We start from the raw sequence: 56,459 nt of genomic DNA on the forward strand, positions 1-56,459 counted from the left end.
CCGCCTCACAGCCGAATCCACCCCGAGCTGGCGCGGCACCTAGAACCTCAACGAATTAGGGCATCCAGGGACTAAACAACGGAACGAAACGCCCTCTGACGCCAAGGGGCCCTCCACGCGCGCGTGGAGGGCCCTTCGGCCGTTCGCCGTCAGTGGGTCACGGCCTGAGCACCAGGGTGTCCTGCGTGCTCTCGTCGACCGCGGCGTCCGAGAAGGACCAGTCGAGCAGTTCGCCCTCGGCCCACTTGTCCGTCTGGTCGGTGTAGTGGGCGTTGTAGGCGTGCCCGGAGGCGCCGGTGAGGTTGATCCACTTCGACTTGTCGAGGTCGCCGAGGTTGACCACCATCCGCATCGACGGCACCCAGACGACGCCGTAGCCGCCCGCGGCGTTCCAGCCGGTGGCGTTGACCGTGGCCTCGCCGCCGCTGAGCTTCCAGGGGCCGCGGTTGAGGGCGTACTGCAGGAAGCCGGGGCCCTCGGTGCCGAGCGTCTGGTTCTTCAGGAACAGGCGGTGCAGCCGGCCCCAGCTCCAGGTGTCGATGTCCTTGCCGAGCTTGGCGGTCAGCTCCCAGCGGGCGTCGATCATGGCGCGCTTGAACAGATCGTCACGGTTGGTGGCGCCAGGGCGGTTGCCCGAGCTCGTCGTCGTCCACCAGTCGCTGTCCTCGTCGTCCATGAGGCTGCGCACGACCTCGAACCAGCGGTCGCCGCCGTCCGGCTGCGCCTGGTCTGCGTCGCGCTCGCCGCACTCGCGCACCTCGCCCGTCTGGTCCGCGGGGCCGGTGGTGTTGACGGGGTCGACCCACAGGCACTGGCCCTTGACCCGCAGCTCCTTGGGCAGCTTGTTGCCGAAGGCGAGCTTGAGGATGTTGCGCCAGACCGAGTTGAAGTAGGCGGCCGCCGCCGAGTCCGCGTCCTGGGTGTAGTCCCAGCCCTCCAGGAGCTCCTGTGCGTCCCGGACGTCCTGCGCGTGCCGGACGTCCTTGTCGGAGATGTCGATCTTCAGCAGCTGGGGCACCAGCAGCCTGGCGATCTCGCTGCTGTTGTCGAGCTGCATCTGGCGCATGTCCTCGGTGGAGATCTTGCCGCCGTCGTCGATCTTCGACTGGATCAGGTCGGTGATGCGCTGGCTGCGGGCGCCGTAGCCCCAGTCCGTGGTGAGCGTGTACGGGTACTTCTTGTCGACCACGGCCTGGTTGGCGGTGACGATGTAGCCGCGTGCCGGGTCGTACTCGTACGGCAGCTCGTCCTCGTCGATGTAGCCGGTCCAGCGGGACCTGGAGTCCCAGCCCGGCGCCGGGACGGAGCCGTCGTAGCCCCGCGCGCGCGTGGGGATCTTTCCGGGCAGGGTGTAGCCGATGTGGCCCTTGGTGTCGGCGTAGATCAGGTTCTGCGAGGGCACGTCGAACAGGGCCGCCGCGGCGCGGAAGTCGTTCCAGTCCGCCGCCTTGTTCATGGCGAACACGGCGTCCATGGAGGTGCCCGGGTCCAGCGCGGTCCAGCGCAGCGCGATGCCGTAGCCGTCGCCGCGGTCGGGGGCGGCGGTGTCGACGGAGGCCTTCTTGCCGACCTTCACCAGCTCGGAGCTGCGGTCGGACAGCAGGGGCATGCCGTCCTTGGTCTCCCGGACGATGATCTTCTTGGACGCGCCACCGGCGACATCGATGGTCTCCTCGCGCGTGGCGAAGGGCACCGTCTTGCCGTTGTACAGGTAGCCGTCGCCGGAGAGCTTCTCCAGGTAGAGGTCGGTGACGTCGACGCCGGAGTTGGTCATGCCCCAGGAGATGTTCTGGTTGTGGCCGATGATCACGCCGGGCATGCCCGCGAAGGTGTAGCCGGCGACGTCGTACTGGCACTTGCCGGAGACCGCGCGGCAGTGCAGGCCCATCTGGTACCAGACGGACGGCAGCGCGGGCGACAGGTGCGGGTCGTTGGCCAGCAGCGGCTTGCCGGTGATGGTGTGCTTCCCGCCGACCACCCAGGAGTTGGAGCCGATTCCGTTGCCGTTCACGCCGACGGCCGTCGGGAGGTCGTCCAGGACGTCCTGGAGGCCCCCCAACTGGCTCTGCAGGCCGCTGGTGCCCGAGGAGGAGGCGGTGCCCGCCGCGCCGCTCGTGGAGCCGCCGGTGGACGAGCCCGCGGTGGACGCGGAGCCGGCCGGCTGGAACGTCTTGGTGACCTCGTCGTACTGGCCGGTCTGGACGATCGTCCTGTTACGGCTGTACGGGTACTCCGGGTACAGGTCCGCGATCTCCTTGGGGCCGAGGCGGCTGGTCATCAGGGCGCGGTCGATCTCGTCCTGCATGTTGCCGCGCAGGTCCCAGGCCATCGCCTTGAGCCAGGCGACCGAGTCGACCGGGGTCCACTTCGCCGGCTTGTAGTCGTTGGCGAACCCGAGAGCCGCGTACTCCAGGGAGATGTCCTTGCCGTCCTTGCCGTCCAGGTAGGCGTTGACGCCCTTGGCGTAGGCCTGGAGGTACTTCTTGGTGGAGGCCGACAGCGTCTTGTCGTACTCCTCCTGCGCGATCCGGTCCCAGCCCAGGGTGCGCAGGAACTCGTCGTTGCCGACCTGGCTCTTGCCGAACATCTCGGACAGGCGCCCGGAGGTCATGTGCCGGCGTACGTCCATCTCGTAGAACCGGTCCTGCGCCTGGACGTAGCCCTGCGCCATGAACAGGTCCTCGTCGGAGGAGGCGTAGATCTGTGGGATGCCGTAGTCGTCGCGCTTCACGTCGACGGGCCCGGACAGGCCTTCCAGCGAGATCGAGCCCTTGGTCTGCGGGAACGAGGCACGGACGGTGCTGATGGACCAGTAGGCACCACCGGTGACGCCTGCGATCAGGCCCAGTACCAGCACGAGGACGATCAGACGGGCTCTGCGCCCCTTCTTCCTGCCGGACTTGCCGGGCTGCTGACCCGTGGAGGCGGTGGTATTCGGGGGCATCGCTGTCCTTGCTGTCCTTACGCGAGCGGCAGGGCGGGCTGTCCTTTTGAATGAGCGCTGGAGCAACCATAGGCGCAGGGCCCGGTCCACCTTGACGCGGAGTGGTGAACCAGCGCGGACGGACGTTCGATCATGCCTCGCCGAGTGTCAAGAAATCGTCAAGAGTTAGGTAAGGTAACGAAGTAGTTGGGTGCGGAGAACCGCCACTTCGTGTCCTATGTACGTGAGCCCACGCGCGCGTGCGTGCGGGCCAGGGAAAGGGAACGGCCGCTGACTGTCCACGACCTCAACCAGCTCCTGCTCGTCTGCTCGCTCGTCCTGCTCGTCGCCGTCGCAGCGGTCCGGATCTCCTCGCGCAGCGGGCTCCCCAGCCTGCTCGTGTACCTGGGCATCGGCGTGCTCATGGGCCAGGACGGCATCGGCGGCATCCGCTTCGACGACGCCGAGCTGACGCAGGTCATCGGTTATGCGGCGCTGGTCGTGATCCTGGCCGAGGGCGGTCTCGGCACGAAGTGGAAGGAGATCAAGCCGGCCCTTCCGGCCGCGACCGCGCTGGCGCTGGCCGGGACCGGGATCAGCGTCGGGGTCACCGCGGCGGGCGCGCACTATCTGGTCGGGCTGGACTGGCGGCAGGCGCTCATCATCGGGGCGGTCGTCTCCTCCACCGACGCCGCCGCCGTCTTCTCCGTGCTGCGCAAGATCCCCCTCCCCGCGCGCGTGACGGGCACCTTGGAGGCGGAGTCGGGCTTCAACGACGCACCCGTGGTCATCCTGGTGGTCGCCTTCTCCCACTCCGGCCCGATGGAGCACTGGTATGTGCTGGTGGGCGAGATAGCCCTGGAGCTGGCCATCGGCGCGGCCATCGGCATCGCGGTGGGCTTCCTCGGTTCCTGGGGCCTTCGGCACGTGGCGCTGCCCGCCTCCGGCCTCTACCCGATCGCCGTCATGGCCATCGCCGTCACCGCGTACGCGGCCGGCGCGATGGCGCACGGCAGCGGCTTCCTGGCCGTGTACCTCGCCTCGATGGTGCTGGGCAACGCCAAGCTGCCGCACTGGCCCGCCACGCGCGGGTTCGCCGACGGGGTCGGCTGGATCGCCCAGATCGGCATGTTCGTCCTGCTCGGCCTGCTGGTCACCCCGCACGAGCTGGGCGACGACATCCTGCCCGCGCTCGTCATCGGCCTGGTGCTGACCATGGTGGCGCGCCCGCTGAGCGTCGTCGCGTGCCTGGTGCCGTTCCGCGTCCCCTGGCGCGAGCAGGCGCTGATGTCCTGGGCGGGGCTGCGCGGCGCCGTGCCCATCATCCTGGCGACGATCCCGATGGTGAGCGGCGTCCGGGACAGCCGCACCATCTTCAACATCGTCTTCGTCCTGGTCGTCGTCTACACCCTGCTCCAGGGTCCGACGCTGCCCTGGCTCGCCCGCAAGCTGAACCTCGGTGGCGGCCCCGAGGCCGCCGACCTCGGCATCGAGTCGGCACCCCTGGAGCGGCTGCGCGGGCACCTGCTGTCCTTCGGGATCCCCGAGGGCTCGAAGATGCACGGCGTCGAGATCAACGAGCTGCGGCTGCCCGCCGGAGCCGCCGTCACCCTGGTCGTCCGCGACGGAAAGTCGTTCGTCCCGCTGCCGACGACGGTGCTGCGGCGCGCGGACGAGCTGCTCGTGGTCGCCACGGATCCGGTACGGGACGCCGCCGAGAACCGCCTTCGCGCCGTGGCGGCCGGGGGCAAGCTGGCCGGGTGGCTGGGGACGAACGGCGCGAACTGATCAGCGCCTAATCGCAGGTGGAGCAGGTCATGGTGCGCATTTTCACAGGCGATTCCCCCATGGCCCCCTGTACTATGCAGGCGTAACCCAGATCGAACCAACTCTGCCTGACGCAGAGCTGGCGCGACCGTATGGCGGCCGGGTCGTCCTGAGCAGTGGACGCCGGTATCTACCGCAGTTCCGCGCGTGAGGACAGCTCTCGGCGCCGCCCCCCACCCGAAGGGGCCGCGCTACCAGGCGGCAGAAAGGCACGGGCCGTGGCATCCACGGTCACCACCGAGCCGTCGAAGGACTCGCCGGTCTCCTCCCGCCCCGGATACGGACAGCTGCTGCGCACCCGCGGCGCCTGGACGTTCCTGCTGCCCGGCTTCGCGGCACGCCAGCCGTTCGCGATGCTGACCATCTCCATCGTGCTGCTGGTGCAGCACACCACCGGCTCCTACGGCGCGGCCGGCGCCGCCGCGGCCGTCACCGGCGTCTCCATGGCCCTGTTCGCCCCCTACAGCGGCCGCCTCGCCGACCGCTACGGTCAGCGCGCCGTGCTGATCCCCGGTGTACTGATCCACACGCTGTCGGGTCTGACCCTGACGGCGCTCGCTCTGACCGACGCGCCCCTGTGGGCCCTGTTCGCGGCGGCCGTGCCCACCGGCGCCTCGGTTCCGCAGGTCGGCCCCATGGTGCGCGCCCGCTGGGGCGTGAAACTCCAGGGCTCGCCCCTGATGACGACGGCCGCGGCCTTCGAATCGGTCACCGACGAGCTGACCTTCGTCGTCGGCCCGCTGCTGGCCACCGCGCTGTGCACCGCCGTCGACCCGGCCGCCGGCCTGGTGACGGAGGCCGCGCTCACCCTGCTGGGCGGTCTGCTGTTCGCCGCGCAGAAGAGCTCGCAGCCCTCTGTCACGGTCGCCGGGCACGCGCGCGTGGAGCACGCTTCCGCGCTGCGCGTCCCCGGGGTGCGCGTGCTGATCGTGACCTTCCTGGGCATCGGATCCGTCTTCGGCGGCATGCAGGTCTCGCTGGCCGCCTTCACCGAGTCGATCGGCGAGCCCGGCCTGAACGGCGTCCTGTACGGCACCTTCGCCGCGGGCAACATGCTCTCCGGCATCGCCTGCGGCGCCATCGCGTGGAAGGTGGCCCCGCAGCGCCGCCTCGTCCTCGGGTACGCCGCGCTGGCGCTGGCCGCGTCCGGGCTGTGGGCCGCACACTCGGTACTGCTCCTCGCAGGCCTCGGTCTCGTCGTCGGCATGTGCATCGCGCCCGCGCTGATCACCGGGTACACGCTGGTCGAGAGCCTGGTCCCGGCCGGTGCCCGCACGGAGGCCTTCACCTGGCTGACCGGTGCGGTGGCGCTCGGCCAGGCCGCCGCCGTCACGATCGCCGGACAGCTGGAGGACCGCTTCTGGGGCGGCGCCGGGTTCCTGGTCCCGATGGGCGGCACGCTGCTCGCCCTGGCGACCCTGGTGGCGCTGCGCTCGCGGCTGGTGGTCCGACCCCGCGTCCGTACCGTCGCACGTGGCGTGGGTCACCGGGTGCCGGTAGCAGTGGACTGAGCGGCTGGAATACGTCACTATGGACCGTCGTTAGCACTCATCGAGTGAGAGTGCCAGGAGGAAGACAGTGCCCACCTATCAGTACCAGTGCACCGAGTGCGGCGAGGGCCTCGAGGCGGTGCAGAAGTTCACCGATGACGCCCTGACCGAGTGCCCCAGCTGCCAGGGCCGCCTCAAGAAGGTGTTCTCCGCGGTCGGCATCGTCTTCAAGGGCTCCGGCTTCTACCGCAACGACAGCCGCGGCTCCTCGTCGAGCAGCTCGCCGGCGTCGTCGAAGTCGTCGACGTCCTCCTCGTCCGACTCGTCCTCGTCCGCCTCTTCGTCTTCATCGTCCTCGGACTCGAAGCCGTCGAGCGCCGGCACCTCCTCCAGCAGCTCCGCCGCGTAACACCTCCTGCTCGCGGGACCCTGTCGTCTTACGGCGACGGGGTCCTTGGCGTTCGCGGGTGCGGGGTGAGGAGGGCGTTCTCGGCGGTCATGGGGGCGAGGAGGGCCGTTCTCGGCGGTTGCGGTGGTGCTGAAGGACGGCCGTTCTCGGCGGTTGTGGGGGGCGGGTCAAGGACGGACTCCTTGGCGTTTCCGGGTGTGGGTCGGGGACGGGGTCCTCGGCGGTTTCCGGGTGCGGGTCGCGGACGGGCTCCTCGGCGTTTCCGGTCCCGGTTAGGGTGCGGGCATGGCGAACAAGGCGAACGTCGAAATCGGCGTGATCGGCGGCTCCGGGTTCTACTCGTTCCTCGACGACGTGACCGAGATCCAGGTGGACACCCCCTACGGACCGCCCAGCGACTCCCTCTTCCTCGGCGAGATCGCCGGCCGGCGGGTCGCCTTCCTGCCCCGGCACGGCCGCGGCCACCATCTGCCGCCGCACCGGATCAACTACCGGGCCAACCTCTGGGCACTGCGCTCGCTGGGCGCGCGTCAGGTGCTCGGCCCGTGCGCGGTGGGCGGTCTGCGTCCGGAGTACGGGCCGGGCACGCTGCTCGTGCCGGACCAGTTGGTCGACCGTACGAAGTCCAGGGTGGGGACCTACTTCGACGGCCTGCCCCTGCCCGACGGAAACGTGCCGAACGTGGTCCACGTCTCCCTCGCCGACCCCTACTGCCCCACGGGACGCGCGGCCGCGCTGAAGGCGGCGCGCGGGCGGGACTGGGAGCCGGTGGACGGCGGCACCCTCGTGGTCATAGAGGGCCCGCGCTTCTCGACCCGTGCCGAATCGCTGTGGCACCGTGCGCAGGGCTGGTCGGTGGTGGGCATGACCGGCCACCCCGAGGCGGCCCTCGCCCGTGAACTCGAGCTCTGCTACACCTCGTTGACCTTGGTCACCGACCTCGACGCGGGCGCCGAGACCGGCGAGGGCGTCTCGCACGACGAGGTGCTGCGGGTGTTCGCGGCGAATGTGGACCGGCTGCGAGGGGTGCTGTTCGACGCGGTGGCGGGGCTGCCGGGGAACGGGGAGCGGGACTGCCTGTGCGCCAACGCGCTGGGTGGGATGGATCCGGGGTTCGAGCTGCCGTAGGGCCGCCGAGGGGACGGACTGGGCCCGGCGTGAGGACGGGCTGGGCCCCGGCCTGAGGACGGGCAAGGGACGGAATTCCTCGTTCGGGTGCGGGAGTTTTCCACAACCGGCCAGTAGTCCACCGGCTCCGGCGGGCAGCGGCGAGATGCCTCATCGTGGCGTGGCAAGCCGTTCCGTCGTCGCAGGTGGTGGTACCCGTGTCCGTTGCTCCGTCGTCCCGTACTTCCCTCTCCTCCCCCTCTTCCCACTCCTCTCGCTCCTCCCTCTCTTCGTCTTCGCCAGTCGTTCCGCTGCCTCTGGGCCCGGACGCCCCGGCCACCTGCGAGGTACCGCACTTCGCCCCGGTGCGGGTGCGCGGCGGGCGATATCAACTGCGCCGGCTCGTACGGCACCGGAGGCGGGCCGTGGCGGCCGGGCTCGCCGTGACCGCGGCGGCACTCGTGGCGGCGGGGCCGCGGGAGGCCGACCGGGCGCGTGGGCACCCGGTGGCGGAGCCGGTACGCCAGCACCGGGCCGTCGAGCGGGTGTCCGCGCCGGTGCGGATCGCCGACGGGGCCACGGTGCGGCTGCTGCGGCCCGGTGACCGGGTCGACGTGATCGCCGCGGAGGAGAGTGCGGCAGGCGGTGACGCCGAGGTGGTCGCGCGCGGGGCGCGGGTGACGAAGGTGCCGGAACCGCTGGATGCCACGGCTGAGAGCGGGGCGCTGGTGGTGCTGTCGGTCCCGCGATCCACGGCGGCGCGGCTTGCGGGGGCGAGTGCTACGGCGCGGTTGGCGGTGACGTTGTGCTGAGGCGGAATCTGGACGAGCCTCTGTCAAGCCCTTCGTTGGAGGGACCCGATTGGACAGGATGGCTTAACGCTCACGTAGGTTGCGGAGCGGTCTGTTCCACAACCTGTGCGTCCGAGGGGTGGCTCCGAAGTGAGCGAGAAGAAGGATCCGAGCGTCTGGGAGGGCTTCAAGACCTTCCTGATGCGCGGCAACGTCGTCGATCTGGCGGTGGCGGTGGTCATCGGTGCCGCCTTCACCAACATCGTCAACTCGGTGGTGAAGGGGATCATCAACCCGCTGGTCGGGGCGATCGGCACCAAGAACCTCGATCACTACAGCTCGTGCCTGAGCTCGACATGCAAGGGCGACCAGGGCATTCGGATTCTGTGGGGCTCGGTCCTCGGCGCGACCCTCAGCTTCGTGATCACCGCGGCCGTCGTCTACTTCCTGATGGTCCTGCCCATGGCGAAGTACCTGGCCCGCCAGGAGGCCCGCCGCAAGGCCAAGGAGGGCACCCAGGAGGTCATCGAGGTGACCGAGCTGGAGGTGCTCAAGGAGATCCGCGACGCACTGATCGCCCAGCGCGGCTCGGGGCCAAGCCGGCAATAACGGCTCAGATGTGGTGGGGCGGCTTCTCGTCGAGGAAGCGTTTCAGGTCGGCCGCGCTGTCGCCGTCGGTGCCAGGCCGCTCGCCCCATCCACGGTCCGTGTCGTCCGAGGACTGCTGGTCCAGCGGGTCGTCGAAGATCAGCGCAGGCTTCGGCTTGCGCGGCTCGGAGGCGGAGGCGGTACTCATGCGTCCAGGGTACGGTCCTTGGGGCTACGGCTACCGGGCTGCGGGTGACGGCCTTGCGCACTTGTGAATCACTGGGCAAGCAATTCCCCGCCCCATCTGCTGTGCTTGATCCCATGACGTCCAGTTCGACTCCCGCGCCGGACTCCCCCCGGGCGCGCGAAAGCAACCGCCCACTGCGCAGGCTCACGGCCCGTGGCCGTGAGGAGGCGCACCGGACCGCCACCCCGCTCGAGCTCTTCTTCGACCTGTGCTTCGTCGTGGCCATCGCCCAGGTCGGGATCCAGCTGGTGCACGCCGTCGCCGAGGGGCACGCGGGCGAGGGGATCCTCAACTACGCGATGGTCTTCTTCGCCATCTGGTGGGCCTGGATGAACTTCACCTGGTTCGCCTCGGCGTACGACAACGACGACGTCCTCTACCGGGTCGTCACCCTGCTGCAGATCGCCGGTGTGCTGGTCCTGGCGGCCGGGGTCTCCCAGGCGTTCGAGGACCACGACTTCCTCGCGGTCTGGCTGGGCTACGTGATCATGCGGCTCGCACTCGTCACGCAGTGGCTGCGCGCGGCCAGGTCGAGTGAGGGCCCGGAGAGAACGATGGCCCTGCGGTATGCCGCCGGTGTGCTGTTGTGTCTCGTCGGCTGGCTGGGGCTGGTGGTCCTGCCCGAGGACGCCAGGCCCTGGCTCTTCCTGGTGATGGCGATCCTCGAGCTGTGCGTGCCGCCGTACGCGGAGAAGGACCACCCCACGTCCTGGCATCCACGCCATATCGCCGAGCGGTACGGGCTGTTCACGATCATCGTGCTAGGCGAGACCATCGCCGCGGCCACGGTGGCGGTGAAGACGGGCATCGACGAGAGCGACGAGCTGGGCGAACTGCTGCCGATCGCCGCGGGCGGGCTGCTGATCATCTTCGCCGCGTGGTGGATCTACTTCGTGGTGCCGATCCACGGTCACCTGCGCTCCAACAAGCAGGCGTTCCTGTGGGGCTACGGCCACTACCTCGTCTTCGCCTCGGCGGCCGCGATCGGCGCGGGCCTGGAGGTGGCGGTCGAGCAGAGCATCGGCAAGGCGCACATCTCGACGCTGGCCGCGTCGGCCGCGGTGACCCTGCCGACGGCGCTCTACCTGCTCACCGTCTGGGCGCTGCACTCGCGCCACTTCAAGTTCGGCATCACCCAGCAACTGGTGCTGCCGACGACGGCCCTGCTGGTGATCTGCTGCACGTTCCTGGGCGAGTGGGCGGTGCTCGCGGCCGGCCTCGTCTCGGCGCTGGCGGTCGCGACCGGGACCACGCTGACGGCACGTATGACGAGCCGGGAGGACAGACAGCGGCTGAAGGCGCCGGTCGCCTAGGGAAAGGGACGACCGAGGGGACGGCTGAAGAGACGACGGAAGGGGCGGCGGTAGGGGCGAAGATGGGTCACGGCCGACGCGGGTCATAGGGCGGCGCCGGGCACTGGACGAGACTGGGCCCATGACAGTTGACGCTCTGACAGACGTCGCGGGATTGCGGGTGGGGCACGCGACGCGCACCGGCGACGGTTGGCTCACCGGCACCACGGTGGTCCTCGCGCCCGAGGGAGGGGCCGTCGCCGCCGTGGACGTACGCGGCGGGGGCCCCGGCACCAAGGAGACCGACGCGCTCGATCCGCGCAACCTCGTGCAGAAGGTCGAGGCGATCGTGCTCACCGGCGGCAGCGCGTACGGACTCGACGCGGCGTCCGGGGTGATGGCCTGGCTCGAGGAGCGGGGGCGCGGGGTGCGCGTGGGCGTGGATCCGGCGGAGGTCGTGCCCGTGGTCCCGGCCGCCTGTGTCTTCGACCTCGGGCGGGGCGGCGACTTCCGGGCGAGGCCGGACGCGGCCACCGGGCGGGCGGCCGTCGAGGCGGCCGCGGCGACCGAACCCGGCACGCCCGTGCGGGAGGGATGCGTGGGCGCCGGCACGGGAGCCACGGTCGGGCCGGTCAAGGGCGGCATCGGCACGGCGAGCGTCGTCCTGGACTCGGGCATCACGGTGGCCGCCCTGGTGGTGGCCAACGCGGCGGGGGCGGCGGTGGATCCGGAAACCGGTGTGATGTACGGGGAGTTGTTCCAGGGGCGGGTGGTCTACCCGGAGACCCACGTCCACGAGGCCGCACGCCGCCGCCTCGCCGAGATCGCGGTCAAGAACGCACCGCCTCCGCTGAACACCACGCTCGCGGTGGTCGCCACCGACGCGGACCTGTCGAAGGCGCAGGCGCAGAAGCTGGCCGGCACGTCGCACGACGGCATCGCACGCGCGGTGCGGCCGGTGCACCTGCTCCACGACGGCGACACGGTCTTCGCCCTGGCCACCGGGGACCGCCCGCTCGACACCGGGCACCCCCTCGCGCTGAACGACATCCTCGCGGCGGGCGCGGACGCGGTGACGCGCGCGATCGTGCGCGCCGTACGCGCGGCCGAGTCGGTGGACGGGCCGGGGGGAGTGTGGCCGTCGTACCGGGAGTTGTACGGGGAGCGCTGACCGCGGATCCGGCAGGCGGCGCCTGCGCAGGGTGCGGGACGGTGTGGGTCCGTGCGGTATGTACAGGTCCGTGCGGGGCCGTGCGGGGCCGTGCGGGGCCGTGCGGGTGATTGTCGCGGTTCTGTCACGTGATGGCGTTCACCGCGTACGGCGGGAACCCGGTTCGGTGGCGGTGGCCTCTTCCACCGTGGAACGGAACGGATCCCGCAGATCACATGAACTTGGAGCAGCTCGTGACAACGCCGGACATAGCAGCGCGGCGCGCACTGAGGGCCTGTGCCGCCCTGGTGATCGGCGCCCTGACCCTCACCGCCTGCGGCTGGAGCGCCAACGCCGACAACGAGGACGGGAAGGGCGGCAAGGACTCCGCGGCGTCCGCCGCGAAGATCGTGATCTCGGCGAAGGACGGCTCGTCAGGCGCGTCGATCAACACGACCGGCGTGAAGGTCAGCGACGGGAAGCTGACCGACGTGAAGATGACGCTGGCGGACAGCGGGGAGGCCGTGCCGGGCTCCCTGTCGGCCGACGGCGGCAGCTGGAAGCCGAAGGAGCAGCTGGAGCGGGGCACGAAGTACGAGATCTCGGCCAGCGCGAAGGGCGTGGACGGGCGCACCGTCGCCGCCGACTCGACCTTCACCACGGTCAGTCCGGCCAACAGCTTCATAGGGACGTACACGCCGGACGACGGCACGACGGTCGGCGTCGGTATGCCGGTGTCCTTCAACTTCGACAAGGCGATCAGCGACAAGAAGGCCGTGCAGTCGCACATCACGGTCACCTCCAGCAGCGGGCAGAAGGTGGTCGGGCACTGGTTCGGCGAGCAGCGGCTCGACTTCCGGCCCGAGGAGTACTGGAAGGCCGGTTCCAAGGTCACGATGAAGGTCGACCTGGACGGCGTCGAGGGCGCGAACGGTGTCTTCGGCGTGCAGAAGAAGACCGTCACCTTCACTGTCGGGCGCTCGCAGGTCTCCACGGTCGACGTCGACACGCAGACGATGACGGTCGTGCGGGACGGCAAGACGATCAAGTCGGTGCCGATCTCGGCGGGCAGCGCGGAGTTCACCACGTACAACGGGCAGATGGTGATCTCCGAGAAGTTCACCAAGCTGCGGATGGACAGCAGGACCGTCGGCCTGGACAACGCGTACAACATCCCGGATGTGCCGCACGCGATGCGGCTGACCCAGTCAGGGACGTTCATCCACGGCAACTACTGGTACAACAAGGGCAATCCGCCCTTCGGCCGCCAGGGCACCAGCCACGGCTGCGTCGGCCTGCAGGATGTGCAGGGCGGACAGGGTGACACGCCCTCCAAGTGGTTCTACGACAACTCGATCCTCGGCGACGTCGTGATCGTCAAGAACTCTCCCGACAAGACCGTGACGCCGGACAACGGGCTCAACGGCTGGAACATGGCGTGGAGCGAGTGGGTCGCGGGCAGTGCCGCGTGATCCACTGAAGTACCGTTCCAGCAGGGATTGTTGATGGTTCGTCGGGCCGCGCGGGAACTTCTCGCGCGGCCCGTGCGTTTTACCGGACGTACGTTTTCTCGGTTCCCGGACATGATGTCCGACCGAGGGGCTACGGTATGCACCCACAAGGTGACATGCAGCAACGCCGGGAGAAACCTTGAGCGTTCCGTACGAGACGGCAGCGTACGAACCACCCGAGTCGCCGGAGTCTCCGGAGGAGCACCTCGCGCGACTCCTCGGCCGCGCCCTGAACTCCTTCGAGTTGGCCGACGAGACGATACAGCGGCTCGACTGTGCGCTGGCTCACGACAGCTCTCTGCACTCCGCGCACCACAGCGCGGGACTGCACCGCGAGACGTACCGGCACACCTGGCTGCTCGCCGACGGCTCGGCGCTCACGCTGTGGGAGCTCGTGCACAACACCGCACGGGGCGGGGCGCCGCAGCACGAGGTGTACGCCGACGAGGAGGAGCTGCGCGCCGCGACCTCGCGGTTGCCGTTGCCGTCGGACGCGCCGGACTTCGAACTGCCGGTGACGGTGCAGCTGTCGCCGATACCCGCGCCCCGGCACGCGTATGTGCCGGACGACTCGGCGGACCACGCGCGCCGGCTGCTGCGCCGGGCGGAGAACGCCGACCGGCCGGGCGCGGAGACGGCCGCGTTACTGACCACGGCGTTCGCGCACCAGATCACGCAGGCCTTCGGCCGCCCGTGCCGCACGGGACGCGCCGGGCTGTGCTTCTCGCTCTACGAGCACGCCTTCCTGCTGCGCGACGGCAGGGAGGTCTCCCTGTGGGAGGTCGAGCACACGGCGACACCGGACGGACGGCACATGTGCGAGGTGTACGTCGACGAGGACGCGGCGCGCGATGCGATGGAGCGGCGGGCGACGCAGGTGTCGTAACCCGGCTATCCCGGCCCGGATGTTCAGCGACCGTCGCTGAGCCGGCGTACCAGTCCCGCGAACGCGTCCCGTTCCGCCGGGGTAAGTTCCACGGCCTCCAGTTCGGGGGCCGTCCGGCGCTGTTGCGGGAGGGCGGAGAGTGCCGAGCCGCCCGGGCGCATCGGCGAGCGCTGCGGGCGGATGCCGCGCAGGAGACGGATCAGGCTGACCACCCAGAGCACGGCCGCCAGGGCCAGGACGGCAGGGCCCAGCAGTTGGAGGAACGAGACGTGCTCAGGCATGGGCCCCAGTAGACACCACGGTCCGGGCCTTTGGGCCCGGACCGTGACGTATCTCGCAGGTGCCGTGAACAACTCACAGCGCCTCAAAGGGACAAGCGGGAGCTTTGCCCGCCGGAGGACTCAGGGCCTGTCCGGCGGATGCTTGCGGATCATGCCCTACGCCGCCACCGGCTGCTTGGCCTCCGCGGCCGAGGCCGCCGGGGACTCGGCGGCGGGGGTGCCGTCCGGGGCCGTCCCGCGCATGCCCTTCAGGAGGATCACCAGGCCGGCCGTGACCGCCGTACCGGCCGCGATGGCCAGCAGGTAGAGGAACGGCTTGCCGATCAGGAAGGTGACCCAGATGCCGCCGTGCGGGGCGCGCAGGGTCGAGCCGAACGCCATGGTCAGCGCGCCGGTGACCGCGCCGCCCGCCATGGAGGCGGGGATGACGCGCAGCGGGTCGGCCGCGGCGAACGGGATCGCGCCCTCGGAGATGAAGGAGGCGCCCAGCACCCAGGCCGCCTTGCCGTTCTCGCGCTCGGCGGTGGTGAACAGCTTCTTGCGGACCGTGGTCGCCAGCGCCATGCCCAGCGGCGGGACCATGCCGGCGGCCATCACGGCGGCCATGATCTTCATCGCGGAGTCGCTGGGCGCCGCGACCGAGATGCCGGCCGTCGCGAAGGTGTAGGCCACCTTGTTGACCGGGCCACCGAGGTCGAAGCACATCATCAGGCCGAGCAGGACGCCGAGCAGGATGGCGTTGGTGCCGGACAGACCGTTCAGCCAGTCGGTCAGGCCCTTCTGGGCCTCGGAGATCGGCTTGCCGATCACCACGAACATCAGGAAGCCGACGACCGCCGACGAGACCAGCGGGATCACCACCACCGGCATGATGCCGCGCAGCACCGGCGGGATGTTGATCCGCTGGATGCCGAGGACCACACCACCGGCGATCAGACCGGCGACCAGACCGCCGAGGAAGCCCGCGCCGATCGTGACGGAGATCGCGCCGCCGACGAAGCCGGGCACGAGACCTGGCCGGTCGGCCATGCCGTACGCGATGTATCCGGCGAGGACGGGGACGAGGAAGCCGAAGGCCGCCGCGCCGATCTGGAACAGCAGCGCGCCCCAGCTGTCGACCTGGCCCCAGTCGAAGTGCTCGGTGACCGACTTGGCCTCGTTGATCTGGTAGCCGCCGATCGCGAAGCCGAGGGCGATCAGCAGACCGCCGGCCGCGACGAACGGGACCATGTAACTCACGCCGGACATCAGCCACTTGCGCAGCTTGCTGCCGTAGCCCTCGCCGGGCTCGCCGACGCGCTCGACGGGCGTGCCGCCGCCGGGCCGGGCCGCCGCGGTGACCTCACCGCGGGCCGCCTTCTCGCGCACCTCGGCGATGAGTTCGGCGGGGCGGTTGATGCCCGCCTTCACGCCGGTGTCCACGGTCGGCTTGCCGGCGAAGCGGTCCTTCTCGCGTACGGCCACGTCGTGGGCGAAGATCACGCCGTCCGCCGCGGCGATGACGGCCGGGTCGAGGCGGGTGAAGCCGGCCGAGCCCTGCGTCTCGACGACGAGTTCGACGCCCGCCTCGCGGCCCGCGTTCTCCAGCGACTCGGCCGCCATGTACGTGTGGGCGATGCCGGTCGGGCAGGAGGTGACGGCGACGATACGGAAGGGGCGCTCGCCGGGCGTCTCGCCGGGGGCCTCAGCGGTGGTACCGCCAGGGGCCCCGGAGGTGGTGCCCGTGGCGTCGTCGGCGGAGGCCGCCACCGACGACGCCACGGAGTCTGTGGAAGCGGCCGTCTCGGCCGCCGGGGGCTCCTCGCCCCGGATCAGCGCCGCCGCCGACGCCGCGTCCCCCACCGACCGCAGCGCGTCCGTGAACTCGGCGTTCATCAGCTGCCGGGCCAGCGACGACAGGATCGTCAGGTGGGCGTCGTCCGCGCCCGCCGGGGCGGCGATCAGGAAGATCAGGTCCGCGGGGCCGTCCGCCGCGCCGAAGTCGATGCCGGCGGCGCTGCGGCCGAAGGCGAGCGTCGGCTCGGTGACGTGCTCGCTGCGGCAGTGCGGGATGCCGATGCCGCCGTCGAGGCCGGTCGGCATCTGTGCCTCACGGGCGGCCACGTCGGCGAGGTAGCCGTCCAGGTCGGTCACCCGGCCCAGGGCCACCATGCGCTCGGCGAGGGCGCGCGCCGCCGCTTCCTTGGTATCGGCGGACAGGTCGAGATCGACCAGGTCCGCGGTGATCATGTCGCTCATCGCGGGCTCCTTCGCACGCGTATCGCCCGGGGAGTCTGGTGGGCGGTGCAGGGGACGGGGGTGCGGTGGGGGGTGGCGGTGGGGGTGCCAGGGGTGGAGGGGTGGGCGGGGTCGGGGAAACCCCGCCTCCCCCGGGCGGCAGAGCGGCTCAGGAGGCCCTGCCGTCCGTAGGCGGCCGTGAGTAACAGCGAGCTTCGCCGCTCGCGGAGCCGATCGGGAAGGGTTGTGACAACTGCGACATCTGTCATGACACCGGCTCCTTCAGGACGCGATCCACCGGCACCTCGGCCGTGACCGTCACCGCCGCCAGGTCCAGGTCGCCCGGGGACGGCATCACGCTGCCGGGAAGCTGTACGGCCGCCGCGCCGTGGGCGACCGCCGAGGCAAGGGCCTCCGGGCCGGTGCCGCCCGCGATCAGGAAGCCGGCGAGGGAGGAGTCACCGGCGCCGACGTTGCTGCGTACGACCTCCACGTGCGCGCTGCCGAACCAGGCACCCGAGCCGTCCACCAGCAGCTGCCCGTCGGCGCCCAGGCTCGCGAGGACGGCGCGCGCGCCCATCTCGCGCAACTCCTCGGCCGCCTTCACCGCGTCGCCCACGGTGGCCAGGGGCCGCCCGACCGCTTCCGAGAGCTCCTCGGCGTTGGGCTTCACCACGTCGGGACGGGCGCGCAGGGCTTCGAGGAGGGCGCGCCCGGAAGTGTCCAGCGCGATCCGTGCGCCCCCGTCGTGCGCCCGCGCGACCACATCGGCGTACCAGGACGGCGCGAGCCCGCGCGGCAGGCTCCCGCAGCACGCGATCCACTCGGCGTCGCGCGAGTGCTCATGCACCGTCTCCAGGAGCAACTCCTGCTCGGCCGCGGACAGTTCGGGACCGGGCGCGTTGATCTTCGTCAGCACCCCGTCCGACTCCGCGAGCGCGATGTTCGAGCGAGTGGCCCCGGCGACCCGCACCGCGGTGACCTCGATGCCCTGCGCGTGGAGCAGGTCCGCGACGACCGCGCCGGGCGCACCACCCAGGGGCAGGACGGCGACCGTGCGCCGCCCGGCGGCCGCCACGGCTCGTGAGACGTTCACGCCCTTGCCGCCAGGGTCCATCCGTTCGCCGGTGGCGCGGATGACCTCGCCGCGGTCGAGGGAGGGGACCTCGTAGGTGCGGTCCAGCGACGGGTTGGGGGTGACGGTGAGGATCATGCGCGCACTACTTCCGTGCCGCCGCGCTCGATGGCGGCGGCGTCTTCGGGGCTCAGCCCGCTGTCGGTGATCAGCAGGTCCACATCGCTCAGGTCGCCGAAGCGGGCGAAGTGCTCCTGGCCGTGCTTGGAGGAGTCGGCGAGCAGCACCACCCGGCGGGCCGCGGCCACGGCCGCACGCTTCACCGCGGCCTCGGCGAGGTCGGGGGTGGTCAAGCCGTGCTCGGCGGAGAAGCCGTTGGCGGCGACGAACAGGACGTCGGCGCGGATCTCGCCGTACGCGCGCAGCGCCCAGGCGTCCACGGCGGCGCGCGTACGGTGCCGTACGCGCCCTCCGACCAGGTGGAGCTGGATGCCCGGGTGGTCCGCGAGGCGGGCGGCGATGGGCAGGCTGTGCGTCACCACGGTGAGGGACGCCTCCAGCGGGAGCGCGGCGGCGAGGCGGGCCACCGTCGTACCGGCGTCGAGGATCATCGTACCCTCGGTGGGCAGCTCGGCGAGGGCCGCCTTGGCCACCCGGTCCTTCTCGTCGGCCGCCGTCGACTCGCGCTCGGCGAGGTCCGGCTCGAAGTCCAGGCGCCCGACCGGGATCGCGCCACCGTGCACGCGGCGCACGAGCCCGGCGCGGTCGAGGGCCTTCAGGTCCCGGCGGATCGTCTCCGCCGTCACCTGGAACTCCTCGGCCAGCGACAGGACGTCCACTCGGCCGCCGTCACGGGCGAGCCGGAGGATCTCCTGCTGCCGCTCCGGTGCGTACATGTCCGTTCGCCTCCGAACTGTGCCCGAACTTGTGGTTTCACTGGGAGGCTACGCCCGGATTTCCGGAAAGTAAACAGGTTCGGGCGCAATCAGGCATGTCCGACGGCCGATCTGGGCATGAGCGGGCTTCCGAAGTGGGCGAATGCGGAAACCTCGGGTCGAGCGGAAACCGTCGGGTCGAGCGGAAACCGTCGGGCCGATAGGGAAGCATTCGGGCCGATACGGAAACGCCGAAGGGGCCCGGCACCGAAGTGCCGGGCCCCTCCCCCGCTCTCAGACTGTCAGCGCGGGCTCCTTCTCCGGAGCCGCCTCGGGCGCCGCCGTCTCCCCGGCCGCCCCCTCGACATGCTGCGCCGACCGCCTGGGCAGCGCGAACATCAGCAGGAAGATGACGCCCATCACCACGGCCACCCATCCCAGCGCGTGCTGGAAGCCGTCCACGAAGGCCGCGCCCGCCGCCGGGCCCTGGGCGCCCTCCGCCAGCCGGTCGTCGATGACGCCGAAGAAGACCACGGAGACCAGACCCAGCCCGAGCGCGTTGCCCATCTGCTGGACGGTGCTGATGAGGCCGGACGCCGAACCGGAGTGCTCGCGCGGCACCTCCGACAGGATCGCGTCCGTCAGCGGGGCCACGATCAGGCCCATGCCGACACCCATGACGACCAGGGGCAGGGCCATCTGCCAGGGGGCGATGGACAGGCCGTAGTGGCCGGACTCCCAGAGGTAGAGCAGAACGCCGATCGCCATCACCAGCGCGCCCGCCTGGAGCACCTTGCGGCCGAAGCGCGGGACCAGCTTCTGCACGGACAGACCGGCCGCCGTCGAGACCGCGATCGAGAACGGGATACCGGTCAGGCCGGCCTTCAGCGGCCGCCAGCCCAGGCCGTACTGCATGTACAGCGTCCAGACCAGGAAGAAGATGCCGAGCGCGACACCGAAGACGGTCTGTACGGCGATGCCGCCCGCGAAGCTCTTCACCTTGAACAGCGACAGTTCGACGAGCGGGGAGCCGTCACGGGCGGCCTTCCGCTTCTCGTACGCCACCAGCGCCCCGAGGACTACGAGCGCGCCGCCCATCGAGACGTACCCCCACAGCGGCCAGCCCAGCTCGCGGCCGCGGGTCAGCGGGTAGAGCAGCATGAGCAGGCCGAGGGTGACCAGGGCGACGCCGACCAGGTCCAGCTTCAGCGCCCGCGGCGCCTTGGACTCGGTGATGTAGCGGCTGCCGAGGATCAGGCCCGCGATGCCGACCGGGAGGTTGATCAGGAAGATCGGGCGCCATTCGAGACCCAAGAGGTTCCACTCCGTCAGCAGCGCGCCGAGGAGGGGACCCATGACCGCGCCGAGCCCGACGACCGCTCCGAACAGGCCGAAGACCTTGCCCCGTTCGTGCGCCGGGAACGTCGCGTGCACGATCGACAGCACCTGCGGCACCATCATCGCCGCCATGCCGCCCTGCAGGATCCGGGCCGCGACCAGCATCTCCGGGTTCGCGGCGAAGCCGCACAGGGCCGAGGCCATGGTGAAGCCGCCGATACCGACGAGGAACAGCCGCTTGCGGCCGTGTATGTCGCCGAGGCGGCCGCCGGTGATCAGACCCGCGGCGAAGGCGAGGGCGTAGCCGGCGGTGATCCACTGGATCTGGCTGAAGGTCGCGCCGGACTCCCGCCGGATCGACGGGATCGCGACGTTGACGATCGTGACGTCGACGAGGTCCATGAAGGCCGCGGTCATCACGATCGCCAGGGCGAACCAGCGGCGGCGGTCGCCCGCCGCGGGCTCCGCGGGCGGTGCGCCGCCCTGGGTCACGGTGTTTGTGCCGGGTGCGGTCCCGGCTGAGGTCTCGATGGACGTCTCGGTGGAGGTCATGGCTTGAAGCTATGGCCTCATTAGGTCAGATCGTGTCCTAGATCTGCGGCATCCTCGGATTCATGACGACGGATACTCCGGCACGGCTGCTCACACTCCTTTCCCTCCTCCAGACGCCCCGCGAATGGCCCGGCGGTGAGCTCGCCGATCGGCTCGGGGTGTCCCGGCGCACGGTGCGGCGGGACATCGACCGGCTGCGGGAGCTCGGTTATCCCGTGCAGGCGACCAAGGGGGCCGACGGTGGCTACCGGCTCGTCGCGGGCAAGGCGATGCCGCCGCTCGTCCTGGACGACGAGGAGGCGGTGGCGATCGCGGTCGGGCTGCGGGCCGGGGCGGGGCACGCGGTCGAGGGCGTGGAGGAGGCGTCGGTGCGGGCGCTGGCGAAGCTGGAGCAGGTGCTGCCGTCGCGGCTGCGGCACCGGGTGACCACGCTGCAGGCCGCGACGACACCGCTGACCAGTGGGGACGGGGCGAGTATCGCGCCCGAGACGCTGACCGTGATGGCGTCGAGCGTGGCGGGGCGGGAGCGGTTGCGATTCGCGTACCGGGCGGGGGACGGAACGGAGTCGCGCCGCCTGACCGAGCCGTATCGGCTGGTGTCGACGGGGCGCCGCTGGTACCTCGTCGCCTACGACCTCGACCGGGCCGACTGGCGGACGTTCCGGGTCGACCGGGTGAGCGAGCCGTTCGCCACGGGCGCGCGCTTCGCTCCGCGGGAGTTGCCGTCGGGAAGTGCGGCGGAGTACCTGCGGCAGTCGATGTGGCGGCGGCAGGAGACCTACGACTTCTCGGTGACGTTCGACGCGCCACCGGAGTTCGTCGCGGGCCGGTTGCCGGGGTGGTTGGGGGCGCCGGAGCCGGTCGAGGACGGGCGGCGGTGCCGGCTGCGGGGGTCGGCCGGGGACTCGGTGGAGTGGATGGCCGTGCGGCTGGCGATGGTGGACTGCGAGTTCACGGTGGAGTCGCCGGAGGAACTGGTGCGGTGCGTACGGGAGTTGGGCGGGCGGTTGAGCCGGGCGGCGGGGGTGAGCCGGTCAGCAGGCGCGGAGCGCGGTCGGGGACAGGAGATGCCCATGTGACACAATCTGCCGTCCGGGTGGGCCACCCCGTGGTTCAGGTACGGGGTGGCCCGCCCGCTCTCCGGCCATGAAAGAGCCGGGCCCCGGCACCCAGGGGGGATAGGCGCCGAAGCCCGGCTCGGGGAGAGTCCCGGCGCCGGGGGGAGTGCGTCGGGACTTGGTCTGTTGATCCGCCGGTGTCGCGTTCGGTGGGGCTCCGTCGATCTCCGCCCGGGCCCGAGGCCGGTCGCCTCAGGTCCCGAACTCCCTTGCCCGGAGGTCTTTTTCCCGGTGCCCTGACAGTTGAAGCGGCGTTACATCGCCATGTTTGCGCGGTCTTTCGCCACCCGGCGTACGCCGCCCACGGCCACACACCTCCGGCCCTCCCGCCGGAGGCACCACGCGGCCCTCCCGCCGGAGGCACTACGCGGCCGCGTCGAACCCGGTGCTCCGCGCCAGCTTCTTCAGCTCCAGCAACGCGTGCTTCTCGATCTGCCGGATCCGCTCGCGCGTCAGCCCGTGCTCCTTGCCGACCTCGGTCAGCGTGCGCTCGCGCCCGTCCTCGATGCCGTAACGCATCTTGATGATGGACGCTGTGCGCTGGTCGAGGCGGCCGATCAGGTCGTCCAGTTCCTCGCTGCGCAGCAGGGTCAGGACGGACTGCTCGGGGGAGACCGCGGACGTGTCCTCCAGGAGGTCGCCGAACTGGGTCTCGCCCTCGTCGTCCACCGCCATGTTGAGGGAGACCGGGTCGCGCGCCCAGTCCAGGACGTCCGTCACGCGGTCCGCGTTCGAGCCGAGCTCGGCGGCGATCTCCGCGGGCTCCGGGTCACGGCCGTGCTCCCGGTTGAACTCGCGCTGCACGCGCCGGATGCGGCCCAGCTCCTCCACCAGGTGGACGGGGAGGCGGATGGTGCGGGACTGGTCGGCTATCGAGCGGGTGATGGCCTGACGGATCCACCACGTCGCGTACGTCGAGAACTTGAAGCCCTTGCGGTAGTCGAACTTCTCCACCGCGCGCACCAGGCCGGCGTTGCCCTCCTGGATCAGGTCGAGCAGGGGCAGACCGCTGCGCGGGTAGCGACGGGCCACCGCCACGACCAGGCGGAGGTTGGAGCGGATGAAGATGTCCTTCGCCCGCTCGCCGTCGGCGACCAGGGCCTCCAGTTCCTCACGGGTGGCGTCCGCCTTGGACTCCTCGTACCCGTCGAGGACCTGCTGGGCGAACACACCCGCCTCGATGATCTGCGACAGCTCGACCTCTTTGGCGGCGTCGAGAAGCGGCGTACGCGCGATCTCGTCGAGGTACATGCCGACCAGGTCGCGGTCCGCGATCTCGCCGCCATGGGCGCGAACACTGCTTGCCGCGTCGACGGCCTCGCCGGTGGCGGACTGACGACGGGCGACGGCACGGGTTGCCATGCGTGCTCCCTTGCGATGTGGGCGGGTGGTCCGTGAACGCCTGGGACTCTTCTCGAGTGCCCGGCATCCGATGGAAACAACGACTGGAATCAGGACAGAATTCCCAAGCCGCCCCTCTATTTTTCTGATCTTGCAGTACCCTGTCCGGCCACAGGAGGAAACCCGATGCCGCCGGAACGTAGAGAGGTGCAGGTCAGGCCGGGAGTCGAAAGCGACCTCGACGCCCTCACCGACCTCTACAACCACTACGTACGTGAGACGCCCATCACATTCGATACGGCCGTCTTCACGCCTGAAGAGCGCCGCCCTTGGCTGCTCTCCCACCCTGAAGACGGACCGCACCGGCTGATGGTTGCCGCGGAGACGGGCCCCGAAGGGAACTCACAGCGGATTCTCGGCTACGCCACATCCAGCGCCTTCCGGCCGAAGCCGGCGTACGAGACCTCCGTCGAGGTGACGATCTACCTCGCTCCGGACGCCGGTCGGCGTGGCGTCGGCACCCTCCTCTACAAGGCCCTCTTCGACGCGCTGGCGGACGAGGACCTGCACCGCGCCTACGCCGGGATCGCCCAGCCCAACGAGGCGTCCACCCGGCTGCACGAGCGCTTCGGCTTCCGGCACATCGGCACATACCGCGAGGTGGGCCGCAAGTTCGGCCGGTACTGGGACGTGGCCTGGTACGAGAAGGACCTCTGAGCCTCGCCGGAGGGACCTCACCCCAGGACTCGGCCCCCTCGCCCTCAGCCGAACTGCACCGACCGCTTCGCCAGCCCCATCCAGAACCCGTCGATCACCGACTTCTGGCCATCGAGTCCACCGGCCGCGTCCGCCGCGCCCATCGTCACGAACAGCGGGGCGAAGTGCTCGGTGCGCGGGTGGGCGTAGCGGCCGGCCGGGGCCTTGTGGAGGAAATCCAGCAACCCGTCCCAGTCGCGGTTCTCCAGCGCCCGGCGGCCCCAGTCGTCGAACTCCACGGACCAGCTGGGGATGTCGCTCTGGCGCAGGGCGGCCAGGTTGTGGGTGAAGAAGCCGGAGCCGACGATCAGCACGCCCTCGTCACGCAGCGGCGCCAGCTTCCGACCGATCTCCAGCAACCTCAGCGGGTCGAGGGTCGGCATGGAAATCTGGAGGACAGGGATGTCGGCCTCGGGGTACATCTCGACGAGCGGTACGTAGGCGCCGTGGTCGAGGCCGCGGTCCGGGATGTCCTGCACGGGCATGCCGGGGGCGCGCAGCAGTTTCCGTACGGACTCGGCGAGTTCCGGAGCGCCGGGTGCCGCGTACGTCACCTTGTAGTAGTGCTCGGGGAATCCCCAGAAGTCGTAGACGAGAGGAACGGTCTCGGTGGCACCGATGGCGAGCGGGGCCTCCTCCCAGTGGGCGGAGACCATGAGGATCGCCCTGGGGCGCGGCAGGTCGGCGGACCAGGCGGCGAGCTCACCGGGCCAGATCGGGTCGTCCGCAAGCGGCGGGGCGCCGTGGCTGAGATAGAGGGCAGGCATGCGTTCCTGCGTGGCGGCGGACATGGTGGCGACTCCCTCCGGAGAGCTGAAGCCTTATTTGCTTCAAATCTAAAGCTTCTCTCTCGAAGAAGGTACGCCTCGGTAGTTAAAATTTCAAGGAGAGCTCTCGTACAGTGGGGTACATGAATACGGCATCTACCTCCGCGCCGGCGGAACCGCGCTGGCTCACCGACGACGAGCAGCGCGTCTGGCGCTCGTACATGGAAGCGTCCACCCTGCTCTGGGATCACCTGGACCGCCAGCTCCAGCGGGACGCGGGCATGCCGCACGTCTACTACGGCCTGCTGGTCAAGCTCGCCGACTCCCCGCAGCGCAGACTGCGGATGACCGAGCTGGCGATGCTCGCGAAGATCACCCGCTCCCGTCTCTCGCACGCCATCGCCCGGCTGGAGAAGAACGGCTGGGTGCGGCGCGAGGACTGCCCCGACGACAAGCGGGGCCAGTTCGCGGTGCTGACGGAGCAGGGCCTGGAGGTGCTGCGGGAGACCGCGCCGGGCCATGTGGAGGCCGTACGCCAGGCGATGTTCGACCGGCTCACCCCCGAGCAGCAGAAGGCCCTCGGCGAGATCATGCAGATCGTCGCCGAGGGCCTGCAGCCGAGCGAAGCGGGTGCGGACCTGCCCTGGCTGCGCTGAACCGCTCATTTCAGCGAGCCGGGGCAGGTCCTTGGAGGCCGCACGTACGGAGCGTCCCCATCCCCGTACGTACGCCTGGTCCCTAGGGGTACGGCCGTACGGTCGTCGTCGGACTCAGTGCGCGACGACCGGCACCGGCACCTCGTCCGCCGCGCCCTCCTCGGAGGACGCCACCGTCGTACCGCCCGGACGGCCGGCGTTGACGAAGGTCAGGGCGATGGCCGCGGCCACGACCAGGATGCCGACGGCGAACCAGATGGCGCTGGTGTAGCCCTGCACCATGCCCTCCAGCTGGACCAGCTGCTGCTGGGACCGGCTGGTCGCGCCCCCGATGTGGTCCGCGATGTAGGACGTGGTGGCCGAGGCGGCGATCGTGTTCAGCAGGGCCGTACCGATCGCACCGCCCACCTGCTGGGAGGTGTTGACCATCGCGGAGGCGACACCGGCGTCCTGCGGCTTGACGCCCTGCGTGGACAGGGACATGGCCGGCATGAACGCGGTACCCATACCCAGGCCGAGCAGCAGCATCGCCGGCAGCAGGAGCGCGGCGTACGAGGAGCCGATCTCCAGCTGGGTCAGCAGCAGCATGCCGAGCGCGGCGACCAGGAAGCCAGGGCCCATCAGCAGCCGCGGCGCGACCCGGGTCATCAGCCGGGTGCCGATCTGGGTGGACCCGGTGATCATGCCCGCGATCATCGGCAGGAAGGCGAAGCCGGTCTTCACCGGCGAGTAGCCCTTCACGATCTGCAGGTAGTAGGTGAGGAAGAGGAACAGGCCGAACATCGCGATGATCGCGAGGCCGAGCGAGAGGTAGACACCGCCGCGGTTGCGCTCGGTGACCACGCGCAGCGGCAGCAGCGGAGCCTTGACCTTGGCCTCGACGAGGACGAAGGCCAGCAGCAGCACGCCGGAGGCGACGAACATGCCGACCGTCATCGAGTCGCCCCAGCCCGCGGACTCGGCGCGAGTGAAGCCGTAGACCAGCGCGACCAGGCCGAGGGTGGACAGGAGCACGCCCGGGATGTCGAGCGGGTTGCGGTTGCGGCCGCCCTCCGGCTCACGGATGACGAGCCAGGCACCGGCCGCGGCGAGCACGGCGAACGGGATGTTCACGAAGAACGTCCAGCGCCAGTCCAGGTACTCGGTGAGGAAACCGCCGAGGATCAGACCGACGGCGCCACCGCCACCGGCGATCGCACCGTAGATGCCGAACGCCTTGGCGCGCTCCTTGGCGTCCGTGAACATCACGGCGAGCAGCGACAGCGCGGCCGGCGCGAGCAGCGCGCCGAAGACACCCTGCAGGGCACGGGCGCCGAACATCATGGCCTCGTTGGTGGCCGCGCCACCCAGCGCGGAGGCGGCGGCGAAGCCGGCCAGACCGACGACGAAGGCACGCTTGCGGCCCCAGAGGTCGGCTATCCGGCCGCCGAACAGCAGCAGACCGCCGAAGGCCAGGGCGTAGGCCGTGACGACCCACTGCCGGTTGCCGTCCGATATCCCCAGGTCCTGCTGGGCGGAGGGCAGGGCGATGTTCACGATGGTCGCGTCGAGCACGACCATCAGCTGGGCCAGCGCGATGAAGACGAGCGCTTTCCAGCGGTTCGAATCGGCGGCGCCGAGGGCGCTGCCGGGAGCCTTTGCGGCTGTTTCAGACATGGGGGTACCCACTTCGGGACTTCGTGACGGAAAAAGACGAAAAAACGGGTGTCCAAAGGGGACGGCTCGTCGGCTGTGACGGCCGGTGAGATTCGGTGTGGTGCCTGCTGTCGCGCTCTTAACTCATCGGTCGGGCCTGGCGCAGGTCCTTCATGGTCAGTGCCGTGCCCGGCAGAACGGAACGGGCCGGGGCCCGCAGTCCGTCCAGGAACAGCTGCAGATGGCGGTGGACGTAGCGGTCGGCGATGTCGCACCCGGTCCCGGCCGGGGGCCGGCTGAGCTGGGCCACGGCGACCATCACGTCGCCGAAGTCCACGTCATGGCGGAGCTGGCCGGCCTCCTTGGCGCGGTCCATGATCTCCACGACCAGTTGCTCGCACCGCACCCGTGTGGCTTCCAGATCCGGGTGGTGCTTGTCGAACGTGCTCTGGACCATGGGGCACAGCGCGCCGATCCGCTCGTCGGCGGAGATGTGCACGAAGCGCTCCAGGGCCTCGAAGGCATCCCCGGTCTCCGCGAGCGCGAGTTCGGCGGCGGCCGCCGTACGCTCCATGACGGAGCAGACGACCTCGCGGACGAGCGCGTCGCGGTCGGGGAAGTTGCGGTACACCGTGGCGTTGCCGACGCCGGCCCGGCGGGCGATGTCGTCCAGCGGCACGTCGGGGCCGTGTTCGACGAACATCTCCCGGGCGGCGGTGACGATCCGCTCCCGGTTGCGCAGGGCGTCGGCGCGCGGCCGGGTCGCCTTGCGCGCTACGGGGGTCGCGGTCTGCACGGCGTACTCCTGAGTTCCAGCGGTTGGCGATCCGGGGAAGCTCTCCCCGTTTCGCTCGGACACCTGGCTAAACGGGGAAAGGATCCCCGGTTATTTCCCACCTTCGAAAAGATTCCATGTGACTCGGGTCACAATCTCCTCGGTGAAGAACCCACGTTCGGTCTCCTTCAACGCGCGCCCGCGCACCCCTCGACACAGGGTGATCGAGAGGGCGCAGCACGCGGCCGGCGCGCTGCCATGGACTGAAGGGCCCATGCATGCAGCCGAGCGGTCGGATACGCCCCCGCCGTGCGGTCGCCCTGGCCTCCGTGACCGCCCTGACCCTGGCGGTCAGCACCTCGGCAGGCACCGGGCACCACACGGCGGGAACCCTGACGGCGACGGGAGCGGGACCGATCGCGCTCGCCCGCTCCTCCCCCCTCCGCCCCTGCATGATCAGCGGCCGGCCGACGGTCCAGATGTCGGAAGGCGTGCCGACGGCACGCGGCTACTCCCGCTCCACCGGCACCGTGCACGCCCTCACCGTGATGGTCGACTTCCCCGACACACCCGGTCCGGGCCGCGCGCTCGACCGCTTCGCGGAGTTCTTCCCGCAGACCCAGGACTGGTTCCGCACCAGCTCCTACGGCCGCCTCGACTACCGCCCCCGGACCCCGATCCCCGGCTGGCTGCGCATGCCCAAGTCCTTCCGCGCCTACGGCATAGAGCGCGGCGCGCCCTTCGACCCCGGGTACCGGCAGCTGGTCCAGGACATCGTGGCCGCGGCCGATCCCAAGGTGGACTTCCGGTCGTACGACTTCCTGAACGTGCTGGTGACACCGAACGCCGGCCCCTCGGCCCTGGACACGGTCCTGTCGGTGTCCTTCGCGGGCAACACGGAGGCCCCCGTGGCCGACGGCGTCTCCGTCGCGAACGCCTCCTTCGTCTACTCCCGCCAGGACGACGGCTCCGGCTCCTACCGCCGCACCGGCTACCGGGTCCTCCCCCACGAGAACGGCCACGTCTTCGGCCTGCCCGACCTGTACACCGCGGAGGGCGGCGGCGCGGTCGGCCACTGGGACATCATGAGCGAGGACTGGGGGGCCAACAACGACCTGCTCGGCTGGCACAAGTGGAAGCTGGGCTGGCTGGACGCGGCACAGGTACGGTGCGCGACCGCCTCCGGAACCACCGACTACGAACTGACGCCGCTGGCCCGGGAGGGCGGCCCGAAGCTGGTGTTCGTCCCACTGGACCGCCGCAGCGGCTACGCCGTCGAACTGCGCACCCGAGAGGGCAACGACGAGACCGTGTGCCGCCCCGGCGTCCTGATCTACAAGGTCGACGCGGACGTGGACACCGGGATGGGCCCGGTGAAGGTCCACGACTCCCGACCGGACAGCGGCGGCTGCACCCGCAGCCCCAACGTCCACGCGGAGCTGTCGGACGCGACGTTCGTGCCCGGGGAGGAGTTCCGGGACTCGGAGAGGGGGGTGCGGGTTTCGGTGGTGGGGGCGGATTTGACGGGGAGTTATCGGGTTCGGGTTACGCGGGAGTAGGGGGTGGGGGCGGGGGAGGTTGGAGCGGGAGGTGGGAGGTGGGGGGTGGCTTGGGTGGAGTGGGCTCGGGTGGAGTGAGGATGTCCGGGCGCGGGTCGAGGTTGCCGTACGCGCGCGTGGGGCCGATTACGGTTAGGGCTGCCTCGAACGCCGTACGGAGAGCCGATGCCCGCGAAGACGACCCTGGACGACGACCGTGCCGTGCCGGCGGAGGCGGTCACGCCGCTGATCCGGGGGGTGGCGGTGTTGCGGCGGCTGACGGAGGCCGGCGGGACGGTGAGCGCGAGCGGGCTGGAGCGGAGCACCGGACTGGCGCGCTCGACGGTGGACCGGATCGCGTCCACGCTCGCGCGCATGGGATACGTCCGCCTCGACGGCCGTGACGTCGTGCTGGCCCCCCGCGTGATGGAACTGGGCAACGCCTACCTTGCCTCCCTCGGCCTGCCCGCCCTCCTCGCCTCCCACGCCGACGCGCTCGCCGACGAACTGGACGAGTCGGTGTCGCTGGCGGTCGCCGACCGCGACGGCATCCGCTTCATCCACCAGGCGACCCGCCGCCGCGCGATGTCCCTCAGCTTCCGCATCGGCGACCTGCTCCCCGCCGAACGCACCGCGCCGGGCCCCCTGTTCGCCACGGAGTGGACGGACGCGCAGTGGCGGGCCTGGCACGAGCGCCGGGCGGCGGACCCGGAGGACCGGGGCTTCCCCGCCGTACCGCCCCGCGAGCACACCTCACCCGACGAGGACTTCGAACGCCGGGCGCAGCGGGCCCGGAAGGACGGCTGGGCGCTGGACGACCAGTTGATCGAGCCGGGGCTGGTGGCGGTGTCCGTACCGGTACGGGACCCCCGGGCGGGCGGCCGTATCGCCTGCGTGGCGAGCGTCGTGAGCCACACCAGCCGCCACACGGCCGCGAACCTGCGCGACACGCTCCTCCCCCGCCTGCGGACGGCCGTGGCGGAGATGGAACGCGTGCTGCGCGAGGCACCCGAGCCGCAGCCCGGCCGGGTCCCGGCGGGCCTGGCGACCTGGACGGGCGCCTCCAAGCAGGAACTGGGCAGGGAGTTCGTCGAGTCACTGGCCCGCGGACTGACCGTGCTGACCGCCTTCGGCGCGGGACGGGCCGAGCTGACGCTCACGGACGTGGCACGGGCGACGGGCCTGTCCCGGGCCACGGCGCGCAGGGCGCTCATCACGTACGACCATCTGGGCCTGGTACGTCAGTCGGGCACACGGGGCTTCGCACTCACCCCGCGCGTCCTGTCCCTCGGCTTCCCACCCCTGTCCCGCACCACCTTGGCCCAGATCGCGACCCCACACCTGGCCGAACTGGCCGGCCGTGTCCACGAGTCGGCGTCCCTGGCGGTGCTGACGCCGTCGGGCGAGGAGATCCAGTACACGGCCCGGGCCGCCACCAGCCGCGTGATGAGCGTCAACGTGACGGTCGGCACGCGACTGCCGGCGTACGCGACATCGCTGGGCCGCGTGCTGCTCGCGGATCTCCCTGAGGATGGGCGCCAGTTGGGCGAACTGCGCCCACTGACCTCGCGCACGACCACGGACCCCGCGACCCTCGCGGCGGAGCTGGAGGAGATCCGGGCGCGAGGTTACGCCTTGGTCGACGAAGAGTTGGAGGAGGGGTTGCGGTCGATCGCGGTACCGGTGCGGGACCGGGCGGGCCGCGTCGTGGCGGCGGCGAACGTGGCGATGCACGCGGCTCGGCGGTCGGTGCGGGAGTGCGTCCGGGACGTGCTGCCGGAGCTGACGGCGACGGCCGAGCGGATCACCGCGGACCTGGGGGTGGCGGGGAGGTTCGCTCGGGTGTCGGTGGTGTGAGTCGGGTTCCCCCCGGCTCACCAGTCCTTCGCGGCGGCCAGCAGGCGCTCCCGTACGAGTGCCACGTGCGGGTTGGTGGAGTTCCCCGGGCGTTGGACGAGGTAGGCGGTGTTGATCGGCGGATCCTCCGGCTGGTGCAGCAGGCGCAGGGCGCCGGAGGCCAGCTCGGTGCGGCACAGGTAGCTGGGCAGGACGGTCCAGCCGGCGCCGACGGTTACGGCGGTGAGGACGCTGCGCAGGTCTGGGACGGTGATCGCGGCCTGGACGTGCAGCCGGCGGGCGAAGACATGGCGCCAGTAGCGGCGGGCGATGGGCAGGTCCTCGGCGTAGGTGATCAGCGGGAGGCTCTCCAGAGTGGCGGGCAGCTCCTGTCCCTCGAGACGTTCGGCCCATACGGGGGCGGCGACCAGGACGAACTCCTCGTCGGCGAGAAGTTCGGCGTGCAGCGTCCGGCCGCGGGGGCGTCGGGTGGCGACGACGAGGTCGTGGCGTCCGGCCCGGATCTCCTGGAGCAGCGGCTCGGTCAGTCCGATGGCCACCCGCAGCCGCACTCCATGCGCGACCAGCGGGGCCAGCACCTTGAGGCCGACCACGCCCATGAACTCCGCGGGCCCCCCAAGATGCACCGGTGCCACGGTGCTGCTCGGCTCCTCGCCGGTGATGACCGCCAGGTGGTCGAGGGGGGCCGACAGCCGGTTGGCGAGTTCGTCCGCGTGGGGCAGCGGGGTGACGCCCTTCGCCCGGCGTTCGAACAGCTCGCGGCCCAGGCGGTTCTCCAGCGCCCGGATCTGCGTGGTGACGGTGGACTGCGACACGCTCAGCTGACGTGCTGCGGCGGTGAAGGAGCCCAGGCGGTGCACCGCGAGGAAGGTGCGCAGCAGGTTCAGGTCCAGCGGACCGGACCCATGAGTGTCGTGATCGCCCACGGTTTCGAGACTACGAGGTGCGCATGGCAACCACATGCCGTCCGCCCTCAGAGGAACGACCCACCGAGCCACCCGGGCCATCACGCCATCGCGCCATCGCGCCATCGATACCTGGTATCGGTCTCTTCATTGGCGCGGATACTTCAGCAGCTTTAGCTTCGAGACGACGAACAGGCAAAGCTCCAGGAGACCCCACCATGTCGAAGATCCTTTTCGTGATGACCGGCGCCGACCACTGGACGCTGGCGGACGGCACCAAGCGCCCGACCGGCTTCTGGGCCGAGGAGGCCGTCGTCCCGTACCAGGCGTTCACGGCCGCCGGCCACGAGATCGTCGCCGCCACGCCGGGCGGCGTCGTACCGCCCGTGGACCAGGGCAGCCTGGCCCCGGAGTTCAACGGCGGCGAGGAGGGCGCGAAGAAGATGGCGGACGATCTCGCCTCGATCAGCGAGTTCCAGCACCCCGTCAGGCTGGAGGACGTCGACCTCGCCGAATACGCCGCCGTCTACTACCCCGGTGGTCATGGCCCGATGGAGGACCTGGCCGTCGACGCCACCTCCGGCAAGCTCCTCATCGACGCCCTCTCCTCGGGCAAGCCACTCGGCGTGGTCTGCCACGCCCCGGCCGCCCTGCTGGCCGCCACCCTGGCCGACGGCGCCAACGCCTTCGCCGGCTACCGGCTCACCGGTTTCAGCAACGTCGAGGAGACCCAGACGGGCCTCGCGGCGGGCGCCAAGTGGCTGCTTCAGGACCGCCTGGTCGAGATCGGCGCCGACTACCAGGAGGGCGAGCCGTGGGCCCCGAACGTGGTCGTCGACCGCAACCTGGTCACCGGCCAGAACCCCGCCTCCGCGGGACCGGCAGCAGCCGAAATGCTCAAGAAGCTGGCCTGACGCAACGCCGCGCTCCACGCCGGCTTCGGTGGGACGGAATCCTGCCCTCTCGTCGTGAACGTGTCCCAGGCCCGCGCCCGCTGCTCACCGGCTGCCCGGCGGCTTCGGCCACGGTGTCCCTGCGGCAGCCGCATCCAGCAGGTCGCCGAGGCGCAGCCAAGCTGTCGGCCCCGAGTAGGAGGCCGGGCAGGTCGCGAACCGGTCCCACGCGTCCTGATCGGCCCCCAGGGCCTCGCGCACCACGGAGACCACCGACGGATGGGCGCTCCCGTGGCGGCCACCCCGGGCCCGCAGCGCCGACCAGGCGGGCAGGGCACGTACCAGTTCCGGCGTGATGCCCGGCCTGGCCAGGATCAGCCGGGTCCAAGCCTCGCGCCACGACGGCGCTCCCCCGAGATTCCCCCGCAGGCCCTCCGTGAGGCGGGCCAGCACGGTGTCCGGGGAACCGTGACGACGCAGTACGTCCTCGAAGTCGTCGTCGGACCGGTACCCGCTCGCGGCGCAGGCGAGGAGAGCCTTCTCGATGAGGGAGTCGTTGCCGGGGTGCCGGTCCAGGTACTCGCTCAGTGCCGGTGTCCGGATGCCGGCCAGTTGGCGCATGGTTACCGTGTCCGGGGCACCGAGTGCGGTTCGGCGGCGATCCGCGCCGGTGGCCGGCGGAGGGTCGGCGAGGACGCGCTCGATGGTGTCGAGTATTTCGTCGAGCTCACGGCGCTTGTCATAACGCGGCTGGAGGCCGGGGTGATGAGGGCTCACCCGTGTGCGCGCATGCCGGATGATCGGGCGAACCCCGGCCTTGACGTCCTCGGTGACCGTCGGGAGGTGCAGCAGGATGTCGCGTACCCAGGCCACCTCGTCCGGGTCGATGGCTGAGTAGCGGTCCTCGGGCTCCCAGAACGGCAGGGCACGGGCAGCCGTCTCGGCGAACCTCGCCGCGAGGTCGGCGAGCGTGGTGGCGGAGGCCCGCCACTCAACCGGTCGATAGCCGTCCTTGACCTGCGTCGGGTTGAGGAGGTGACGCCAGGTTCCGGATGCGCTGATCCGGACCCAGGTGACGGGGGCGTCGCATCCGATGTCCAGCAGAGTCGTGCTCTTACGGCCCAGGAAGTGACGGAAGCGGACCTGCTCTTCGTCCGTCACGGCGGACAATTCCTCGGCGAAGCGATCCAGGACCTGCTGCTCGTCCGACCCGTCACGGCGCATTCGGCAGCCCTGCGCCAGCAGGACCTCGAACGGGAAACGCTCCAGGTCAGCCGTGGCAATCTCGGTCAGCAGCCCCGGCTCGACCGCCCAGGGCAGGCTGCCGAGCAACTCGTCGCGGACCGTCCGCCCGGCATCGGTGCCATCGGCCCACTCCACGCATTCCCGGTGACGGTCCGGATGCCGTTCGAGTATGCGGCGCCACATGCTCTCCCATGCCTCGTACGCCCGTCTGTGCCGCTCCAGCCAGTCCGTGACGTCTTCTCCGTCGCCGGGCTCGGAGTCCGGGGCCGTCGGGAGGGTGTCGCGAGCCGCCACGAACACCAGGTCGTGCAACGGACCTTGCCGGAGCACGATCTGGGCCGGGGTTGGTTCCTCGAGCAGGTGGGGAGTCATGGGCGGCGGGGTGCCGCCGCGGGCACGCACCTCCTCGGCAACCGCACTGACCAGCCTGTCAGCGACGCAGGGACCCCCGAGCCGGGCCAACTGCTCAGCGGTGCACCGCTTCAGTGTCTGTTCCCGCAGCGACGCCGGACACGACGGATGCCCGAGCGCGAGCGCGACCAAGGCCGGCCGACGGTCGAAGTGGAACGGTTCGGTCTCGGCCTCCGGATCCCCCGCCACAGCCGCCTCCAGGAGCCACGGGGGCGCCTCCTCGGCATGGGGACCTGACAGCAGAGCCTCGGCCAGGGCGGAGCGGTCGTATCGGGATTTCGCCGAACGGACCTGCTGCGCCGCCAGTCGCACCGCGGGGTCGTCCGGGCCGCAGTCCGCTATCGCCGTGAGGAGGAAATCTGAGGGGAGCACAGGTTCTGAGGCTTGGCCGGTCACAAGAGGTTCTCCATCGAGGCTTGTTCGTGCAAAGGGCTCACCGCGCACCGGGAGCCGGCGGCCACCCTGATCCCTCATCAAGGCTCCGCAGCATCGTCGTCACCAGCGTGGTGACGCGCTCACGTTTCACCGTGCCCCCCGTGGCCCCCGCGTCCCCCGCGTCCCCCTGACCCGGCGTCTCCGGGCGATCGTAAGTCCATGCCCGACGCCAAGAGGGCGCTTCGTGACACTCCATGCTGGATGCCGGGGATTGCTCACGGTCGGTCCCCCTGTCAGTGGCCGTCACTACGATCAGTCACAGGGGAATCCACGGCACCTCGATGAGCTCGCCCAGTCCGAGGACTTCGATCCGGATGAGATCGAACTGCAGGGCAACTTCCCTGTGAACGAGGATGCCTTTGCCCGGGTCGCAGCGGCCGGTAGCGCGGACGGACTGGACACACTGCTGGTCGCCGAGTGCCCGGTCCTGGAGTGGCAGGCGGTCGTGCACGACTACGGCGGCGGTGTGATCGCGGTCTGATGCTCAACACTGCGCCTCAGGGTGCCGGCGAGGGCGCTGACGGCCTCCGAGCTGTCGCCGGTGATCGCTTCGGTCTCGCGTCCGGGAATGCGGGGGAAGACCTTCGGCAGGGTTCCGTCGTGCTGCCAGAGCCACCCGTCCCACAGCGCCACCCGGCCCGTCCGGCCCTCCGCCGCGAGGCGTCCGCAGCGAGGCGTCCGCAGCGAAAGCGAGGGCACCGATCTCGTCGCCCCCGACCAGATCGCGTTGGCCGGCTCGCCGACGGCCGGAGTGCGGGTGAACTGGAGCGGGCGGCCGTCCGGCGCAGGGCGATCGTGATCACTGCTCCGGCCGGGCCGCCGTACGTGTGCTGTTCGTTGCCCACACGATTGTTTGACCTGGCAAAAGGGACGTGGCAAACAACGCTCCGGTTGCAAGTGTCGGTTGTGGCATCGCCGATCCAGCGGGCCGCACAAGGCGCCGCCGCCGGCCACACGGATCGGTCGCCGGCCGTGTCGGTCTCGAACCGACCCGCGCGGAGCCTTCGCGGAAAGCGGGCGGCAGAGCCCGTCCCCAGGGCCCCTCTGATGGATTCCGCGGCGAACACAGTGACACTGACCAGCCATTTCACCAGGAAAACCGGGGGACGCCACACGTGCGCATCGCCTTCCTGCTGCACAACGCCTACGCGATGGGCGGCACCGTACGGACGACCATGACACTCGCCGACACGCTCGCCGGGCGACACCAGGTGGAACTCGTGTCGGTCTTCCGGCACCGCGAGAAACCACAACTGGGGCGCTCGCCCAAGGTGCCGCTGCGGGCCCTGGTGGACCGGCGCGAGGGATCGACGGACGCGGCGGACCCTCTCACCCGGCGGGCCGGAGAGGCCTTCGCGAAGGGGGACAGCCGCTCGCACCAGTACCACCGGCTCGCCGAGCAGCGGATCATCGACTGGCTGCGGGAGACGGACGCCGACGTCGTCGTGGGCACCAGGGCCGGACTCAACGCGCTGGTGGCCCGGTTCGGGCCACGACATGCCGTACGCGTCGGCCAGGAGCACCTCACCCACGACAACCACCCGCACCGACTGCGGACGGAACTCCAGCGCTGGTACGGCGGTCTCGACGCGCTGGTCACCATGACCGAGGCCGACGCGCGCGACCACCGGCGCGGCATGCGGCTGCCGCGCACCCGGGTGCTGGCCATCCCCAACAGCGTCCCCGAACCCGCGGTGCCGCCGGCCGACGCGGCGGCCAAGGTCGTCGTCGCGGCGGGACGACTGGCCCGCGTCAAGCGGTACGAGATGCTGGTCGACGCGTTCGCCCTGGCCGGTGCGGCCTGCCCCGACTGGTCCCTGCGCATCTACGGGGACGGCCCGGAGCGCGCCCGGATAGCCGACCGGATAGCCCACCACGGCCTGGGTGACCGGGTCTTCCTGATGGGTTCGGCCACTCCCATCGAGGCCGAGTGGGTCAAGGGCTCCATCGCCGCGGTGACCTCCGCGCACGAGTCGTTCGGAATGACGATCGTGGAGGCCATGCGCTGCGGCCTGCCCGTGGTGAGCACCGACTGCCCCCACGGGCCCGGCGAGATCATCCGCCACGGTGTGGACGGCTGTCTCGTCCCACGCGACAGCACCCAGGGCGTGGCCGACGCGCTGCTGGGACTGATGCGAGACGACGGACGGCGTGCGGAGATGGGCAGGGCCGCCCGGGCCGGTGCGGCGAGACGATTCACTCCGGATGGCATCGCCGACCGCTACGAGCGCCTGTTCAACACACTGCTGGAGGAGCGGGCCGGGCGGGCCGCTCCGCCACCGCCCGGCCCGGCCGACTGGCGCGACCGTGCCCCCGTGCTCGCCGCCACGGCAGGCATCCTCGCCCGCGCAGCGGTGCGCCGCGGGCGGCGCAAGCTGGGGTGGGTCGGATGACCGCGGATCGCACAACGGCCTCGGCACAGCGGATGCTCTCGGCACAGCGGATGCTGTGGATCGTGGCCGCCGGGTTCTGTCTGCTGTCGGCCGTCCTCGTACCGCTCACCCTGCCGCTCGGCTGGGACGAGCTCGTGTACGCCAGCCGCTTCGGACCGTACGGTCCCGCGACCCCGTTCAGCGCCCCGCGTACCCGCGGGGTCCCCCTGCTGCTCGCTCCGATCGCCTCCTGGAGCGACTCGACGGTGCTGCTCAGGGTGTGGCTGCTCCTGCTGGCCGGCGGTGCGCTCTGGCTGGGATTCCGACCCTGGCTGCGGATCCTGCACCGCCCGGCGGCGGTGTGGGTGGCGGCCGGACTGTACGGCAGCCTGTGGATCACCCTCTTCTACGCCGGTTCCGCGATGCCGAACCACTACACCGCGATGGGTGCCACCGCCGCCGTGGGCTGTTTCCTCGCACCGCGCCCCCGGTACGCGGGTGTCGCGGCAGGCCTGGCGGTCGTGACCCTGATGCGACCCAACGACGGTGTGGCCGTCGCCGCACCGCTGCTCCTGGCCGCCGTACTGATGCCCGCACTGCGCGACCACGGCCGCCTTTGGGAGCGTCTGTCGGCCGTGGCGGCCGGACTCATGGCGGGTGCGCTGCCCTGGGTGGTAGAGGCCGAGTTGCGGTTCGGCGGCGTGCGCAACCGGCTCGCGGAAGCCGACGAGGTCCAGGGCGGCCTGCGGGCCGTCTTCTCCCTGGGCGCCCATCTCACCTCGCTGGACGGCCCACTGCTGTGCCGTCCCTGTACGGGCGACACCGTACGGCTGCCCGTGACGGAGTGGTGGGTGCTGCTGCCGCTGCTGGTCGCCCTGGGGCTGTGGGCGGAGCGCCGGGCGCGCCGGTCCGCTGCACCGCTGTGGCTGGCGGTGGCGGTGGCGGTGGCCGCGGCGGCGCCGTATCTCTTCCTCGTTCCCTACGCCGCGCCGCGGTTCCTGCTGCCGGCCTACGCCCTGCTGGCGCTCCCTGCCGCTGTCGGGCTCCTCGCCGTCGTCCACCGGGCCCGCACCCGCCGTTCGCTGCCGACAGCCGCGGTGCTCGTCCTGGCACTCCTCGGGCACTTGGGCATCCAGGCCGGGCTCGTCCACAAGCATGCGGGCAACCATCAGCAGGCCCGCGGAGACTGGGTCCGGATCGCCTCCGTGCTGCGCGAGCACGGGGTGCACCCGCCGTGTGTCCTCGCGGGGAACACATCGACGATTCCCATCGCCCACACCGCGGGCTGCACTGTCTCGGAGACGGATCCCCCGGCGCACCCCGATGCGCTGGTCCTTCGCGAGGGGAAGCCACCGCACTGGGCGCGCGACTGGCAACGATTCCCGGTGCCGGACACCTACCACTCCGGATGGACCGTCGTCGTGCGTCCATGACGGCCGGCCGTGCGACACAGGCTCTCGGGGCCGGTAGGGCGATGCGGCCCCCGATCTCCACTGCGGCGCCGACGGCTCCCGAGGTGCCTTCGCGTCCGGGCCCGAGCGGTGGAGCGCCCGGCGCATGCCCCACGATCTTTTGCGGAGAGGGGAGCCGGCTGCCGCGTGGGGGGGGGAAGCGCACGCAGGTCCGGCGGACGGCAGGTGACGCCACCCGCCGGACCTCGGCGCTTCGTCAGACGGTGCGGCACTGGAACTGCTGGTTGGTGCCGGTCCCGCAGGTCCACTGGATGAGACGGGCACCGTTGGCGGGCGGCGCCTGCGATGTCGAGACACTTTGCCGCTGTGCTGGGTAAGGACACGGACGTACCCGCCACCCGCGTCCTGGAGCCGCCACTGCTGGTTCAGGCCGCCGACTCGGGTGTACTGGAGCGCCACCCCGCTATCGGCAGCCTAGTTGTCGGTGAGATCGAGGCACTTGGAGCTGTGCCGGGCGACCAGGTGGTAGAACGGGCCGCCGCCCACACCACTGACCGTGCCGGCGGCGGTGTCGACGGCGACCTGCGGGTACCACGGCATGTTCATGGTTGTCCGGGTGGGGAAGGCCAGCGGCAGCCAGACGTACTGCGAGTCGTTGACGGTGCCCCATCCAGATCACGAACTTGCCGGTCGCGCTGTTGTGGATGGCCAGGTCCAGCAGGGCCCGCAGCTGAGCTGACGAGTGCGGTCCGGAGCGCCAGACCAACATCCCCCTCGCTCATCGCTCATCGCAAGCCACAGAAGCAGCAGCTCAGAGCAGCTCATGTCGGCCCGCAGCCCGTCTCCTCCCATATGAACGACCCGCACTGACGCGCATCCGCTACGCTGTCCATGGCCGGTCGTTGGTACGTCGCGCTGTCTACGCGTATGACACCGTGGAGGGGCGTCGCACCACGTCTGACCAGCGGGCTTGTGCTCCTAGCTGAAGATCCATTTCCTGGGTTTTCAACAAGGTTCTCCACAAGCCCCCGCCTTCGTAGCTCAGGGGATAGAGCACCGCTCTCCTAAAGCGGGTGTCGCAGGTTCGAATCCTGCCGGGGGCACCAGCCAAAAGGCCACCTACCGATCTTGGTAGGTGGCCTTTGACATCCAGGTCTGACATCAACGCGGGCGGCCGAGGATGCCACCGCAGACCACAACGGTTCGACCTATATCGCCCAGATGTCAAAAATGCCCAACTTCTTCCCGATGAAGAGCGCTACCGAAGCGGGAACCAGCAAGCAAATGCCGATGCCGCCAAGCACATATGGTGCCACTGGTGTCCCTTTCGGGAAGCGCCCATCGGGTCGACGCTTGCGCGCAACGGCGAAGCGCCTGACGAAAAGAGCGGCACTCAACATGAGCAGGAACGCGCCGACAATCTGCAGCGCCATCAAGCCGCATTCAAGAAGGAAAAGGACCAGGTAGGAGAGCAGCACCCCCACGACTACCCTCACTTACTCAGATTTCGCCATTAATCAGAATCCGGTCGGCTTTCATTGCCGTCGGCTGCAACCACGCGCAAGGCGCAAGGCGGACAATAGGATCATGGCCGGGACTGCGTCAACCGTGCGGCTGAACCCGTGCCCGATGTGTGCCCGACCGGTTGGTAAGTCGCGGCACCGCGGCTGTTCAGCTTGCCCTGCGTGAAGGTTGGACTCCGCCCCTCTCCAGGCTCCGCGTCCCGCCTCGACCAGTCCGCCGGCTTCACGCCTTCGTGCCGCCTTCTCCAGGATCCGTATCACCGCGTCCAGTCCGTCCCCGCGCAGGTCAGCGCGGGGACGGACGTCTCCCGCTGGGCGTCCTGGGCGACGTCCGTGCAGACGACCACGGTGAGGCCGAACTCGGAGTGGCCCAGGCTCTGGAGTCCCCAGGCGGGGCACGACTCCAACCGCCAGGGGGAGGGTGTCAGTGTCATGGCGAGCGTCGTGCAGGCGTTGTCACATGGAGGCCGTGCTGCTACTTGAGTTCGTCGGCGGTGAAGTAGCCGTCCCGCACAAGGGTGTTGTAATTGGTCTTGTCGACGCTCTCGGGCTGCAATAGAACGGCGGGCACGGCCTTGACGCCGTTCTTGTAACTGGTTACGTCGTCCACCCACGGCTTCCTGCCGGTAAGTATGTCGTCGACCATGGCGGTGGCGGCCTCGGCGAGCCGGCGGACGTCCTTGTAGACGGTCTGCGACTGCTGACCCGCGATGATGGACTTCACCGACGCCAGTTCGGCGTCCTGACCGGTGATGACCGGGAATGGCTTGCTGTCGGAGCCGTAGCCGACCGATTTCAGCGCGGACAGGATGCCCCTCGAAATGCCGTCGTACGGCGACAGGACCGCGTCGATCCTCTCACTGCGATACCACTTGGTGAGGATGCCACTCATGCGTTTTTGCGCGGTGGGCCCGTCCCAGCGCAGGGTGGCGATCTGGTCGAGCTCGGTCTCGCCGGACGGGACGACCAATTGCCTGCTGTCCAGATACGGCTGCAGGAGCGCCATCGATCCGTCGAAGAAGTATCCGGTGTTGTTGTCGTCGGGGGAGCCGGCGAACAACTCGATGTTGAACGGGCCTTTGCCGTCCTCCAGGCCGAGCTTTTCGATGATGTAGTGGGCCTGGAACCGACCGACCATCTCGTTGTCGAAAGAAACGTAGTAGTCGACGTTCTTGGTGCCGAGGATGAGCCGGTCGTAGGCGATCACCGGAATGTCCGCGTCGGCGGCCTGTCGAAGCACGCCGTTCAGCGACGTGTTGTCGATGGCCGCGATGATCAGTGCGTCGATGCCCTGTCGGATCAGTTTCTCGATCTGTGAGACCTGGGCTTTCGGGTCGTCGTCGCCGTAGACCAGCTTGGTCTTGTACTCCTTGGCCTTGAGGCTCTCGACGATGCTCTTGCCGTCGGTGAGCCAGCGCTCGGAGGACCGGGTCGGCATGGCGATACCGACGGTACCGCCCCGGAAACTGGCCTCTGAGCTGCTCTCACTGTTCCGGCCGCAGGCGGACAGGGTGAGGGTGAGGGAGGTGGCTCCGGCGAGGACGGTTCTTCGACTGAGCATGCTGATTGTTCCTTGTCCTTCTCGTCGTTGAGGGGATGACGGCGCATCAGACGTCGCGGGAGAAGCGGTGGAGCGGGCCGGGCAGTCGGCAGGCGGGTCGAGAACGTGCGGGACGCGCCGCACCCGCTCCCGGGCTGTGTCGAGGATCAGGTCTTACAAATGGCCGCCGCACACGTAGATCTCCGGGGGCCCTGGACAGATCGACCTTCGGACGGGGTCGTTTGCCGGGACGGCACCTCGGCGCCCCCCTAAGGGACCTCGGTCTCCCGCAGATCGCCGATCAGCGCGCTGCTGCGGCTCGGCATCCGGGGCTCGTCGGCTCGCGTGGTCTCCATGCCGGGGTCCACCTGTACGTGCGTCAGGCTGCGCTACGGCGTTCCGACCGCATGCGTGCTGATTCCGGCAACGCACAGGGCACTCACTTTCAAACGTTCGAAATGTCGTCACATGTTCGCAATGTTGGCGCGACGGTAAGGGGACGTGGGTGGGGCGTCAACAGTGCGAACCGGAACGGTTACAGAAAGTGCGCCCACGGGTCACGTGAGCGGGACGGAGGTCCCTGGAGCGGATCCGACCGTGGCGATCGTGGACTCGGAGTCCGGGCGGCCGGAACGGCTGCGACGCGAACGCCGGGCCATCCCTCGCCGACTTCAGCGGGTTGAGCGCAACACGTTAAGCCGCTGCCCTGGGGTTTCTCTTCGAGCAATCTTCGAAACATTCGATGCATGGGGCCCAAGATTCCGATCCAACACTCGCCGCATCGGTGATCAAAACCTTGGTCAGCCCCATCAGGCGCTGCTGCTACCAGGGAGAATTCCCCACATGGGGATAATCCGCGGAGCGAACATTTCGCAATCAGCGTCGAAACAGTTGACAGTTGGCAGGGTCACACCAAAACTGATTCGCCATTGGCAGAGCTCGACCGCTGTCGACGCGCGCGGGCACGAACCACCCGCCGACACCAGTTGCCCGGCCCGTCGGCCTTACGAGGACGAGGAGGAAGCACGCTCATGAACGACGGACCCGCACACCCGACGCGCCGCAGCGTCTGCACCCTGCTGCTGGCCACCGGAGCCACGTTGGCCCTGCCCGGCACCGCCGAGGCGGCCACGGTCATCACCACGAACCAGACCGGAACCAACAACGGGTACTACTACTCGTTCTGGACGGACAGCCAGGGCACGGTGTCCATGACCCTGAACTCCGGCGGCAACTACAGCACCTCCTGGAGGAACACCGGGAACTTCGTCGCCGGCAAGGGCTGGAGCAACGGCTCACGCCGGACAGTGACCTACTCCGGCAGCTTCAACCCGTCCGGCAACGGCTACCTGACTCTCTACGGGTGGACGTCGAACCCGCTCGTCGAGTACTACGTCGTCGACAACTGGGGCACCTACCGGCCCACGGGCACCCACAAGGGAACCGTCACCAGCGACGGCGGCACGTACGACATCTACCAGACCACGCGCTACAACGCCCCGTCCGTCGAAGGAACCCGCACGTTCAACCAGTACTGGAGCGTCCGGCAGTCGAAGCGGACCGGTGGCACCATCACCACCGGCAACCACTTCGACGCCTGGGCCCGCGCCGGAATGCGCCTGGGGAGCTTCAGCTATTACATGATCCTCGCCACCGAGGGATACCAGAGCAGCGGGAGCTCCAACATCACGGTGAGCTAGGCCAGTTCGTAAAGGGGGCGGCTGCGGATCAGCCGTCACGCGGCGACCGTGACGACGAACGTGCCGTCCCCTGTGGGGATCCTCTCCCCCTCCCCCTGGCTCCTTGCCCCCTGGTCCATCCGGAACATCGGCGCCGGCTGTCCCAGTCCCAGTCCCAGGCGCCGACTCCCGAATCCCCCAGGCTGGAGGACCGCTCCTCATGAAAGCCACACCACGTCTCTCGCTACTCGTCGTCGTCGCGCTCGCTGCCGCCGGCACCCTCACCGTCGACACCGCCGCCCCGGCGCGGGCCGCCGCATGCAACGGGTACGTCGCGCTCACCTTCGACGACGGCCCGTCCGGCAACACCCCGGCCCTGCTCAACGCGCTCACCCAGCACGGGCTTCGGGCCACGATGTTCAACCAGGGCCAGTACGCCGCCGCCTACCCGGCCCAGGTCAAGGCGCAGGTCAATGCCGGCATGTGGGTCGGCAACCACAGCTACACCCACCCGCATCTGACCCAGCAGAGCCAGGCGACGATCGACTCGGAGATCTCCCGGACCCAGCAGGCCATCGCGGCCGCGGGCGGCGGTACGCCGAAGCTGTTCCGACCGCCGTACGGCGAGACCAATTCGACGGTGAAGGCCGTCGCGACCAAGTACGGCCTGACCGAGATCATCTGGAACGTCGACTCGCAGGACTGGAACGGCGCGAGCACCGACGCGATCGTGGCAGCGGCCGGCCGGCTCACCAGGGGCCAGGTCATCCTCATGCATGACTGGGCCGCCAACTCCCGCGCAGCCATCCCCCGCATCGCGCAGGGGCTGGCGAGCCGCAGCCTGTGCGCCGGCATGATCTCCCCGCAAACCGGCCGCGCCGTGGCTCCGACAGCATCATCGGCGGCGGGCGCGGCACGATGACCGTACCGTCCCCGGCGAAGATCATCACGACCTGGGACATCAGCGCCATCCACCCCAGCGCCCCAATACTGACCGCCAAGCCGAACGGCAACGGCAACGGCAAGTGAAGCTGGCCAACCGTCTCCTGCAGACAAGCTGGCCCCGAACCCCGCGGAAAAGCCGCAAGACCGCACTAGGCGGCGCGGTGACCACGGTCGCCGCGCGTCTGCGGCCCCACGACTGCATCACCCGGGTTCCTCGGAGAGTCGGGGCGTGCCTCTGCCGCACCGCCGCAGGGTGTTGACCAGCGAGGCATCTACCGGGAGTGGCCGCCTGTCAGTGCGGTGAGGCAAGAAACTCGTCGACAACACGACGAACCTTGGAAACCGCGTCGCTTTCGCCCAGGCGCAGTGCGGTGTTCGCGGCGTTGAGCATCGCATCGATCTGAAAGACCGTCAGGTCCACGTCCAAGTGCGTGATTTCGTCGGCGTTGACGGCGCAGCGCAGTTCGTCGGCGAGAAGGGCGAGCCAGGCACGGCGGTGGAGCAGCAGGGCGTCACGGACCTTGCCGGGCCGGCTGTCGAAGTCGGGGAGGCTGGCCGCCCAGAAGCAGCCTCCGGCGAACAGCGGTGCCTCGACGTAGGAGATCCAGCGTTCCGTCAGTGCGCGGAGCCGGGCGACGCCCGGTTGAGCGGTCAGGGCGGGGCGTATGACGGCTGCGGTGAACTCTTCGCGCGCCGACTCCGCGACCGCGAGTTGCAGGTTCTCCTTCGTCTTGAAGAGCGTCTGGATACCGCTCTTGCTCAGTTCCAGGTCGGCGGCCAAGCGGCCGATGCTGAGCCCGTTGAGCCCTTCGAGCGAGGCGACGTCGACGCCATGCCGGGCGATCTTGCGTCGGGTCCGGGTACCGCGGACAAGGCGCTGGTCCCCCGCGGTCGCGCCTGGCGCTTCCGTGGAGTACACGGCCGCTTGTTGCTCCCGGCTCTCTGAGTGCTCGTTCATCGACTCCCATCCTGTCATGCGCTTGCTTAAAGCATACGACCGATCGTACGTTTACTTCGCAGCACACCTGAAGGAGGCATCCGTGCACGGACACCGCATGTTCGAGCTGGCGCAAGCGCTCGCCGTCGCCAAGAGCCGCCAGGACGTTCCCGCCGCTCTGCGGCTCTTCCACCCCGGCGTGGTGCTGGAGACCCCGGCCTTCGGTACGACGGCTCGGGGCCTGGCCGAGAACGAGAAGGCGTTACGAAGGTTCTTCGCCTCGTTCCCCGACTACGACGTCGCCCTGCACGGCCACGCGAGCAACGGCGACACGCTCGTGTGCTGGGGTACGGCGCGACTGACCATGACAGGCAACCGGTTCGGCGTCCTCCCCAACGGCGAACGGGCCGAGATACCGGTCTTCATCCAGTTCACGTTCAGAGAGGACCTGATCGCAGGCGAACGCTTCTTCTTCGACCTGGCAACACTGTGCGCCCAGTCGGGCGTCTCGACGGACGCGGTCCGACAGAGGCTGTTTCCCGCGCTCACGGGAGGCGACGCAGCATGACAGCAGACCCGCGAGTGAAGGACGTCGGCGAGATCCGGACAGCGCACCTCTTCGACATGGTCGTCGACCTGCACCCCCGCCTGCCCATCGGCAGCGGCCCGTTCGGCCGGCGCGTCCTCTTCGGCGCGGCAGGCGGCACGTTCCACGGCCCCAGGCTGCACGGCGACGTCCTCCCCGGCGGGGGAGACTGGGCGCTTTTCGATCCCGACGGAACGATGACCCTGGACGTACGCCTGACACTGCGCACCCACGACGGCGCCCTCCTGCACATGACCTACGGCGGCCGCTGGGTAACGCCGCCCGAAGCGCGCGACGCCCTCGCCGACCCCGACGAGCGGCACCGGGTCGACCCGGCCAGCTACTACTTCCGGACCAACCCGCTCTTCGAGACAGGGGCCGAGCCATACGCATGGCTCAACGGCACGGTCTGCGTCGGGTCGGGATACCTCGTCGAAGGCGGAATCGCCTACAAGGTCTCCCGGGTCCTGTGACGGAACGTCATGGCAGGGATTCACCGCCGCGGGGTCGGTCGTTCCCCCTGGGGGTGTGGCAGAGGACCGATCCCGTGAAGGGAGCTGGACGCGGACGTGGTCATGGGACCGATCTGGCCCTGCTGGTCGGGGCAGGCGACCGGAGAGGTTGAGGACATGAACGGACACACAAGAGACGAACTGCTGGCTGAGGCCATCCGTCTACGCCGGCAGGGGAATCCTGAAGAGGCCCGGAGCAGGCTGCTGAATCTGGCCGCCGAGCATCCCGGGGACGCCGAGGTTGCCTACCAGACCGCCTGGGTCCATGACGTCCTGGGCCTGGAGGCGGAGGCCGTCCCCTTCTACGAAGGCAGCCTCCACGGACCAGGGCTGCTGTCGGAAGAAGACCGCCGCGGGGCTCTCCTCGGCCTTGGCAGCACCTACCGGGTACTCGGCCGGTACACCCAGGCTGTCGGCACCCTCCGCCAAGGCGCGGCCGAGTTCCCCGATGACGGGGCCCTGCAGACCTTCCTCGCCATGGCCCTGTTCAACACCGACCAGCATCACGAAGCCATGCGAATCCTGCTCATGCTGCTCGCCACCACCAGCGAGGACCCTCACCTGCGCCAGTACCGGCGGGCCATCGAGGCGTACGCGCAGAACCTCAATGCCACAGCCTGAGCAAGGCGATTCGCCACTCTCGCCGACCTGACTGGAGCGCCGCCGGTCAAAGGCACCGCATGCGCGAGCGATGCATGAGCGATGCGTGAGCGGGCGGAGCGGCAACCCGCTGGGAGGGTCGCAGGGCGAATCCTGCCGGGGGCACCTCGCGCTCCCGTCCGGTGGTCGCTTCCCACGCTGCCGGAGATCGTTTCCCGCCGTACGCGGCGCGGGACGTCGTCGAGATGCGCCGTCGTGCGGCGAAGTCATCGACCTCCACGGGAGTTTCGTCGGCGCCTGGCGTCAAGTGGCGAAGAGCCTGGGCCGCCTCGCGCTCATGGCGCGGCCACACGGGTGGTTCTGCGCGGAGCGCCTACGCCCGCCTTCGGCTTCGTAATTCCTGTGCCGTGCAGGGGACTTGGGCCAGCCGTGGGGTCCACGCCCTTGCTCGTTGGTCGGACGATCCGGCGTGCCGACGAGCAGATATCCGATATTTGCGCATTAACCTCTCGTCACCTTATGACGTGGCGGACCGCGTACGCGTCCGCTTCAACGCTCGGAGAAGACATGCGCAAGCCTCTCAACACCGCTGTCGTGGCCGTCCTCCTCAGCGCCGTCGGCTTCCTCGGCACCGGCACCGGCATCGCCCACGCCGACGGGCACGGACACAAGCACGGACAGGAACACAAGAAGGGACAGGCACACAAGCACGGGCACGGGCACGGGCACAAGCACGGAAAGGGACACAAGAAGGACGGCAAAGAGGGCAAGACGCTCCTCATCAGCCAGAGCACCACATGCACGACGGTCGAAGAGAACGTCGACGTACAGGGCCAGTACGGGTTCCAGAACGGCCGGGAGGGCAACCGGAACAACGGCGAGGGCTCGCCCGGCACGCAGACCACCGACCTCGGCTCAAGCCAGGGCTGCAACAACACCGTCGTCCTCGGCAAGTAGCTCACCTGGGGGGCCCGGCGCCCGGGCCCCCTGGATCGAGGAAATCCGGGAATGGGCGTCAGGACCGGAGCCCGGATCCACCTCGGTCGCTGACCAGCGGCTCTGCGAGGAGAACGACTCGATCAGCCTCAGTGTCGTAGCCGAGCACCGGATGGCCATGTGCGCCCTCCGGATCCATCAGCACCGGTTTGCCCAACCGCCGCCCGATCTCCCGAAGGAAGCCGCAGAACACGTCGAGTCGCTCCTGGCCTTGCAACTCCCGCAGGTCAACGTCGAAGTCGATTTCGTCGTCGGCATGGAAACGAAAGATCGCCACCACATCCGCGGTCGGCCAGACCCGCAGGTTCGGGCACTCGGCATCCGCCGGACGAGCGAGCACGGGCTCCGCCCGGGGCACCGGAAGCACCGCCTCTCCTTCGGAGTACCGGCACTTCCAGCCCTTCTCCGCGACGAGATCGAGGACCGCCTGCCAGTCCTCCACTGAGGCACCAGGGACACGCACGTCGGGCAGCGACCCCATCGAGTCCGGGTCGAAGAAGCACCTCACGTCATCCCACAGCAGATCGGCCACCGCGCCATACTGCGGTGGTAGTGGGGCCTAGTTCTCGTGCGGGAGGGCGACGAGGCCGGTGATCGCGTCCCAGAAGGCGTTCCAGTTGCGGCCGTAGAAGTCAGGGAGCAAAAGCTCGCGCTGCAGGAGCCGTTGGAGTTCCCCGGCGTCCCGTACCTCGGTCAGGTCAGGCCAAGCCGAACCGCTCGGCGTGCACCTGTCGCGCGGGGACCTGCAGGTCTCGCAGGCCGGAGAGTACGGACGTGGTCATGGCGGGCGGGCCGCAGACGTACACGTCGCGTTCGGTGATGTCGGGGACCAGCCGGTGCAGGTTGTCGGGGGCGAAGGGCGGGGTGCCGTGCTCGGCGGTCCTGCCGGTGAGGAGGTGGAGCCGTCCGCCGCGGAGCGCGACCAGGTGGCGCACCTCGTCCAGCAGGACGGCGTCGGCCTCGCTGCGCACCCGGTACAGCACGACGACGTCGCCGGCGACCTGCTCCTCCAGCATGGAGCGTACTGGCGTGATGCCGACGCCGCCGGCGATCAGCAGGGCGCCGGGCCGGGTCCGGTGCAGTGCGGTGAACGCGCCGTACGGTCCCTCGACGAAGGCGCGGCTGCCGACCGGGACGTTGCGCAGGCCGGCACTGGTGCTGCCCGCCGCCTTCGCCGTCAGGCGCAGCCCCCGTCCGTCGGGCGCCGCCGACAGGGAGAAGGGGTTGGCCAGCCACCAGTGGTTGTGGCCGGGGAACCGCCAGATGCAGAACTGGCCCGCGCGGGCCGGGAGTTTGTCGAGGTGCCGGCCGGTGACGTACACGGAGACCACGTCGTCCGACTCCGGCACCACGGCCGCGACGCGGAACCGGTGGTAGGCGTTGCGCCACAGCGGCATGACGAGCCGCCCGGTCAGCAGGGCGCCGAAGGCGAACAGCCACAGGATCCACCAGTAGGCCGTGGCGAAGGCGGAGGACGTGAACGTCGTCGTCTCCTGCAACTGGTGGACGAACGCCAGGCCCAGGGCCACGTAGAGCAGCAGGTGCAGGCCGTGCCAGACCTCGTACCGCAGCCGCCGCCGCAGGGGCCGGGTGGAGATCACGGCGACCACGACGACGATGGCCGCGGCGAGCATGCCCAGCAGGGAGGCCGGCACCCCGCTCAGGGCGACGAACGTCTTCCCCATGGAGGCGTCGTCGAGGGTCGCGTAGCCGAGCACCACCAGCGTGGCGTGGGTGAGGACGGTCCACAGCAGGGTGAAGCCGACCCAGCGGTGCCACACCGTGAGCCGGTCCATCCCGATGCGGCGGTCCAGCCACGGTAGCCGCGCCACCAGCAGCAGTTGGAACAGCATCAGCAGCGCCGCGTGCAGTCCGAAGAACTTGGCGACCGTGAGGACCCCGTTCTTGCCCGAACCGGCGCTGAGGAACAGCGCCTCCACGATCACCGCGTTGACGATGACGAACGCCCACATCGCCCAGCGCGCCGCGTCGACCGGAGGGACGGTGCCCGTCCGCACCGTGTTGCTCGTCGTCGCCATGGTTGCCTCACATCCCCCGTGGCCGCGGCACTCGCGACCGTATGCAGAAACCCATGAAGATCGAGTGATTCGTCCGGATACGCGCCTCGATCGGATAAGCATACGGAGCGCGGGCCCGATCCGTTCACGCCAGAACCGTGGAAGTCAGCCGCGGTTCGATGTCCGGTGCGTCAGGACCGCGCACGGCCTGTCCGGCGATGGTCCTCCCCCGCCGTGATGACCTTGCAACGGCTCCCCGGGCTCTCTGACCGGTCAGGCATGAGCGGCCATACCCGCTCTTCCGGACCGCCCACCACCCGAGCGGAAGCTCCCGCCACCAGGCGCACACTGGAAACACAGGGGCATACCTCGTGAGCCGGACGTGGAGGTGGGCCATGAGCACCCTCGAAGAACACGTGGATGTCGGAGTCCCGATCGACCGGGCCTGGGAAGGCCTGCACCAGGTGGAGAACTATCCCCGGTTCCTGGCGGGCGTACGCGGGGCCCGTACGGAGGCGGGCGGCCGGGCGCGGCTGGATGTCGAGACCGGAGGGCGGGCCCGGGAGTTCGAGGCCGAGGTGTCGGACCGGGCGGGGGAACGCGTACTGGAGTGGCGGACCACGGGCGATCCCCGGCTGGCGGGTTCCTTCTCGCTGCTGGCCATCGACCAGGGCCACACCCGGGTCCAGGCGCGAGTCGAGTACGACCCCGGCACGGTCCGGGAGACCTTCGGCGGGCCCAAGGGGTTCGCCCAGGCGAACGCGATCGAGCGGCTGGTCCGTGGTGATCTCGAGCAGTTCAAGGAGTACGTCGAGCAGGAGCGGTGAGGGCGGCGGGAGCGGAGCCGTACGGCGACCCCGCCCCCACGCCGGTCGTCGGGGCCCGTCAGGGCTTGCGGCCCACCCCGCAGTAGGCGTCGACCGCGGCCGTCGCGGGATCCGCCGGGCCGAGGGCGTCGGGGCGCCACTCGGGTACCTGGACGATGCCCGGGTCGACGAGGTCGAGGCCGTCGAAGAACGCGGCGATATCGCCGATGCTGCGGACGTGGTACGGCACGGCGCCGCTCGCGTTGTACGCCTCCGCCGCGGCGATCATGCCCTCGCTCGTGGCCGTGCTGTCGCTGATCACCAGGTGGCTGCCCGAGGGGAGGCCGGCCAGGAGGCGGCGTACCAGGTCGAGGGCCTGGTCGTGGTCGGCGACATGGCCGAGCGTGTTGAGGATCATCAGGGCGACCGGGCGGGAGAGGTCGAGCGTGCCCGCGGCGGCCTCCAGGACGGCCTCGGGGTCGTACAGGTCGGCGTCCAGGTACGTCGTCATGCCCTCGGGGGTGCTGGTGAGCAGGGCGCTCGCGTGGGCCAGCACGACGGGGTCGTTGTCGACGTACACGATTCGCGCGTCCGGCGCCACGCGCTGGGCCACCTGGTGCGTGTTGTCGGCGGTCGGCAGGCCGGTGCCGATGTCCAGGAACTGCCGTATGCCCGCCTCCCCGGCCAGATGGCGTACGGCGCGGCCCAGGAAGAGGCGGCTGGTGACGGCCACGTCGACCAGGCCGGGGAAGATCTCCTTGATCTCGTCGCCGATCCGCCGGTCGACCTCGTAGTGGTCCTTGCCGCCGACGAAGTAGTTCCAGAAGCGGGCCGAGTGCGGCTTGGACGTGTCGATCCGGGCCCACGTCCGATCGGCGGCGCTGAGGGGGGTGTCGGGATCGGGCACGGTGGACCTCCAGGGGGTGGGTAGAGTCGTCCGAGTGGTTAAATCTGCAACCAAAGTAGTGAACTTCCGCGAGGAATACGGGAGTTGACACCGAAACGCCTCACGCGCGGTGATGTTTTGGCCATCCCCTGGCCATCCGGGAAGGGCGCTGCAGGCCCGCCAGGGCCAGCGTCACCGCGATCGACGCCGCCGCCATCACCGTCATCCCCGTCGCGGGCGAGGTCAGTTGGGCCACCGTCCCCGCGAGGGCCGCGGCCACGCCCTGCATGGTGAGCATTCCGGAGGACCGCAGCCCGAGGGCGTGGCCCGCCATGTCGTCGGGCGTGAGGGACATCAGACGTTCCAGCTGGACCAGGCTCGCGGCGAACCCGACGTTGGAGAGGCAGACAGCCAGGGCCGCCAGGACCACCCCCGGCCGTGACACGAAGACCAGATACGGCGTCGCCAGCAGCAGGAGCAGCGGGGTGGCCAGTCGGGGGCGCAGGGCGGGCGGTACGAAACGGCCGACGACCACGTCACCGACGAACATGCCCAGCGCCCCGGACGCGAACAGCGCGCCGGCGGTGTGCGGGGCGTAGGAGACGTAGAGGGAGTCGCAGCCGACGACCAGGCCGTTGGGGACCCACAGGCCCAGGTAGGTGAGGCGGCGGGGCCGCGAGGACCACAGGAAGGCGTTGTTGCGCCAGGTCGCCGCGACCGAGAGGCGGCCCGAGGCGCGCGGCGGGCGGGCGGACAGGCCCAGCCGGTAGCCCAGCGCCTCGACGGCGTACAGCGTCGCCGCGAGGAGCAGGCAGGTGCGCGGGGACAGCAGCGCCAGGAGCGCGCCGCCCATCGCGAAACCGAGGACCTGCATCAGCCCGGAGGCCATGTTGAACACCGAACGCCCCAGTACGAAGCCGTCCTTGGGGAGGATCTCGTTCAGCAGCCCCCCGGTCACTCCCCCGCCCAGCGACGCGATCAGGCCCTGCAGGAGTACGACGGCGAAGACCGCCCGGACCGGCAGTCCGGGCAGGGCCAGCACCGCCGTGAGGGCCGCGAAGGCGAGCCCCGTCCCGGCCAGCGTCGCCCGTGGGGGCAGCCGGTCGGCGCCGGAGAGCAGGAAGGTCGCGCCCAGCACCTGCGCCAGCTGCGGACCGAACATGCTCAGCGCCGCCAGCAGCGGCGAGTCGGTGGTCCGGTAGACCAGCGTGGCGAGCGACAGTCCGCCGATCGTCAGGGCCGCGTTGAAGGCGGCGTAGGAGAGGAAGAAGGGGGTGAACTCCCGGGTGCGGAACAGCTGTCGGTAACTGCGCATGCGACGGATTCTCGGATGGCCGGCGAACGGACCGTTATTGTTTCGCCACGGCGCGAAAGGTCACGGGGAGGAGCCCCACCGCTACGCCCTCGTCTACCCGCGCGCGGGTGCGCTGACCGACCCCGGCGCAAGGGCGGTCCTCGCGAGCCTCGGTGCCCTGCTCGGGGCCGCCCGCGCCACGGTGCTCGTACTCCTCGACTCCCCGCTCAGCACCACCCAGTTGGAGCCGCGACCGGACAGGGGCTGGGTTCGGTCGGACGGCATGTGCGGGTCCTGCTGGACGCGGGGCTGGTGGAGCGATGGGGGAGGGCGGGGCGGTCGGTGCTGTACGCGCGGACGGCGGCGGGGGACGTCCTCGTCGAGGCCCGGCACCGGACCGACACGTACCGGAGTTAGCATCCGGTTCATGACGACCACTGACAGCAACTCCCCCCTCTCCGTCGAGATCGACTCCCTCCAGGGCGGTGCCGCCGACCTCGCGCAGTACGCCGGCAAGGCGGTCCTCGTCGTGAACGTGGCCTCCAAGTGCGGCCTGACCCCCCAGTACACCGGCCTGGAGAAGCTCCAGGAGACGTACGCGGAGCGCGGCTTCACCGTGCTCGGCGTGCCCTGCAACCAGTTCCTCGGGCAGGAGCCCGGCAGCGCCGAGGAGATCGCCGAGTTCTGCTCGGCGACGTACGGCGTGACCTTCCCGATGACCGAGAAGGTCGAGGTGAACGGGGAGGGCCGGCACGCGCTGTACGAGCGGCTCGTCGGGTTCGCCGACGCCGAGGGCCACACCGGCGACATCCGCTGGAACTTCGAGAAGTTCCTGATCGGCCGGGACGGCCAGGTCGTCGCCCGCTTCTCGCCGCAGACCGAGCCGGAGGCCGCGGAGCTCGTGGCCGCGGTGGAGGACGCGCTCGCCTGACCGGCGTTGACCTTGCCCCAGGGGCAGGGTCGAACCTCCTTCGCACCGGGCGGAAGAGCCGCCCGGTGACGGAGGATGAGGCCGTGGACGACGAACTGCTCACCATCGGCGCGTTCGCCGCGCGGGCCAGGCTGTCGGCCAAGGCCCTGCGGCTGTACGACCGCCTCGGGCTGCTGACTCCCGCGCACGTCGACGAGCTCAGCGGCTACCGCTACTACCGCGCCGACCAGATCGAGCGCGCCCGCCTGGTGGCACTCCTGCGCCAGCTGGACATGCCGCTCGCGCAGGTCGCCGAGGTCGTCGAGGCCCCGGACGGGGCCGCGGCCGCCGATCGGCTCACCGCCTACTGGGCGGACGTCGAGACGCGGGTGGCGGGGCAGCGGACGCTCGCCGAGTACCTCCGTGGACGACTGTCGGGGAGGAGCTCCGAGATGTACGGAAAGTTCGTGGTCGAGACGGTGGACGTGCCCGAGCAGGTGCTGATCACCGAGACCCGGCATGTGCTGGCGGGCGAGCTGCCGGCCTGGATCGGCGCGTCGCTGGGACGCCTTGAGGAGGGGGCGCGGGAGTGCGGCGGCATCACGGCCGCACCGTTCGTCGTCTACCACTCCGAGGTGTCGATGGAGAGCGACGGCCCGGCCGAGTCGTGCGTACCGGTGGCCGACGAGGCGGCGGCCCGGGCGTGGGTCGAGAAGCAGGGCCGCACCCATGCGACGAAGGTGCGCGTGGAGCCGGCCCAGCGGCTGGCCTACACCCGGATCACCAAGGCCCAGGTGGCCCATCCGCAGATCCTGGCCGCCTTCGAGGCCGTGGAGGAGTGGATTCCGGGGCAGGGGCTGTGGATGGCGGGCCCGTGCCGGGAGATCTACTTCGCGGACTGGGACGCGGCGGGGGCCGAGGACCCGGTGTGCGACGTGGCGTTCCCGGTGCGGTGACCGGGGCGAGGACGAGGACGGGCTGCGCCGGGGCTCACCCCTGGCGCAGTTCCTCCGGGCAGGGTGTGCCGCGCGGCACGTCGTACGGCGCCGCCAGACGGTAGGTGCCGGCCTTCGGGGCCAGCAGCATCGTCCACTGGTCGCCGAAGGCGTCCTCCTCCGTCTCCCACAGACAGCCGTTGACGTTGTCGTACGACTTCGGCTCGCCGTCGGGACGCTCCTCGGACTCCTCCGTCTCCTGCGGCGGGTCGAGCTTCTTGCCCTCGGCGTCGACGATGCTCAGCCACGGCGAGTACGGGATGCGGATGAGGACGCGGCCCGGCTTGCTCACCCGCATCGTCATCTCGCCCTGCTCGGCCCGCTCGACGACCGCGTTCGGCTCGGCGAGCGGCGCCGGCGCGGTCACCTTGAACAGCTGCCAGTTGGCGTCGCCCCACACCTGCTTGAGGTACGGCATGCCGCGCTGCAGCAGCTGCCGCTCGCGCTCGGCGCCCGTGGGGTCCGGCTCGTCCTTGGGCAGGACGACGAAGTGCACGGCCCAGCGCTGGAGCCACTCGCGGTAGTTCGCGGAGTTGAGCGTGTCGTCGTAGAAGAGCGGGTTGCGCTTCATGTCGGCCTGGCGGTTCCAGCCGCGGGCCAGATTGAAGTACGGCGCGAGCGCGGAGGCCTCGCGGTGGGAGCGGGCGGGCACGACCTCCACCCGGCCCTTCTCCGCGCCGACCTCCTGGAGCTCGTTGACCAACGGCGCCAGCTCTCGCGCCCAGGAGGCCTCCGGGGCGGCGTGAATGATGTCGTCGACGGTCTTGTAGCCGATCCAGCCGCCGAAGGTGAGCAGCGCCAGCACGCCCGCGTACCACTTGCGCGACTTCGGCACCGTGAACGGCAGCGCCGCCACCAGCGTCACCCCGCCGAACAGCATCGCGAGCCGGGTGATGTTCGAGCCGATCTGCGAGCTGACCACCCAGACGAGGATCACCGCGAGGCCGTAGACCACCGACACCAGCCGGACCGTCTTCCAGTCCTTGGGGACGATCAGGAAGGTCACGACCGCCATCAGCAGCGGAAGAAGCACCGAGCCGATCACCATCGGCTGGGTGCCGGAGAACGGGAACAGCCACGCGGACACGGCGACGACGGCGGTCGGCGCCAGCCCCAGCGCCCAGGCGCCGGGCCGCCGCTTCTGCAGGAACAGCGCGACCGCGACGAAGCCCACGAACAGCCCCGCGACCGGCGACGCCATGGTGGCGAGCGCGGCCAGCGGGGCCGCGCACAGCGCCTTCGCCCACCGTTTGTAGCGCCAGCGGTACGGCCAGCAGAACACGACGGCGACCGCGCCCAGCGCGAACATCGTGCCAAGGCCGAAGGTCACCCGCCCGGAGATCGCGTTGGCGATCAGCCCGAAGACCCCGGCGAGCGCGCACCAGAGGGGATTGCGTACCGAACGGCTGCGCAGCAGCACCAGCGTCAGCAGGGCCGCGGAGATCGTTCCCGCGATCATCATCGTCGTACGGACGCCGAGGACCGACATCAGATACGGCGAGACGACGCTGTACGACACCGGGTGCATCCCGCCGTACCAGGCCAGGTTGTACGCCG

Annotated in this window: 52 protein-coding genes, 1 tRNA gene and 1 pseudogene (1 of these 54 running past the window's edge); 30 read left to right on the plus strand and 24 right to left on the minus strand. The window is 70.1% G+C overall.

Annotation, left to right across the window (positions count from 1 at the left end; genetic code table 11):
• Positions 1-157: 157 nt before the first annotated feature.
• Positions 158-2,944, minus strand: coding sequence for a penicillin acylase family protein (locus tag IF78_RS0137275; protein WP_031487709.1), 2,787 nt, complete (start codon positions 2,942-2,944; stop codon positions 158-160).
• A 210-nt stretch (positions 2,945-3,154) separates the two neighbouring features.
• Between IF78_RS0137275 and IF78_RS0137280 the strand changes: the two genes are divergently transcribed.
• From IF78_RS0137280 to mscL, 6 genes are all read left to right on the plus strand, one after another.
• Positions 3,155-4,711, plus strand: a complete 1,557-nt coding sequence (locus IF78_RS0137280) for a potassium/proton antiporter (protein ID WP_425314640.1) — start codon at positions 3,155-3,157, stop codon at positions 4,709-4,711.
• A 257-nt stretch (positions 4,712-4,968) separates the two neighbouring features.
• Positions 4,969-6,261 carry an MFS transporter gene (locus tag IF78_RS0137285; protein ID WP_031487711.1) on the plus strand — a complete coding sequence of 431 codons (1,293 nt, stop codon included), beginning with the start codon at positions 4,969-4,971 and terminating at the stop codon, positions 6,259-6,261.
• A 67-nt stretch (positions 6,262-6,328) separates the two neighbouring features.
• On the plus strand, positions 6,329-6,649 hold the full coding sequence (locus IF78_RS46920; RefSeq protein WP_031487712.1) for an FmdB family zinc ribbon protein: 321 nt from the start codon (positions 6,329-6,331) through the stop codon (positions 6,647-6,649).
• 285 nt (positions 6,650-6,934) lie between these two features.
• Entirely contained in the window at positions 6,935-7,777 is an 843-nt protein-coding gene (locus IF78_RS0137295; protein ID WP_031487713.1) for an S-methyl-5'-thioadenosine phosphorylase, read from the plus strand.
• A 290-nt stretch (positions 7,778-8,067) separates the two neighbouring features.
• Complete coding sequence (locus tag IF78_RS0137300; protein ID WP_078662735.1) at positions 8,068-8,568, plus strand: CpaB family protein; 501 nt, start codon at positions 8,068-8,070, stop codon at positions 8,566-8,568.
• Between the two features lie 129 nt (positions 8,569-8,697).
• A complete protein-coding gene (mscL, locus tag IF78_RS0137305) occupies positions 8,698-9,156 on the plus strand; it encodes a large conductance mechanosensitive channel protein MscL (protein WP_031487715.1) in 459 nt (152 codons plus the stop codon).
• A gap of 4 nt (positions 9,157-9,160) precedes the next feature.
• On the opposite strand, the gene IF78_RS0137310 is transcribed toward mscL, so the two are convergent.
• Entirely contained in the window at positions 9,161-9,343 is a 183-nt protein-coding gene (locus tag IF78_RS0137310; RefSeq protein ID WP_031487716.1) for a hypothetical protein, read from the minus strand.
• A 113-nt stretch (positions 9,344-9,456) separates the two neighbouring features.
• Here IF78_RS0137310 and IF78_RS0137315 point away from each other — a divergent pair, with 113 nt between their 5' ends.
• The 4 genes from IF78_RS0137315 to IF78_RS0137330 all read left to right on the plus strand — a co-directional run bounded on the left by IF78_RS0137315 (position 9,457) and on the right by IF78_RS0137330 (position 14,221).
• Positions 9,457-10,695 carry a low temperature requirement protein A gene (locus tag IF78_RS0137315; RefSeq protein WP_037642160.1) on the plus strand — a complete coding sequence of 413 codons (1,239 nt, stop codon included), beginning with the start codon at positions 9,457-9,459 and terminating at the stop codon, positions 10,693-10,695.
• 121 nt (positions 10,696-10,816) lie between these two features.
• On the plus strand, positions 10,817-11,845 hold the full coding sequence (locus tag IF78_RS0137320) for a P1 family peptidase (protein ID WP_031487718.1): 1,029 nt from the start codon (positions 10,817-10,819) through the stop codon (positions 11,843-11,845).
• A 233-nt stretch (positions 11,846-12,078) separates the two neighbouring features.
• Positions 12,079-13,296 carry a L,D-transpeptidase gene (locus IF78_RS0137325; RefSeq protein WP_031487719.1) on the plus strand — a complete coding sequence of 406 codons (1,218 nt, stop codon included), beginning with the start codon at positions 12,079-12,081 and terminating at the stop codon, positions 13,294-13,296.
• Between the two features lie 178 nt (positions 13,297-13,474).
• The gene (locus tag IF78_RS0137330) at positions 13,475-14,221 is read left to right on the plus strand and encodes a DUF6227 family protein (RefSeq protein WP_031487720.1); all 747 of its coding nucleotides are present in this window, start codon (positions 13,475-13,477) and stop codon (positions 14,219-14,221) included.
• Positions 14,222-14,244: 23 nt separating this feature from the next.
• Here IF78_RS0137330 and IF78_RS0137335 read toward each other — a convergent pair whose 3' ends face one another.
• The 5 genes from IF78_RS0137335 to IF78_RS0137355 all read right to left on the minus strand — a co-directional run bounded on the left by IF78_RS0137335 (position 14,245) and on the right by IF78_RS0137355 (position 20,559).
• On the minus strand, positions 14,245-14,502 hold the full coding sequence (locus IF78_RS0137335; protein WP_031487721.1) for a hypothetical protein: 258 nt from the start codon (positions 14,500-14,502) through the stop codon (positions 14,245-14,247).
• 156 nt (positions 14,503-14,658) lie between these two features.
• On the minus strand, positions 14,659-16,740 hold the full coding sequence (locus IF78_RS0137340; protein WP_031487722.1) for a PTS fructose transporter subunit IIABC: 2,082 nt from the start codon (positions 16,738-16,740) through the stop codon (positions 14,659-14,661).
• 244 nt (positions 16,741-16,984) lie between these two features.
• Positions 16,985-17,932: a 1-phosphofructokinase gene (gene pfkB / locus IF78_RS0137345; RefSeq protein ID WP_031487723.1), complete on the minus strand. Its 948-nt coding sequence runs from the start codon at positions 17,930-17,932 to the stop codon at positions 16,985-16,987.
• Positions 17,929-18,690: a DeoR/GlpR family DNA-binding transcription regulator gene (locus IF78_RS0137350; protein WP_031487724.1), complete on the minus strand. Its 762-nt coding sequence runs from the start codon at positions 18,688-18,690 to the stop codon at positions 17,929-17,931. Before IF78_RS0137350 ends, pfkB begins: the two co-directional genes overlap by 4 nt.
• 273 nt (positions 18,691-18,963) lie before the next feature.
• Positions 18,964-20,559: an MFS transporter gene (locus tag IF78_RS0137355; protein WP_280514415.1), complete on the minus strand. Its 1,596-nt coding sequence runs from the start codon at positions 20,557-20,559 to the stop codon at positions 18,964-18,966.
• 62 nt (positions 20,560-20,621) lie between these two features.
• Between IF78_RS0137355 and IF78_RS0137360 the strand changes: the two genes are divergently transcribed.
• The gene (locus IF78_RS0137360; protein ID WP_031487726.1) at positions 20,622-21,638 is read left to right on the plus strand and encodes a helix-turn-helix transcriptional regulator; all 1,017 of its coding nucleotides are present in this window, start codon (positions 20,622-20,624) and stop codon (positions 21,636-21,638) included.
• A 402-nt stretch (positions 21,639-22,040) separates the two neighbouring features.
• Here the strand turns inward: IF78_RS0137360 and IF78_RS0137365 are convergent, their stop codons facing one another.
• Positions 22,041-23,039, minus strand: coding sequence for a sigma-70 family RNA polymerase sigma factor (locus IF78_RS0137365; protein ID WP_031487727.1), 999 nt, complete (start codon positions 23,037-23,039; stop codon positions 22,041-22,043).
• 165 nt (positions 23,040-23,204) lie between these two features.
• Here IF78_RS0137365 and IF78_RS0137370 point away from each other — a divergent pair, with 165 nt between their 5' ends.
• Entirely contained in the window at positions 23,205-23,735 is a 531-nt protein-coding gene (locus IF78_RS0137370; RefSeq protein ID WP_031487728.1) for a GNAT family N-acetyltransferase, read from the plus strand.
• Positions 23,736-23,779: 44 nt separating this feature from the next.
• Here IF78_RS0137370 and IF78_RS0137375 read toward each other — a convergent pair whose 3' ends face one another.
• Positions 23,780-24,565 (minus strand): dioxygenase family protein, encoded by a 786-nt coding sequence (locus tag IF78_RS0137375; protein ID WP_031487729.1) that lies wholly within the window; start codon positions 24,563-24,565, stop codon positions 23,780-23,782.
• A gap of 119 nt (positions 24,566-24,684) precedes the next feature.
• On the opposite strand from IF78_RS0137375, the gene IF78_RS0137380 reads away from it, so the two are divergent.
• Positions 24,685-25,197, plus strand: coding sequence for a MarR family winged helix-turn-helix transcriptional regulator (locus IF78_RS0137380; RefSeq protein ID WP_031487730.1), 513 nt, complete (start codon positions 24,685-24,687; stop codon positions 25,195-25,197).
• A gap of 114 nt (positions 25,198-25,311) precedes the next feature.
• Here the strand turns inward: IF78_RS0137380 and IF78_RS0137385 are convergent, their stop codons facing one another.
• A complete protein-coding gene (locus IF78_RS0137385; RefSeq protein ID WP_031487731.1) occupies positions 25,312-26,853 on the minus strand; it encodes an MFS transporter in 1,542 nt (513 codons plus the stop codon).
• A gap of 118 nt (positions 26,854-26,971) precedes the next feature.
• Positions 26,972-27,628 carry a TetR/AcrR family transcriptional regulator gene (locus IF78_RS0137390; RefSeq protein WP_031487732.1) on the minus strand — a complete coding sequence of 219 codons (657 nt, stop codon included), beginning with the start codon at positions 27,626-27,628 and terminating at the stop codon, positions 26,972-26,974.
• Between the two features lie 257 nt (positions 27,629-27,885).
• Between IF78_RS0137390 and IF78_RS0137395 the strand changes: the two genes are divergently transcribed.
• On the plus strand, positions 27,886-29,166 hold the full coding sequence (locus tag IF78_RS0137395) for a M6 family metalloprotease domain-containing protein (RefSeq protein ID WP_031498670.1): 1,281 nt from the start codon (positions 27,886-27,888) through the stop codon (positions 29,164-29,166).
• Positions 29,167-29,331: 165 nt separating this feature from the next.
• Complete coding sequence (locus tag IF78_RS0137400; RefSeq protein WP_031487708.1) at positions 29,332-31,002, plus strand: IclR family transcriptional regulator domain-containing protein; 1,671 nt, start codon at positions 29,332-29,334, stop codon at positions 31,000-31,002.
• A 17-nt stretch (positions 31,003-31,019) separates the two neighbouring features.
• Here the strand turns inward: IF78_RS0137400 and IF78_RS0137405 are convergent, their stop codons facing one another.
• On the minus strand, positions 31,020-31,928 hold the full coding sequence (locus IF78_RS0137405) for a LysR family transcriptional regulator (protein WP_031487707.1): 909 nt from the start codon (positions 31,926-31,928) through the stop codon (positions 31,020-31,022).
• Between the two features lie 197 nt (positions 31,929-32,125).
• Between IF78_RS0137405 and IF78_RS0137410 the strand changes: the two genes are divergently transcribed.
• Positions 32,126-32,821 carry a type 1 glutamine amidotransferase domain-containing protein gene (locus IF78_RS0137410; RefSeq protein ID WP_031487706.1) on the plus strand — a complete coding sequence of 232 codons (696 nt, stop codon included), beginning with the start codon at positions 32,126-32,128 and terminating at the stop codon, positions 32,819-32,821.
• A gap of 84 nt (positions 32,822-32,905) precedes the next feature.
• Here IF78_RS0137410 and IF78_RS0137415 read toward each other — a convergent pair whose 3' ends face one another.
• Positions 32,906-34,828, minus strand: a complete 1,923-nt coding sequence (locus tag IF78_RS0137415) for a hypothetical protein (RefSeq protein ID WP_031487705.1) — start codon at positions 34,826-34,828, stop codon at positions 32,906-32,908.
• Between the two features lie 406 nt (positions 34,829-35,234).
• On the opposite strand from IF78_RS0137415, the gene IF78_RS48675 reads away from it, so the two are divergent.
• The 3 genes from IF78_RS48675 to IF78_RS0137435 all read left to right on the plus strand — a co-directional run bounded on the left by IF78_RS48675 (position 35,235) and on the right by IF78_RS0137435 (position 38,696).
• A complete protein-coding gene (locus tag IF78_RS48675; protein ID WP_158751599.1) occupies positions 35,235-35,372 on the plus strand; it encodes a hypothetical protein in 138 nt (45 codons plus the stop codon).
• Between the two features lie 634 nt (positions 35,373-36,006).
• Complete coding sequence (locus IF78_RS0137430; protein ID WP_031487702.1) at positions 36,007-37,284, plus strand: glycosyltransferase; 1,278 nt, start codon at positions 36,007-36,009, stop codon at positions 37,282-37,284.
• Positions 37,281-38,696 (plus strand): hypothetical protein, encoded by a 1,416-nt coding sequence (locus IF78_RS0137435; protein ID WP_234439985.1) that lies wholly within the window; start codon positions 37,281-37,283, stop codon positions 38,694-38,696. The genes IF78_RS0137430 and IF78_RS0137435 overlap by 4 nt, the downstream gene beginning before the upstream one ends.
• Positions 38,697-39,149: 453 nt before the next feature.
• Here IF78_RS0137435 and IF78_RS50525 read toward each other — a convergent pair whose 3' ends face one another.
• Complete coding sequence (locus tag IF78_RS50525; protein ID WP_280514416.1) at positions 39,150-39,275, minus strand: hypothetical protein; 126 nt, start codon at positions 39,273-39,275, stop codon at positions 39,150-39,152.
• 430 nt (positions 39,276-39,705) lie between these two features.
• Between IF78_RS50525 and IF78_RS0137445 the strand changes: the two genes are divergently transcribed.
• Positions 39,706-39,781 (plus strand) — tRNA-Arg (locus IF78_RS0137445).
• A 102-nt stretch (positions 39,782-39,883) separates the two neighbouring features.
• On the opposite strand, the gene IF78_RS0137450 is transcribed toward IF78_RS0137445, so the two are convergent.
• The 3 genes from IF78_RS0137450 to chvE form a co-directional block, all read right to left on the minus strand.
• Positions 39,884-40,159, minus strand: a complete 276-nt coding sequence (locus tag IF78_RS0137450) for a hypothetical protein (protein WP_031487700.1) — start codon at positions 40,157-40,159, stop codon at positions 39,884-39,886.
• 296 nt (positions 40,160-40,455) lie between these two features.
• On the minus strand, positions 40,456-40,632 hold the full coding sequence (locus IF78_RS48680) for a hypothetical protein (RefSeq protein ID WP_158751601.1): 177 nt from the start codon (positions 40,630-40,632) through the stop codon (positions 40,456-40,458).
• 41 nt (positions 40,633-40,673) lie between these two features.
• Entirely contained in the window at positions 40,674-41,759 is a 1,086-nt protein-coding gene (gene chvE, locus IF78_RS0137460; protein ID WP_031487699.1) for a multiple monosaccharide ABC transporter substrate-binding protein, read from the minus strand.
• A 1,010-nt stretch (positions 41,760-42,769) separates the two neighbouring features.
• Here chvE and IF78_RS0137470 point away from each other — a divergent pair.
• Positions 42,770-43,438 carry a glycoside hydrolase family 11 protein gene (locus tag IF78_RS0137470; RefSeq protein ID WP_031487698.1) on the plus strand — a complete coding sequence of 223 codons (669 nt, stop codon included), beginning with the start codon at positions 42,770-42,772 and terminating at the stop codon, positions 43,436-43,438.
• Positions 43,439-43,637: 199 nt separating this feature from the next.
• Entirely contained in the window at positions 43,638-44,339 is a 702-nt protein-coding gene (locus IF78_RS0137480; RefSeq protein ID WP_031487697.1) for a polysaccharide deacetylase family protein, read from the plus strand.
• A gap of 315 nt (positions 44,340-44,654) precedes the next feature.
• On the opposite strand, the gene IF78_RS0137490 is transcribed toward IF78_RS0137480, so the two are convergent.
• Positions 44,655-45,143, minus strand: coding sequence for a TetR family transcriptional regulator C-terminal domain-containing protein (locus IF78_RS0137490; protein WP_234439984.1), 489 nt, complete (start codon positions 45,141-45,143; stop codon positions 44,655-44,657).
• 259 nt (positions 45,144-45,402) lie between these two features.
• Here IF78_RS0137490 and IF78_RS0137495 point away from each other — a divergent pair, with 259 nt between their 5' ends.
• The 4 genes from IF78_RS0137495 to IF78_RS0137510 all read left to right on the plus strand — a co-directional run bounded on the left by IF78_RS0137495 (position 45,403) and on the right by IF78_RS0137510 (position 47,954).
• Positions 45,403-45,867 carry an ester cyclase gene (locus tag IF78_RS0137495; RefSeq protein ID WP_199921469.1) on the plus strand — a complete coding sequence of 155 codons (465 nt, stop codon included), beginning with the start codon at positions 45,403-45,405 and terminating at the stop codon, positions 45,865-45,867.
• The gene (locus IF78_RS0137500) at positions 45,864-46,358 is read left to right on the plus strand and encodes a DUF3237 domain-containing protein (RefSeq protein WP_031487694.1); all 495 of its coding nucleotides are present in this window, start codon (positions 45,864-45,866) and stop codon (positions 46,356-46,358) included. Before IF78_RS0137495 ends, IF78_RS0137500 begins: the two co-directional genes overlap by 4 nt.
• A 156-nt stretch (positions 46,359-46,514) precedes the next feature.
• Positions 46,515-47,018, plus strand: coding sequence for a tetratricopeptide repeat protein (locus tag IF78_RS0137505; protein ID WP_031487693.1), 504 nt, complete (start codon positions 46,515-46,517; stop codon positions 47,016-47,018).
• Positions 47,019-47,564: 546 nt separating this feature from the next.
• Entirely contained in the window at positions 47,565-47,954 is a 390-nt protein-coding gene (locus IF78_RS0137510; RefSeq protein ID WP_031487692.1) for a hypothetical protein, read from the plus strand.
• Positions 47,955-48,012: 58 nt separating this feature from the next.
• On the opposite strand, the gene IF78_RS0137515 is transcribed toward IF78_RS0137510, so the two are convergent.
• Genes IF78_RS0137515 through IF78_RS0137525 form a run of 3 tightly spaced genes read right to left on the minus strand, consistent with a single transcriptional unit; the run spans position 48,013 to position 50,032 of the window.
• On the minus strand, positions 48,013-48,525 hold the full coding sequence (locus tag IF78_RS0137515; protein WP_031487691.1) for a hypothetical protein: 513 nt from the start codon (positions 48,523-48,525) through the stop codon (positions 48,013-48,015).
• A gap of 27 nt (positions 48,526-48,552) precedes the next feature.
• Positions 48,553-48,690, minus strand: coding sequence for a barstar family protein (locus tag IF78_RS0137520; protein ID WP_078662734.1), 138 nt, complete (start codon positions 48,688-48,690; stop codon positions 48,553-48,555).
• Position 48,691: 1 nt separating this feature from the next.
• Complete coding sequence (locus IF78_RS0137525; RefSeq protein WP_199921468.1) at positions 48,692-50,032, minus strand: ferredoxin reductase family protein; 1,341 nt, start codon at positions 50,030-50,032, stop codon at positions 48,692-48,694.
• A gap of 374 nt (positions 50,033-50,406) precedes the next feature.
• Between IF78_RS0137525 and IF78_RS0137530 the strand changes: the two genes are divergently transcribed.
• Positions 50,407-50,838 carry an SRPBCC family protein gene (locus IF78_RS0137530; RefSeq protein ID WP_031487688.1) on the plus strand — a complete coding sequence of 144 codons (432 nt, stop codon included), beginning with the start codon at positions 50,407-50,409 and terminating at the stop codon, positions 50,836-50,838.
• A 58-nt stretch (positions 50,839-50,896) separates the two neighbouring features.
• Here IF78_RS0137530 and IF78_RS0137535 read toward each other — a convergent pair whose 3' ends face one another.
• Together IF78_RS0137535 and IF78_RS0137540 are read right to left on the minus strand one after the other, a co-directional pair.
• A complete protein-coding gene (locus tag IF78_RS0137535; protein ID WP_031487687.1) occupies positions 50,897-51,724 on the minus strand; it encodes an SAM-dependent methyltransferase in 828 nt (275 codons plus the stop codon).
• A gap of 100 nt (positions 51,725-51,824) precedes the next feature.
• Entirely contained in the window at positions 51,825-53,018 is a 1,194-nt protein-coding gene (locus IF78_RS0137540) for an MFS transporter (protein ID WP_031487686.1), read from the minus strand.
• A gap of 67 nt (positions 53,019-53,085) precedes the next feature.
• Between IF78_RS0137540 and IF78_RS46930 the strand changes: the two are divergent.
• The 3 genes and pseudogenes from IF78_RS46930 to IF78_RS0137555 form a co-directional block, all read left to right on the plus strand.
• Positions 53,086-53,414: pseudogene (locus tag IF78_RS46930) on the plus strand (ArsR/SmtB family transcription factor); the annotation flags it as partial.
• A 10-nt stretch (positions 53,415-53,424) separates the two neighbouring features.
• Positions 53,425-53,928 carry a glutathione peroxidase gene (locus IF78_RS0137550; RefSeq protein ID WP_031487685.1) on the plus strand — a complete coding sequence of 168 codons (504 nt, stop codon included), beginning with the start codon at positions 53,425-53,427 and terminating at the stop codon, positions 53,926-53,928.
• Between the two features lie 65 nt (positions 53,929-53,993).
• Complete coding sequence (locus tag IF78_RS0137555; protein ID WP_031487684.1) at positions 53,994-54,863, plus strand: MerR family transcriptional regulator; 870 nt, start codon at positions 53,994-53,996, stop codon at positions 54,861-54,863.
• Positions 54,864-54,897: 34 nt separating this feature from the next.
• Here IF78_RS0137555 and IF78_RS0137560 read toward each other — a convergent pair whose 3' ends face one another.
• Positions 54,898-56,459, minus strand: partial view of a histidine kinase family ATPase gene (locus tag IF78_RS0137560; RefSeq protein ID WP_031487683.1) — the 3' portion only. 301 nt of this gene lie beyond the right edge of the window; 1,562 of the gene's 1,863 nt are visible here — the last part of the coding sequence; its start codon lies off the right edge, out of view — the gene reads right to left on this strand; it ends in the stop codon at positions 54,898-54,900.

The sequence above is a fragment of the Streptomyces bicolor genome, from assembly GCF_000719285.1.
In the GTDB taxonomy this organism is placed as follows: domain Bacteria; phylum Actinomycetota; class Actinomycetes; order Streptomycetales; family Streptomycetaceae; genus Streptomyces; species Streptomyces bicolor.

What these genes read in the sequence shown, in the direction of transcription:
- IF78_RS0137275 (WP_031487709.1), bottom strand. Translation starts at nt 2,944, where the DNA reads ATGCCCCCGAATACCACCGCCTCCACGGGTCAGCAGCCCGGCAAGTCC.
- IF78_RS0137295 (WP_031487713.1), top strand. Translation starts at nt 6,935, where the DNA reads ATGGCGAACAAGGCGAACGTCGAAATCGGCGTGATCGGCGGCTCCGGG.
- IF78_RS0137310 (WP_031487716.1), bottom strand. Translation starts at nt 9,343, where the DNA reads ATGAGTACCGCCTCCGCCTCCGAGCCGCGCAAGCCGAAGCCTGCGCTG.
- IF78_RS0137315 (WP_037642160.1), top strand. Translation starts at nt 9,457, where the DNA reads ATGACGTCCAGTTCGACTCCCGCGCCGGACTCCCCCCGGGCGCGCGAA.
- IF78_RS0137320 (WP_031487718.1), top strand. Translation starts at nt 10,817, where the DNA reads ATGACAGTTGACGCTCTGACAGACGTCGCGGGATTGCGGGTGGGGCAC.
- IF78_RS0137335 (WP_031487721.1), bottom strand. Translation starts at nt 14,502, where the DNA reads ATGCCTGAGCACGTCTCGTTCCTCCAACTGCTGGGCCCTGCCGTCCTG.
- IF78_RS0137340 (WP_031487722.1), bottom strand. Translation starts at nt 16,740, where the DNA reads ATGAGCGACATGATCACCGCGGACCTGGTCGATCTCGACCTGTCCGCC.
- pfkB (WP_031487723.1), bottom strand. Translation starts at nt 17,932, where the DNA reads ATGATCCTCACCGTCACCCCCAACCCGTCGCTGGACCGCACCTACGAG.
- IF78_RS0137350 (WP_031487724.1), bottom strand. Translation starts at nt 18,690, where the DNA reads ATGTACGCACCGGAGCGGCAGCAGGAGATCCTCCGGCTCGCCCGTGAC.
- IF78_RS0137355 (WP_280514415.1), bottom strand. Translation starts at nt 20,559, where the DNA reads ATGACCTCCACCGAGACGTCCATCGAGACCTCAGCCGGGACCGCACCC.
- IF78_RS0137360 (WP_031487726.1), top strand. Translation starts at nt 20,622, where the DNA reads ATGACGACGGATACTCCGGCACGGCTGCTCACACTCCTTTCCCTCCTC.
- IF78_RS0137365 (WP_031487727.1), bottom strand. Translation starts at nt 23,039, where the DNA reads ATGGCAACCCGTGCCGTCGCCCGTCGTCAGTCCGCCACCGGCGAGGCC.
- IF78_RS0137370 (WP_031487728.1), top strand. Translation starts at nt 23,205, where the DNA reads ATGCCGCCGGAACGTAGAGAGGTGCAGGTCAGGCCGGGAGTCGAAAGC.
- IF78_RS0137375 (WP_031487729.1), bottom strand. Translation starts at nt 24,565, where the DNA reads ATGTCCGCCGCCACGCAGGAACGCATGCCTGCCCTCTATCTCAGCCAC.
- IF78_RS0137380 (WP_031487730.1), top strand. Translation starts at nt 24,685, where the DNA reads ATGAATACGGCATCTACCTCCGCGCCGGCGGAACCGCGCTGGCTCACC.
- IF78_RS0137385 (WP_031487731.1), bottom strand. Translation starts at nt 26,853, where the DNA reads ATGTCTGAAACAGCCGCAAAGGCTCCCGGCAGCGCCCTCGGCGCCGCC.
- IF78_RS0137395 (WP_031498670.1), top strand. Translation starts at nt 27,886, where the DNA reads ATGCAGCCGAGCGGTCGGATACGCCCCCGCCGTGCGGTCGCCCTGGCC.
- IF78_RS0137400 (WP_031487708.1), top strand. Translation starts at nt 29,332, where the DNA reads ATGCCCGCGAAGACGACCCTGGACGACGACCGTGCCGTGCCGGCGGAG.
- IF78_RS0137410 (WP_031487706.1), top strand. Translation starts at nt 32,126, where the DNA reads ATGTCGAAGATCCTTTTCGTGATGACCGGCGCCGACCACTGGACGCTG.
- IF78_RS0137435 (WP_234439985.1), top strand. Translation starts at nt 37,281, where the DNA reads ATGACCGCGGATCGCACAACGGCCTCGGCACAGCGGATGCTCTCGGCA.
- IF78_RS50525 (WP_280514416.1), bottom strand. Translation starts at nt 39,275, where the DNA reads ATGCCGTGGTACCCGCAGGTCGCCGTCGACACCGCCGCCGGCACGGTC.
- IF78_RS48680 (WP_158751601.1), bottom strand. Translation starts at nt 40,632, where the DNA reads ATGACACTGACACCCTCCCCCTGGCGGTTGGAGTCGTGCCCCGCCTGG.
- chvE (WP_031487699.1), bottom strand. Translation starts at nt 41,759, where the DNA reads ATGCTCAGTCGAAGAACCGTCCTCGCCGGAGCCACCTCCCTCACCCTC.
- IF78_RS0137470 (WP_031487698.1), top strand. Translation starts at nt 42,770, where the DNA reads ATGAACGACGGACCCGCACACCCGACGCGCCGCAGCGTCTGCACCCTG.
- IF78_RS0137480 (WP_031487697.1), top strand. Translation starts at nt 43,638, where the DNA reads ATGAAAGCCACACCACGTCTCTCGCTACTCGTCGTCGTCGCGCTCGCT.
- IF78_RS0137500 (WP_031487694.1), top strand. Translation starts at nt 45,864, where the DNA reads ATGACAGCAGACCCGCGAGTGAAGGACGTCGGCGAGATCCGGACAGCG.
- IF78_RS0137505 (WP_031487693.1), top strand. Translation starts at nt 46,515, where the DNA reads ATGAACGGACACACAAGAGACGAACTGCTGGCTGAGGCCATCCGTCTA.
- IF78_RS0137510 (WP_031487692.1), top strand. Translation starts at nt 47,565, where the DNA reads ATGCGCAAGCCTCTCAACACCGCTGTCGTGGCCGTCCTCCTCAGCGCC.
- IF78_RS0137525 (WP_199921468.1), bottom strand. Translation starts at nt 50,032, where the DNA reads ATGGCGACGACGAGCAACACGGTGCGGACGGGCACCGTCCCTCCGGTC.
- IF78_RS0137530 (WP_031487688.1), top strand. Translation starts at nt 50,407, where the DNA reads ATGAGCACCCTCGAAGAACACGTGGATGTCGGAGTCCCGATCGACCGG.
- IF78_RS0137540 (WP_031487686.1), bottom strand. Translation starts at nt 53,018, where the DNA reads ATGCGCAGTTACCGACAGCTGTTCCGCACCCGGGAGTTCACCCCCTTC.
- IF78_RS0137550 (WP_031487685.1), top strand. Translation starts at nt 53,425, where the DNA reads ATGACGACCACTGACAGCAACTCCCCCCTCTCCGTCGAGATCGACTCC.